The sequence below is a fragment of the Calothrix sp. CCY 0018 genome (assembly GCF_963920925.1).
Lineage (GTDB): Bacteria > Cyanobacteriota > Cyanobacteriia > Cyanobacteriales > Nostocaceae > Rivularia.
Genome location: NZ_CAWUDI010000018.1, coordinates 57672 through 115342, shown reverse-complemented (window position 1 = coordinate 115342; position 57671 = coordinate 57672). Strand labels below are relative to the sequence as shown.

The following is a 57671-nucleotide window of genomic DNA, read 5'->3' as shown; positions in this document are numbered from 1 at the left end:
GAAATTTATGGGAACAACTAGAACCATTGCTTCCTTTTTTTATATTAGGGAGTCCAATTTATAAACAAGCAAAGGCAGATAACTTAAAATTATATGAACAAAAAATAAAAGTTTTCAATCCTATAATGCGCGAGCATTTCAGGTGGCTATATGAAAAGTTATCTAATGCACTAGCAAAAAAATTTAAAAAACCAACGCATTACTTAAAAACATCAGCTTTGCCTGGGTTTCATATTCTTATTTGGGATGATGATTACAAATTGCATCCCAGTTGGGGAGTAGGAAGTCCACCACACTGCGATAGCCAGTATAAGCTACTTAACTCAGAGACTTTAAAAGAAATTAATTTAGATAAGGTAATCACTTTTACATTAGCAGTTAGGGTCGCAAACAGCAATTGCGGTTTGGATATGTGGGATTTGCATGATACAGAGGTGAGTGGACTTTCCCAGACAGAAATTAAGAAACTTCTCAATTCCAGAAAAAAAACCTTTTATCCCTATCAAGCTGGTCAGCTTGCGCTTCAGTCCGGACTTTATTTTCACCGAGTTCCTCCATTTCAAATTGTTAAACCTGGCGATGAGAGAATAACGCTCCAAGGACACTGCTTTTTTTCGCAAGACGCTTGGCACATTTATTGGTAGTTTTTAAATCTGACAATCAAGCATGAAAAAGAATTAAATATTTATGTATAAATATCTATGAATAAATCAATGATAAATTCGCTTAATTTTGAAATAAATAATCAAATCCAACTCAAGAACTTTAAAGTTTTACCAAAATTTGCTGGTATATGGGAAGGTAAGTGGATTCGCTTAGACCAAGATGGTAATGAAATTGAAAGATTTACATCAACTTTGAACCAAAAAATTGTTAACAATCAATGGGTACAAACTAATCAGAATAAATATCCGAATGGTCAAGTTGTTAATATCAACTTTTTTGGTAAAGCAGTGGAGGAAGGTAAGGTAATTTTTGAAAGTCCCGATTATCCTTATTGTAACTTTCTGATGCTTGTTGAAGAACATAGTGATAATTTAATCATTATCAGCGTATTCGATAAAGAAACAGGCTCTCCATTAGCAACAGAAATTATTAATTTTATTAGTGAAAACGAACGAATTAGAACTTTGCAACAATTTAAAGCACCACATGGAAAAATTAGTGGATTCATGCTTGTTGTTGAACATAAAGTTGGCATTGAGCCGAGATGCGCGACGTGAAAGTTGTACGTAGACGCAGCATATTTTACTTGCATCAGATTAGCGGAATTAATAACTTTCTAATGGACAAATTCCCTAAAATATCATCTAAGGGACTTCCAATAAATAAAATAATCAAAGATAAAAATGATAATCATTCTAGAGAGTGGGTAGTAAATTGAACTATAAATAGTTATAATTTTGGGTGCAATAGACCGTGTCTATTGAATTAACTGACTCACTTAAAAATCTACTTAAAGAAACAGCATCTAATTTAAAAGGTTCTACGGGACGGCGTTTTCAAGCTCAAACTGTAATGGAACTGGGTTACGGAGGTCAACTACTTGCTCAAAAAGAATTGGGCGAGGTTGTGCAGGGCTACCTGACCGATCTTGCTTCAATGCACCGGGCGATCAAAGGTGTTGCACGCATCTATTTTGGAATGTCGGTCTCGGCGGCTTATCTCGAAGCCACGGGCTGAGGGAGCGCAGATTTATACCAAAAACCTTGGCGAATTGAAGATGCTTTTAATACAGTAAAAAGGCTTCTAGGTTTAGCTGTAAACTTCTCGGTTGAATGGACCGCGACGCGGTTCAGTAGACAATAAGAGGGATAGTAAGACGGATACCACGACGACGTAGATAATTACGGATTCGACGACTCGTGTAACCTTTATCTCCAACCAGTCTTAAGGGACGAATGCGCGGACGACCTCGCCCAGAACGCTTTACAGTGCCCTGTTCCATCAATTGTTCGAGAAAAAGCGACTCGTTTCGCTGACCTGGGCTGAGAAGAAAAGTTATCGGTTTTCCAAAACCTTCACATCGTATGTGTATTTTTGTACTGAAACCACCGCGAGAACGCCCTAACTTTTCATCTTCTTCGCCCCCTTTTTTCCCCCTGCGGCGTGTTGATGGGCGCGTATCACAGTTCCATCTACGGGCCGGAACCTTCCAATCGAGATTTCCTTCCTTATCGGCGATCGCCAAACTAAAATCTGCATTCCACTCGTCTTGCCAAGTTTTCAAATTAATTTGGATGTCGGTACGCTCTTCTGGAGTAAGTTCTGTGGAGAGAATTGTTTCACACCAAGCTTCATTTAATACTGTCCGAAAAACAGTGTCGGATTGTTGTAGTGTCCGATAATAAGGATATAGGGTTTTTCGGATATGTTAGTTGGCTATATGCGGGTTGCGAGTGATAGCGACCGTCAGACAACCGACTTGCAGCGAGATGCATTGCTCAACGCAGGTATTGATTCGCGAAATTTATTTGAAGACCGAATGAGCGGTGCTAAGGACAGCCGCCCAGGGCTGCAAAAAGCTTTGGATTTTATGAAAGAAGGGGATTCCTGGGGTTCCGAAGGAAGATATTATTCTTGGTTTCCATCCACCGGAAGTACTGTGATATAAGGATTTTGGCGTAGCTTAATAGTCTCAATCTGTAGAGTTTGAATCATCCTATTCCCTTGTTTAAGGCTTCAAAAAAGCGCACAATTGTATCAAATCGAATATTCCATTCATCTGGCTCAACTGTACGAGAAATCAATTGAGGAAATAGAGAATTTCTTTTTTGTAATATTTGAGAAATAATCTTAATCAGTTGCTCTATTGTTGCCGAAGAAAAATTGTTTCTAATATCACGTCCAATCAAAAAACTTCCTGTTTCTTCATACTCAACCAGCCCTTGAGATAATTCATCAACTAGCTCTACAAATACGCGGTTATCATCATTATAATTTTTTAAGACAAAATAAATATCTTCTAAATCCTTTGTAGCTTTTCTGTCATTCCATGCAATCAATTTTAATACAATTAAAGTAGGGAGATTAACAACTTTAAATTCAATATCTTCGATTAATAAAGATTCTGCGGTCGAGAAAGCTTCATTGAAACCGACTATACTCATTTTCGTCCCATTTGACCACTGTATTTCTTGATTTGGCTCTCCAATAGCACCAAATGGAACTATATCTACCTCAATGTGAGTTGAAATATGTATAAACCTATGCTGAATCTTTGTGTGTCGAAAGCAAGGATTAGCTCCTTGAGTCATCTCAGTACTTAAAGTATGAAAATCCAACCAATTATTAACTTTTACTGCAAAATCCAAGTCTGTTGTCGCTCTACCTTCAATATTATACCGATTATCAAAAACTAAAATTCTTGCACCTGCTCCAACTAACAATATTGATAGCTGTAAGTTATCAACTATACTTTTCATATCCAGCAAAATTAGCTTTCGCTTATTATTAGCTTCAAGCATTTTGCTGTCTGTTCTCTATGTATTTAACAAAAACACGTTTGGCCGTTTCCTCCAGACGCTCATTATTTTCCATCATCAACTCAGCATAAATCAATAACGGATCTACTACTACTTGTTTGGATTGATTATAATCATATGCATTATGGGAACCAAATTGTTGACAACAAATGATATTGCCTTCTGGACTCGGCTTTAGTTTCAGTTCTTCAGCTATTAATTGATGATTTTCTTTAACATATAGAACTGCTCCTGTAGGAATTAGATAAGAAGTTGCGATTGCAGCTCCTAATTCTCCACCAATTAGAAAGTTATTTTCCTTGGCTTTTTGAATCAGGTTATCCGCAACTTCCGTGAATTTACTCCTTAAAGTAGGTGTATAAGTTCCAAGCAATAATTCTGGTCGCAGAGTTTCAGCATAGCCCATTTCCCAACGTTCTAGGAGTTTACTATAACGAGTAATAATATATTTACCATCACGTTGCTGTTGCAGATAACCTAATTTATACAAATTTTTCAAGGTATCATTTACCGTTATGAATGTTACTCCAGCAGCAAGAGCCAATTCTTCCAATGATGCTCTTAAAATATCAGGAGATTTCAGTAGAACATAAATAACTTTAAGATTATTGAAAGTAATTTGTGAATTTGATACTGATTTTTCTTGAAACAGATGTTTTCTGCGAATAAAAATATATGCGGCTGAATTATTTAGATAAATATTACCATTCGTGTCGATAAACTCAATATTATTTGCTACTAACTTATCAATAGCAGTTTCTGATAGAGAACGAGTGATAAGAAAAAGTTTTTCATTTAGTTTTTGTTGCTTCAGTAGCAAATAATCTATGACAACTTCAGCCGTTGTGCTGGTGACATCTGGTTGAATAGCGTACATATAATCGACCGACTTTAACGGACTGTGAATTGTAATTATTCCTGTTTCTTTACTATCGACTCGCTTATTTGGTATACTTTTTGGAGTGATTTGGATATTCGGTAATAATTCAAGGTTTTCTAAGCATTGCTGCAATAACTTTTCTTCATGTTGCATACTGGATGAGAATTTTTATCTAACTTATTTATATTAACGAAATATGAGTTCGTTCAGCCAAGTTTTTTCGTGCGTGCCTTAATAGTTTACGGTATACCAATATTGATACTTTTATAAATCCAATATTCCCGCTTCTAACAAATACTGACGCTCTTCAATTTTGTCCTTTTGATTTAACTGTAACAATCTAATTGTTACGCGAGCTTTTGAACTCAAAGCAATAAAGAAGAGCGTCTTTTATTTTAAAATGCTCGCGCCATTGGTCTTTTCGAGGGTGGTATAACGGCACAATATCGCCGGTTTCGGGGTCTATAGATGTTAAGTCACTACCTTTATGTTTATTACATAAGGTGCAAGCAAGAGCTAGGTTTTCTGCTTCGGTCAAACCTCCGTGTTTTTCAGCAATAACATGATCGACTTCGTGAGGAGCGAAAGCTGCAATATCGGGAAGTAAGCAATATTCACAGCACCCTCTTGCTCTCTGATAAACCTGTTTACGCAGAGCTGAGTTAATATATGTTTTACTCCCACAACGCTTGAGTTTCCTTAAGTTTTAAGAAAGCTCTAGCTTTTGCCATTCTCACTGCGATGCTCTAAGTACTGATAACCTTGCCATATTTTCTCATCTTCAGGTGTTAAGCCAGCAGTCCGATTTTTTTCTAGCAAATTGCTATTAAAAAACTAAATCAATTGACACTGATGAAGCCTAAACTATTGATATATAAGGGTTTAAACGTTTTGGCAGAACCCCCAGGAAAATAGCTCCCGCTTCGATTTGCCAAAAATAAAAATTAAGGTGGGTTCCTCCTTGCTCGGAGGTGATTGAGTAGCCACCACTGCGGTAAACCCGCACCTCTATTACTGGGGGCGCACAATAATATTCCAGGGTTCTTCTGCTGTGCCTTCTCCTTCCTGCCAAGAAATACGACCACTACGCAAGGTAAACAAGGCACTAGTACCGCTTCGCGGAAGTAAGAAGTAAGAAGTAAGAAGTAAGAAGTTTGATTTTCTAGGCTTTTCAGCTATTTTTAATGGTTGCCTTATTTACGCCGACTTGTACTAGTACCGCTTGGCGGAAGTAAGAAGTAAGAAGTAAGAAGTAAGAAGTTTGATTTTCTAAGCTTTTCAGCCATTTTTAATGGTTGCCTTATTTAAGCCGTGGTGTACTAGCCTACAACTTCTCCATTACAACCGCATCTTTTACGATTGCAACGATAGCAAAAAAGATTGTCGCACTCTACACAAATACCTAAATTTTCTAATCTGTATGTCTCTCCACAACCACAGCAATAGTCTCGGTTACGAAGCAATTGATCGTAATTTGAATCACCAATAGCTTTTCTATTTGCACTTCCAAACTCTTTAATTTCTAGAATGTTTTCTTCAGACTTTCTAGCTTCGCTACAAGCCCATAAATAAGCAAGCATTCTTTGGTATTCGGTAGTAAAAAGCTTGATGCTGCTATATTCACTTTCGTACCATTCTTTCATTTTTGCATTAAACCGTTCTTGAAATTTTGCCATAATAATATTTCCGTAATGAATAAAAAGCAGAATTATTATTATTTAAACAACAAAGTGGAATATGCTATTTCCACCTGCTGTTAAAGTAGAGACATCTATCGTATTGGGGAATCACGATGAAGAGAGAAGCTTTTAACTATCCTCCTAGTGTTGAAATTCTCAAGATATTAACAAAGGGTCCTCTAAAGCAAAATTTAGCAAAAGCAGTAAGATTATGGGTTATTTTACGGTCAATTTATGGGGATGAAAGCGACGAAGTTAAATTAGATTTAAAAGAAGAGTTTACTTTTTTAGATTGGCGCGATTTATTTTTCATTGATGCTCATAAATATCATCAACGCGATAAGATACCAAGCTTACATCCTGTATCTGAGGTAAACCAAACTTTTGTAAAAGATGAATGTCGATGTGTTATCAAGCTAAGACAGTGGTTGTTTGAATCAAGTCTAAAAATTGATGAGAATCAATGGTGTCAATCACTAAAAAAATATTATTCTTTTGAAGGTGATGAGTTGAAAAATCTACTTCAAGCTGGAATAACTAAAAATCAACCTCACAATATAGAACAACAAGCAAAATCATTAGCTGTCAATAAAAAGTTTTCTAAATCTTTATCAGAAGGACGTTTATTTGCAGTTACCAGTCGTAATCTAAAAGACCACGATTTTCAATATTTAGTAAATTTGGGTTGGTTAAATGTCAAAAAATGTAGTAGCAAAACTATATATATAAAAGTAAATAAATTTCCAGAACTTTTTTTAAATTCTGTAGAAAATCGGGAAATTACTTCAGAACAATTCACTAATGATGAATTATCGGCTTTTAATAATTATCTTTCACAACCCATTAATGGCATTCAAAGATTTTTTATCCATGCGGAGTATATAGTTCATTCAAGTTTAAATGAACATATAGAGCTACTGCAACAGAAATTAAAAAGTATTTGGGAAAAAGATAAAATATCATTAGTTAAATTAAACTATCGCAGCGCACAACTATTTCAAGATGCAGTTGATTATATTGTTTATCCAGTCTGTATTTACTATTATAAACGCGCTCCTTATTTATTTGCTTACGGACAAACTCCTCAGTTAGATAGAGATAAAAATAATCCTTGGAGTCGAATTGATTGGTATGATTATCGCATTGATAAAATTATTGCATTAGATGAATTATCAGATAATTTTGATAATACTAATATTCCTAAACACTTTTTAGCAAAATGTCACGGTAAATATCCACCAAATCCTGATGAAATTAAAGAGCAAATGTCAGCAGTTTGGGGATTTGATATTCATAAACCGCAAGCGTTATTAGTTTTGAGATTTAATCGATATTTTTATGGTAATTATATCGAAGGAACCGAACGAGATGAAATGTTTGATAAAATTACCCGCAAACAGGTAGAAAAGCTGATTAAATCTTACACTTCCACAGCATCTATAAAGCAAAAGCAATTAATTTTTACAGTACAATCTCGTTCGGAGCATGATGTTTACTGCAAAATTTATTATCGAGTTGATGATAATAACATTGTCATGCGTTTGCGAGCTTGGTGTCCTAATGTTGAGGTGATTTTACCTTTAGATTTAAGAGACAGAATGAGAAAGGAAATGGAACAAGCATACACACTTCACAGTTAAAAATTGAAATGAATTTGAATAATACACAAAATACTTTATTAACTAATCGTTTTGAACAAGCTTTAATATATGCTTCTAGATTACATAATAACCAAATTAGAAAAGGAAGCAATATTCCATATATTAGTCATCTTTTGAGCGTTACTGCACTAGTTTTAGAAGATGGTGGTGATGAAGATGAAGCCATAGCTGCATTATTACATGATGCGGTGGAAGATCAAGGAGGGAAAGCAACCCGTCAAGTAATTTTTGATATGTTTGGTGCAAAAGTTGTGGAAATAGTTGATGGTTGTACTGATACAGATACTATTCCAAAACCATCTTGGCAGAAACGTAAACAGCAATATATTGATAATTTGCGTGGTGCTTCAGTTTCTGTTCGCAGAGTGTCGTTAGCCGACAAATTGCATAATGCTCGGAGTATTTTGAGAGATTTATATCAGAATGGTGAAGCAACTTGGGGAAAATTTAAAGGTGGTAGAGAAGGAACTTTATGGTATTACCAGACTTTATTGGAATTGTTTTTGGAAACTGATGCTGATTCTTGGATGGTAAGAGAATTAAATCGGATTGTTGAACAGTTATCAATGAACAATTATCAATTATCAATTATCAACACCGCCTTGGAATAAATTCCCAGGCTCACATACCAAGTCGTCTAAAGACGACTAAGTAAGTCAGCAGAAATAAACCGGGGCTATATGACAGAATGTAAATTTGCCTCAAAGCCTTGCCCCTACTGCCCACTGCCTACTCCCTTGTCTTAATTACGATTTTTAACGCCAACTTACTTAAATAAGAATTTTAGTGCGTTTCAACTCACATCTTGCACCATTGCCAGAAACCCGGTTTCTTGTTGGTTATACAGCGAGATATTCATGCTTCCACGACTAGAAACCGGGTTTCTTGGAGCTTTTTGAGAATGGTGCAAGATATCAGTTTCAACTAACTTCTCGCACCATTGTCAGTAGCAGGAGGCAGAGCCTCCGAAACCTAGTTCCCAGGTTGAACCTGGGAACCAGATCAACCAGATCAAATCATGCAAAAAAACGTGTTGGTGTTCAAGATAATGCCCTCTCCCCCATTCCCTCTCCCAAGCTTGGGAGAGGGGTGCCCGTCAGGGCGGGGTGAGGGAGGAATGCCCAATTACCAATTACCAACTACCAATTACCATGAATAATATTTCTAGCCAATTTATAGATATCAATAATTTTCAACGTGCTTGGGAAAAGGTTGCCGATAAACGTGGTTGTGCAGGTGTTGATGGTGAAACTATTAGTAGTTTTGCTGGGAATCAAACGGTTAATATTTATCAGTTAATGAATTCTGTTGCTGATGGTAGCTATCAACCTCTTGCTTGCAAACAGGTAATTATTCCTAAAAGAAACGGCAGCCAAAGAGAGTTGAAAATACCAACAATTCGAGACAGAATTGTTCAGCAGGCTTTATTAAGTGTCATTAGTCCGTTAATGGAAGAGAAATTTTCACCTGCTAGTTTCGCTTATCGTCCAAATTTATCTTATATCAATGCGGTGGAGAAAATTGCAGATTATCGGGATATGGGCTATGTTTGGGTTTTGGATGCTGATATTATCAAGTTTTTTGATAATATCGACCACGATAGGTTATTAAGACAAGTCAGATTGCATATCGATCATCCAGGAATTTTATGTTTAATTAAATCTTGGATTTCGGTTGGGGTGGAAACGCGAGAAGGAATTATTCTACCTCAAAAAGGTATTCCTCAAGGTGCGGTTATTTCTCCAATTTTGGCAAATATTTATCTCCATGAATTTGATGAAATCATCAGCGCAACCGATTTAAAAATTGTGCGTTATGCTGATGATTTTTTGGTTTTATCAACTAGTCAAGAACGAATCGCGATCGCAAAATCAGAAGTTGTTGATTTGTTGGATGCAATCGGGTTAGAAATAAATACCGAGAAAACCCAAATTACTAGTTTTGAACGTGGTTTTAGGTTTTTAGGTCATGGTTTCTTGGAAGATGCAATTTTCCCCGTAGATACAAATAAAGCCAAGTTAAAGTCAGGAATTGAAAATAATCGCGGGGAAAATAGAAGTACAAAAACTAGTAAAAAAAAAGTCTATCAGAACCCATATCGTCAGAGGAAAGTAGTTTAGATTTTGTTGAAGCTTCTAATTCACTAACTAACGGTTTTAGTGGTTTAGGTTATGAAAATATACGTTACCTGCATAAACCTTATTTTGCTGAAACAATTACAGAAAAACCCCCTCAAGTAAAAGAGGATGACAGTCCTTTTCAAAAAAATATTTGGAATCAAGAAATGGCGGCTATCTACTTAATTGAACAAGGAACAAATATCTATAAAGATTATCAGCGCTTTATTATTCATGTCTCAGAAAAACCTAAACTTGAAGTTCCGATTCGGGATGTACAGCAAATTATAGTATTTGGTAATATTCAACTATCAACTCCAGTAATTCAAGCTTCTTTAAAAGAACAAATTCCGGTAGTATTTCTCAGTCAAACTGGTACATATCACGGTCACTTATGGAGCGAAAAATCTATTCATTTGGATAATCAATTAGTGCAAGTAGAAAGACGTAACGATGATTTATTTCGGTTTAGCGTATCAAGAGCGGTTGTTTTAGGTAAATTGTTGAATTCCAAACAGTTGTTGATGCGATTTAATCGCAGACGCAAAATAGGAAAAGTAGAAGAAGCTATCTATGGAATTAATCAAGACATTGATGCTTTGAACTATGTTGATAATTTAGATACATTACGCGGTTATGAAGGAATTGCTGCTGCTAGATACTTTCCTGCTTTTGGAAATTTAATTACTAATCCTAAATTTAGTTTTTCCCAGAGATTTCGGCAGCCTCCTACGGATGAGATAAATTCACTATTGAGTTTTGGCTATACGCTTTTATTCAATAATGTATTGAGTTTTATAATTACCGAAGGACTTTCACCTTATATCGGTCATTTTCATTATGGTGATAAACAAAAGACCTATTTAGCTTTTGATTTAATGGAAGAATTTCGTTCTCCTATTGTTGATAGCTTGGTGTTAAATATTATTAATCATTCTTTGTTTAAGCCAAAAGATTTTGATGTTGTAGCAGCCACTGGGGGAGTTTATTTAAGTCAAACTGCTAGAAGGGTTTTTCTTAAGCAGTTTGAAAATCGAATGAATGAAGAAATTTCTCATCCAGATTTAATTTCTCAGGTAACATATCGACATGCGATTCAATTACAGGTAAGGAGATATAAACGCTGTTTATTATCCGATATGACCTATGAATCTTTTTTAAGAGCAGATTAAGATTTTTTGATTTTAATTTGCTATTAGCTAATAGGATGTTTTATATTTATAAGTCTATATTTTGATTAAGTATTAATACATCCTATTGAGTATGTTAGTTGTTGTTGTGTATGATATTCCTAATGATAAAAGACGCACTAAGTTATCAAACTTTTTAGAAGGTTATGGGCAAAGAGTACAGTTTTCTGTATTTGAGTGCTTTTTGAATTTGGATGAAATGCGACAACTTTTTGAGAAATCGAAAAGAATTGTCAAGCCATCCGAAGACAACGTGCGATTTTATTGGATTTCTGAGGATGCCGTTTCCAGAGTATTAACTATTGGTAGCGAACATCCCTCTGCGCCCCCAAACTATTATGTTATATAGCTTATAGTTCTATTACGTAGATAAAGTGAACATGAAAATCGACACCACTCGCCAAATCGCTCAAATGCCTATTTATTCGTTGAGTGGTGTCGATTCCTTACTGGGTAAGGGTTTGAGGTGTGTACTTTACTTATTTTTCTTCAGCATTTATCCTGTTCTCAGGACTGGTGTCGATTTGGCTTCTGAAACCCTTACTGGGTAAAGGCTGCTGAACGAACTCCCCACCGATTGGGTTAATTCGGATTAGTTGGAAACGTTTTACCTGTATCCAAATCTATAACTCGGGCAAAATCTACCCCACCGATTGGGTTAATTCGGATTAGTTGGAAACGTCAACATTTACAAATCCAGCATGAATGCGAGCAGAATCCCCACCGATTGGGTTAATTCGGATTAGTTGGAAACGTTATGAAAACAGATTTTACGTTGGTTTCAGAAACCCCACCGATTGGGTTAATTCGGATTAGTTGGAAACAGTTTGAATAGAACGGTATCTTCCACCGTTCTGCCCCACCGATTGGGTTAATTCGGATTAGTTGGAAACAAAAACTAAAGCAGCAGAAAATTTAACTGTAGCAGAACCCCACCGATTGGGTTAATTCGGATTAGTTGGAAACCTTCTTCTGCCCTCTCTAAACAAACTGATACTACTCCACCCCACCGATTGGGTTAATTCGGATTAGTTGGAAACTTTAGAAATGAGGCATTAACGTCACCTTCGCTTTCGCCCCCACCGATTGGGTTAATTCGGATTAGTTGGAAACTTTTGCAGTACGTCTTGAACTGCTTCGTAGCAATCCCCCACCGATTGGGTTAATTCGGATTAGTTGGAAACCATAAACCAAACTGAAAAGATATTATTAGTATCTCTTCCCCCACCGATTGGGTTAATTCGGATTAGTTGGAAACTTTGAGTTTGTATGAGCGTTCAAGCTCTCAAATCCCCACCGATTGGGTTAATTCGGATTAGTTGGAAACCCTTGCTTGTTCTAATCTTACTCTTTCCATCTCTCGACTCCCCCACCGATTGGGTTAATTCGGATTAGTTGGAAACGGTAATTCTTCTAATACCCCAAGTTCATCTTGCTCAGAATTCCCCACCGATTGGGTTAATTCGGATTAGTTGGAAACCTTAGAATACACATCGTTAACACCTAAAAGCTCTTCCCCACCGATTGGGTTAATTCGGATTAGTTGGAAACAAAAAAATAGGCTAGTATATCAGCCTATTTTAAATTACCCCACCGATTGGGTTAATTCGGATTAGTTGGAAACTACGGGATTCCTTCGTAGGATGTAGTACAGACAGACCCCACCGATTGGGTTAATTCGGATTAGTTGGAAACGATTTGTGAGCAATATTATGAGCCTTATGATGCATTTCATCCCCACCGATTGGGTTAATTCGGATTAGTTGGAAACGTCAACAACTCCATTTTTATCACGATCTTCAAGGGTAGCCCCACCGATTGGGTTAATTCGGATTAGTTGGAAACCAAAGCAGAATCTGCTTTGAGTGTATTTCCATTTACCCCACCGATTGGGTTAATTCGGATTAGTTGGAAACCAGGAGAAAATAAACAGAATACCAAAGCAAAACCAGCCCCCACCGATTGGGTTAATTCGGATTAGTTGGAAACCTTTCTGAACCTCTAAAGAAAAAAATTCCTGACCCCACCGATTGGGTTAATTCGGATTAGTTGGAAACCTTGTATATATAACTCTTCTTCTTCAAATTGCTGCGGTTCCCCACCGATTGGGTTAATTCGGATTAGTTGGAAACGATAAAGAAACTATATCAGCGCAGCCATCAGTTTCCCCACCGATTGGGTTAATTCGGATTAGTTGGAAACGATTTATCCAGCTTTCCAAAAGCCGGATTTTCTTTTCTTCCCCACCGATTGGGTTAATTCGGATTAGTTGGAAACGATATCTTGTACTTCTTTCCTGACCTGATACTAGATCCCCACCGATTGGGTTAATTCGGATTAGTTGGAAACGGTAGAAAGCATTCATTCCTTCATAGGTTATATAACCCCCCACCGATTGGGTTAATTCGGATTAGTTGGAAACAACTTACTTTCTTTGTTGTCGTGTATCACTTCCATGTGAAGACCCCACCGATTGGGTTAATTCGGATTAGTTGGAAACTTACATCCCTTTCACTATTTATTTGCAGGGACGTCGGAACCCCACCGATTGGGTTAATTCGGATTAGTTGGAAACACTCTCAAGAAATGAGTCATTAGACTTATCTCCCACCCCACCGATTGGGTTAATTCGGATTAGTTGGAAACATTTTACCAGATTTGATATTGGAAAGAGTAAGAGCCCCCACCGATTGGGTTAATTCGGATTAGTTGGAAACGTTCCTCCCTCTGAGTTTTCGTAGAATAACCCCAATTGCCCCACCGATTGGGTTAATTCGGATTAGTTGGAAACGGTCATCTACCAGAGTCTGTTGCCGGGCGGTGCTAGCGACCCCACCGATTGGGTTAATTCGGATTAGTTGGAAACCTTTTTCTGGGTTTCGGCAAAAGTAAGCTTCTCCCTCCCCCACCGATTGGGTTAATTCGGATTAGTTGGAAACCTTCAGGAGACATTGGTTGCGAAGCGAGAAGGCGCGCGACACCCCACCGATTGGGTTAATTCGGATTAGTTGGAAACGTTTACACGCTTTGTAACCGGCCAGAACAATTCTACGACCCCACCGATTGGGTTAATTCGGATTAGTTGGAAACCATTGCACCCTCAACATAATCTGCACCCTTAGCCCCACCGATTGGGTTAATTCGGATTAGTTGGAAACCTGCCGAAATGGGGATGGTTCGCAAGGACGTGACCCCACCCCACCGATTGGGTTAATTCGGATTAGTTGGAAACTTCGCTGTCTCCTTCGATCCAATTTGCACCGGTACCCCCACCGATTGGGTTAATTCGGATTAGTTGGAAACGCTAGTTGCTTGTCGGTATCCATACTGTAAACCAGTCCCCACCGATTGGGTTAATTCGGATTAGTTGGAAACAGTTTCAGATTGAGGACTTAGTTGAGGATGACTATCCTCCCCACCGATTGGGTTAATTCGGATTAGTTGGAAACGCTCCTTCATAGCCTCGAAACTTGATTCTTCTTTAAGCCCCACCGATTGGGTTAATTCGGATTAGTTGGAAACGCGATTCCTCCGTATCAGTAAGTGCCAGCAAGAGTTTCCCCACCGATTGGGTTAATTCGGATTAGTTGGAAACCTGAAAACTCTGCCCCTGAAATTTTAACGCTTCTTCCCCACCGATTGGGTTAATTCGGATTAGTTGGAAACCTTGCGGTCTAAAAGTATGCTCCTCTCGTCCCCACCGATTGGGTTAATTCGGATTAGTTGGAAACTTTACTGGCTCTGCGTCAGTGCGTTTGATTTCTAAAACCCCACCGATTGGGTTAATTCGGATTAGTTGGAAACCTTTAATGAAGACAGAATACCCGGGTGTTTTTACCCCCCCACCGATTGGGTTAATTCGGATTAGTTGGAAACTGGAGCAGCAAAAAAAATTAAATCTTTCTAAGAAAAACCCCACCGATTGGGTTAATTCGGATTAGTTGGAAACACTTTTATGGCTAAATCAGTTAAGCCTTTATCATCCCCCACCGATTGGGTTAATTCGGATTAGTTGGAAACTGTAACTTTTCCCCGGTTAGTTTTAGGCTTTAAAGACCCCACCGATTGGGTTAATTCGGATTAGTTGGAAACACGCCACTACAATGCAAGAGTTTCGCGTCATTAAGCCCCACCGATTGGGTTAATTCGGATTAGTTGGAAACCGTCAGCTTCCATCGGAGAGACCTGACCGGAAGCCCCACCGATTGGGTTAATTCGGATTAGTTGGAAACTGCATAGCACATTCCACGTCTTGGAACGTGAGGCTGTTCACCCCCACCGATTGGGTTAATTCGGATTAGTTGGAAACAGTAAGAATAAACCCTAAAAATAGAAGATTTCCTGTCCCCACCGATTGGGTTAATTCGGATTAGTTGGAAACGTTATCAACACTAGCGTTACCGCCAGTGGCAATAGCTCCCCACCGATTGGGTTAATTCGGATTAGTTGGAAACGTAAAGAACCCCTTTGATGACAACCCACTTATTTGCCCCCACCGATTGGGTTAATTCGGATTAGTTGGAAACGCTAAGATAGCTAGTGTAACTGCCATATTTGCTAACCCCACCGATTGGGTTAATTCGGATTAGTTGGAAACGTCAGCGTACATCTCTTGCACTATTACCCTACCGAACGTCCCCACCGATTGGGTTAATTCGGATTAGTTGGAAACTTTAGCACACCAAACACTGTGCCCTCAAAACTGTGCCCCACCGATTGGGTTAATTCGGATTAGTTGGAAACGTATAGCCTGAACCTGTAACAGTTCCTGTTTCACGTTGCCCCACCGATTGGGTTAATTCGGATTAGTTGGAAACCTTTGAAACCCAGCTTGCATTTGCCAAAACTTCAAACTTCCCCACCGATTGGGTTAATTCGGATTAGTTGGAAACGCTCGTGGTTTTTCACTCGTAACAGCCCCTCAACACCCCACCGATTGGGTTAATTCGGATTAGTTGGAAACTTTACGACTATTGTAGTTACCTAACAATATAGAAAACCCCACCGATTGGGTTAATTCGGATTAGTTGGAAACTTTTCTATAGAGATTAAGCCTTGGTTCTTCATTAGATTTTCCCCACCGATTGGGTTAATTCGGATTAGTTGGAAACGGTTAGAGAGCCCCCTACGACAGTGAAGCCTTTACCCCACCGATTGGGTTAATTCGGATTAGTTGGAAACAGGCAGGGTTCTGTAAAAACCTTTCGTCCCATTCCCCACCGATTGGGTTAATTCGGATTAGTTGGAAACTACAAAAAATATCCCTGATTTATTAAAATAATCGGGGATATTTATTTATTATTTATGGGAAATATATAATTATAAATAGATAAATCCGGGTGTAACAGTGAGTAAAGACAACGTTTGTAAGTTATTAGCAGAAAAATATCCTGATGATTTTGCTCGTTGGTTAATAACAGTAGAATCACCAGTAAAAGTTTTAAAAACAGAATTAAGTATCGAACCAATACGAGCAGATTCTGTTACTTTTCTACAAACAACAAACAGAATTTTACATATTAAATTTCAGACTTCAACAAAATCTAAACCTCCAATTCCCTTTCGGATGTTGGATTATTTCGTAAGGTTGGTAAAACAATACAAACTTCGGATTACCCAAGTAGTTATCTTTTTGCAAGAAACAAATAACGAAATCGCTTTCACTGAAGAATATGTGAACGAAATGACAACCCATCGCTACCGAGTCATACGAATGTGGGAGCAAGATTCTACGATATTTCTCAATAATCCAGCATTACTACCTCTTGCACCCTTAACACGTACAGATTCCCCCGAACAGTTACTATCCCAAGTAGCCCAAAGTGTTGCTAAAATTCCTATTAGGGAGTCAAGACAAGAGATAGCAGCATATACGGAAATTTTAGTCGGTTTAAAATTTGAGAAGGATTTAATTCGTAGATTTTTAAGCGAGGATATTATGCAAGAATCAGTTATTTACCAAGATATTGAACAAAAGGGAGAAGAAAAAGGAAAGCTTTCATTTTGTATGCTTTTGCTCAACCAGCGTTTTGGTGAGTTGGAATCATCGATTGTGGAAAGAGTCAATGTTTTACCTGTTGAGAAATTAGAAGCTTTAGGTGTGGCTTTGTTCAATATTTCTAAAATTGATGATTTGATTACTTGGTTGGAAGAAAACGATACTGAACAGTAGAATGAAAGGAAATCTTTCCTTTTAATTTTTGCGGTTGTTTTATGCTGCTATGAAATGACATTTAGAGACGTTGCACTGCAACGTCTCTACAATAATTTATTTTATCTATCTAAAAAAACTAATAATTCCGAAGAAAACCTTTAAATATAGAAACACCCCAATTAACCATAAATTCACCCGTACATCCGTAACCAAATTGATTTCTCATTTCCATAGTTACTTCATTAATTAAAACATCTTTAGCTACACCTCCTACATCTTTACCTTGAAGTATTGAAGAAAGACTTGTAAATATTCTCGAAGATGTTTTATCATTTCGTTCGGGATTACAGAAAGGAACCCCAGCTACTGCAATCAAAAATTTAGTTGCAGGATTTACATAATTCGCATAAAGTTTGTATCGAGATGTTTGGGAGCCATAATTGACTACTTTAATAATTACATCTTTATTCTCTGTAAAAAGTTGTGTAACAACTAACTCTGTTTGTGTTCCCAATTTATCTTTTTTATATAGTAATTTTCCATTGCTAGAATCATAGACAAAAATATCAAAATCTGACCTACCACTACTATTTTTGAGCGTGAAAACTCCAAAAGTATTCGCAGGGATTTTATATTGATAGCGTGCAACACCTTTTGAATTTAAGTTTTGGTGATAGTATGTATCGTCTTGATGCTCAAATCTAGTAATCTGCTGGGAATTAGCAATACTTGGATAAACAAAGCATAAACCTAATGCTGCGATACCTGGAATTAACTTATTCATTTCACTATTTCACTTTTTAGTTAGACAAAGCAAGCATTATTTTCAAACTCAGAACTATCGAAGCAATAAATTTTCCAGAGAACTTAAATCGGGATTAAAGCCTTGATTTAATTGCTCGCGAGTATTCTCAATTAACATGAGTTGTTTATCGATATGTGTAATCAAGCGATTACCATTCAAAGCATGAACTCGTAAAAATGTATCGATAATATCGCCAAAAATAGGAAGTATTCCTACCACTACATCGACAATAGTAAGAGCAACAATCATTAGTTTATCTTCATTATCTGCTCGTACTTTATAAGATTGCGATAGTAACCAGATACCCATTATTCCCGTATACATTCCACCTACTCCAGGAATTGTTCCAATAAGAGCATCAAGCCCAACTTGGTCAAATAATAAACCTTCAGACATTTTGATAAATTTCTGAATTTCATTTTTAGTTTGAATTAAACTTGCTTCATGAGCTTCAATCTTTATAGGTAAGGATTTTTTGATATCCATAGTTAGTAGTAAATTTTTCGTGTTTTCTTAATTTCATGTATTTAATTTAATTGCATAGTGGAAATGACGTTTTCCATTTATTAAAAAGAAACGGCTCAACCTCACCCTCGCTTTTTACTATGTAAAAATCTTTCCCTCTCCTTATCAAGGAGAGGGATGTTTGAACGATAGGGTGAAGTTTTGTATTTTTATTGATTTTTAATTATTAGAATGCTCCAAAAACAAAGGGAGGTTTAATATTTATAACCCTTTCCCTCTCCTTAATAAGGAGAGGGATGTCTGTTAGCGTTCACGTAGTGAGTCGTCAGACTAAGCGTGTCCGGAGGACATAATACAGGGTGAGGTTTTGTATTTTCTTTTAACAGCATAATAAATAAAGGAAAAAGCATATTCCACCTATAGGTTTTAATTGTAATCAAGCAAACAAAAAACCCAAAACAAGGTTAAAAATAGAATGGGAAATCTACATAGAGTCATGGTGATAGCTGACGGTGATAATGCTTTTATGGCAGCACAAAGCTTTAATCGCAAAATAAACTGGCATAAAATGCGAGATTATTTAGCTGACCCCAAAGAAGGTAGAGAATTAATCGAAATGGTGATTTATTTTGGTCTACCTCCCGCAAAAGAAAGATTTGAAGAGCAGCGAAAAAGCAAAGAAAAATTTATTTATTGGGCAAAGAGTAACGGATTTTTAATTGTTACCAAAGAAGGTAAAGCCAAAGGAGATGGTTACGAAAATAATGTTGATGTGGTAATGGCAATAGACGCAATGGAATTAGCTTTGGAAATCAAACCAGATATCGTGGTTTTGGTAACTGGTGATTCGGATTTTGCTTATCTAGCACAAAAATTGAGAAGAAGGGGAATAAGAGTGGAAGTAGCTTCGGTAGAACAATCTTTAGGAAGTGAGTTAAGGAATTCAGCTAATAGCGTGGTGGATTTAACTGAGGTATTTGATGAATTTGACCCACATAATTCTAATGAGAATTTTCACCGAATTGGTCATGCAAATGTTTTTGATGCATGAGTAAACATCGTTAAAAAAATAAAAGGAGTTATTTATGGAAACAGTAAACGGAAAGCGAACCAATCAAAGACTAAATCAATTTGATGAACTAACGCACAATATTGAGTATATCAATCGACGTTGCGAGTATCTACAATCTCAATTAACTCACATTAGCAATCAAGATAACTCACAATATTTACAAAAACTCGAACAGCGAATAGGTTTCCTAGAAAAATTGACCTCAAGGCAATCAAAGCAAATATCATTTATTAAGATAGGCAGCATTATTGCGTTGCTTTTTGTTTGGTATTCTTGCAGTGCGAATAATCAACAAAATGATGATAATAGCCAGCTTATAAAACAAATAGAGTTGGTTTATAGACATAATTACAACTTTATTAGTCCACGAAGGTGGACTTGGTTTGTGTAGCCCCAGACTTACAGTCTGAGGGGACTTTTAAATTACCATTAACCGAATAATTAGAATAAAGCGAGGAAATTAAATGAGAGCAATTGTTAACGGTAAATTAGTTGATTTACCCAAAGGTGCAACTGTCGAAGAATTACGAAAAAAACTACCAGAAATTGGTCAAGATGATGTCATGGAAGAAGGTTTCGGTGGTACTCGTCCGCTGAAAAGTAATGAAGCATTGAAAGAAGGTTCAAAGGTTTGGACTGTACCTAAGATTGTGAAGGGAATGAATAAGTAAGAAGTAAGAAGTAAGAAGTAAAAAGTAGGAAATAAGAATTATGGCAGTTAGAATTAGTCAAGAAAAATCAGGATTTCAGCCCAGTTTGCGAATTATAGAAGAACTCAAATTATTAGAAAAAGTTGCCAAAAATATAATTGTTGGTAGCAAGACTGTAGGAGATACAAGATATACCGCTGTTTTAATTAAAGGAATGCCTTTATCTTCTAGAAAGTTTAAGGTTTCTAACACAGATGTTTTGTTCTTGTTACCACCAGATTATCCTCGACTTCCTCCCGTTGGCTGCTATCTAAATTATCCCTGGAATACTGTAGGAGAAGGGGACCATCATTTCACCAGACAAAGTTATTACGGTGCCCCATTTTTAAGCGAACAAGGATGGTATTGGTATTGCGTGGGATTGGGAGGTGGATTTAATCATGAAGTCTGGTTGAATTCTTGGCGACCTAGTAATAATGCGGAAAATGGTCACAATCTAACGACATTATTTGTCACAGCACGTCATGCGATTAATAGTGACGATTAATTAAGTAAGAAGTAAGAAGTAAAAAGTAAGAAGTAAGAAGTAACTACTAACCATTAACAACTAATAATGAATACTAAATTTTGTTTACACGTACCACCTAATATGTGGCGTGAATTTAAGAAATCAATGCTTGAATCTCGGATGTTTAATGAAGAGGTAATTGGTTTTTTCTTTTGTCAGCGTCATCAAGTTTCAAAACGCAAAGTTCGATATATACCTAAAACTTGGGTCGTTCCCACTGCTGAATGCTACGAACATCAATCTACCGACGGATTAATTTTGACACAACGTTTTCATTCGTATCTGTTAGAAAATCATCTATTCGCCGGATTAGATTTAGTTCATATTCATACTCATGCTGGTCGAAGTATTCCCGATTTTTCTTATATTGATGACCGCTATGAATCGGAGTATTCTCGGTTTATTGGATCTAATTTTCCTAAAAAACCTCGTTTGATTTCTGGAGTCTTTGATGAGGATTTACAATCGTGTAAGTTTCGGATGTGGGATAGAAAAGGACGAGAATTTGAGCGGGTTGAATTTTGTAATTCATTATTTGAAATTTCTAATTCTCAAAATCTTATCAATAACCCAGATTTAATGTTTGCTCGTCAGAAAATCTTTGGGGAAGTTAATCAAAACACTCTTAGTAAGCTAAAAGTAGGATTAATTGGTTGTGGTGGTATTGGTTCAATCTTCGCTGAATTATTAGGTCGTTTGGGAGTCAAAAATTGGGTGCTAATTGACCCCGATAAATTGGAGCAAGTTAACCTAAATCGGATGCCTGGTGCTACCCAAGAAATGGTAGAACAAAATTGGCATAAAGTGCATTATGTCAAGCATTTGATTAAAAAAGTTTACGCTCAGGGTTCCCATGTCAAAACCATACCAACCACAATCGAAAGTGATTTAGCTAAACAAGAAATAGCCAGCTGCGATTTAATTGTCGTAGCAACTGATAATCATCTTTCTCGAAAAACTGCTCAAGAATTAGCTTTGCAGTATATGCGTCCTTTGGTATGTTTGGGGACTCATATCGACGTAAAACCAGATAATACACCCCGAATGTATTCCAGAATTACCGTTCCTCCTATCGGTGGTGGTTGGTGCTTGATGTGCGGTAATATCATCAACTTGCAACGTGCTGCTTTGGAGTCTGCACCATCAGCAATTAACAATATGGCTGCGGGTGCGGGTTATTTAGAGGGAATAAACGATCCATCGGTGTTTTGGTTGAATAGTATCTGTGCAAGTACCGCTGTGGGAGTGATTCACGGGATGGTAAGCGGTTTTTTAAATGTAGATTCTGGGATTGACTGGATTTACGAGTTTCCCGGTAGCGAATGGCGAAAAACCGATACCGAGTATTTACAGACGGATGATTGTTATTTTTGCGGAATAAATAGCTCGGAGAATGTAGTGCAAAATTCAGATTTTGAAAGTCCAGAATTTGAGAATCGAGGTTTTGATAATTCGGATTTTATTATTTGGTAAAGAAAGTATCTTCTAGAAAAGTGGAATACGCTTATTCCACTTCCATGTCATAGTAAATCAGTAATCACAAGAATACAAGTTATACAAAGTATGCAAAGCTACCAAATCAAGTTAGAAGGAGATGTATTGCACGTTGGTTTTAATCGCGACTTTCCCGCACAAGGCGATCGCATCGCTAAAGATGCATTAGAAAAAATAACTCAAATGATTGATTCGGGTGAGATTTGCGGAGGAAAACGCATCTTAATTGATGGGCCACAATCAGTTCCCGTTGCTTATATTCTTTCCCACAAACTGGTACATTTATACGCAGCAGTTGCCGTACTCGACCCCAAATTGGGCAGTAAAATAAGTACACCAGATGGTGCTATCAGGCACAAAACCTATATAGTCACCTCCGTACACGGTTCCACGGAATATCAAGTCGGAGATTTGATTGAAACCCAAGAATCTCAAAAGGAACGCTCTAGAATAAAAGTAGTTTTATGTGGGCCACCGCAATCGGGTAAATCATGCTTAAGAGATGGTTTAAAGAGAGCAATTTTAGCCAGCGTCAATGCACCTTACCCCTATGTAATCACCGCTTGTCCAGACGGAGAAGGGTCTTGGCACCAAGAGGCTTGCGAAAATAACGAATCCTTAGCATCCGATTGTAAACGTAAAAACAAGGGAGATGTCACTCCAGAATTTGCAAAAGAAGCAGCACAATGGGTAAAAAGTGCAAATCAGTTAATTAATATTATTGATGTTGGTGGCAAAATTACAGATGAAAATAAGTTAATAATGCAACCAGCGACTCACGCAGTTATTTTATCGGGAGACACAAGTAAATTTGTAGAGTGGGAAGAATTTTGTCAAACATTGGGATTAAAAATCATTGCCAAAATTCACAGTCAGCTAAATGCTACAGAAGATGAAGTTTTGTTTCGTGATGCTTGGCAAGATAATACCAGCGAATTGCTAGAAAGTAAGCCTCTGCTTAAAGGTAGCGTACACGGCTTAAAGCGAGGAGAAAATTTATCAACTCGTCCGATGGTAAAATCCCTAGCCGATGTTTTGATTCATTTGACGAAGTGTTAAGCAAAACTTGAGAATAAAAGGTGAAATCTTAAATTAATCCAAAACTGAAGATTTTTTCGGAAAAATAAGATTATTGTAATCTGTAATATTTAATACTTATTCAGCGTGTTGCTGAATAAATTGTAATGTGGAAAACAAATTTGATTATAGAAGTTTAAAAATTGATTTATATAAGCAAAAATACTTAGAGAATGAGTAACTTTCAAATATATATGACGAATGAAATTTACACAGTAATTACCTTTGCCCCCGTGCAGGGGTTTATCGAAAAGTCGCGAAAATTGCGAGATTTGTATGGGAGTTCTTATTTACTCTCCTATATATCTTGGGTAATTTGTAATGCTGCGGAAGAATATAGTTGTGAATGTAAAGTCGTTTCTCCTGCTTTACCAAATATTACTCAGGGAATGCCCAATCAAATTATTATCAAAGGTAATTTTCCAAAGGAGAATGCTTTTGCGGCGCTTTTAACGGCTTGGAAATGCATTACCGAAACTTGCCGAGAGTGGATTGAAGATAATGTTGGCAATAAAGAAGATTACGTATCCTGGAGAAGAATCTGGGGTTTGTGGACGAAATATGCCTGGGAATTTTTCTGGGTTCAGGGTAAGCCGGGTGAGAGTATAAGTAAAGTTAGAGAAAAGTTAAATGAGAAAAAACGCGCACGCGATTGGACTGGGATAAACTGGCAGGGAGAGAGTTCTACGCTTTCGGGTGCCGATGCGATCGCCTATCCAAAGCTTGGTTTTAATTCCGATCCTCGCAAATATAATTACCAGCAGGAAAAGGATAATGTCAGAGATTTTTATACGGCACTCAGTGAGAAATTGGGGGAATCATTTATCAAGTCAGTGAACTTAAAAGTCCCCGATGAAGAAATGAGCCAACGGAGTCAAGAATATGGAAAATCTTTTATCGATCCAGACGAAGAATTGAGTGTTCCAGAGTTAATTAAGCGATTGATTACTCATAATGTAATTGCTGAGAAATTAACCGAACGACTCAAAAATGTTTATGGAAATAACGGGCTAATTCTTAAAAATCTTGCTCAACAAATAAATCAACTATCAGATGATTTAAATCCTACTACATTTAAAGACCTTAGAAAATTTGGGACTGGTTGGTTTCAAGGAGATGGTGATAAAGCTAGTGAATATCTCAAAAGTTTTGCACACACACCACAGGAAGCTCAAGAAACACAGAAATTTAGTCGAGAAATGAGGGAATGGGGTAGTTACTTTCAAGAATTACCAAAAAATCGCAAGATTGAAAATTGGCGTGTTATTTATGCAGGTGGTGATGATTTTTTAGGCGTTTTTTATAATAGAAAAAATGCGGATGATTGTGTAACTTTTTTCTCTAAATTCAAGAGCGATACTTGGAATCAGCCACACCCAAAGGAAATAACCGTCAGCGTTGGTTTTGTTTGGGCTTCACCCGGAATTCCCCAACGGGATGTACTGCAACATTGCCGAGAAGCCGAAAAATCTGCGAAAACTAACGGACGCGATCGCATTGCTTTTCGGATTTTATTTAATAACGGTAATCACTTAGAATGGGTGTGTCCTTGGAGGTTCTTGGAAGCTGGTTTATTATCGAATTATCAAGATAGAGAAGGAAAACAAAATTGGACGCATATATATAACGATGTCGCTGTTTTAGAATCGCGTCATGCTTTGGGTAGAAGATACAACGATGATGACGAGGATGAAGAAGATAATAAAGATGATTCTTGCCAAGATACGGGTATAGATGTAGCTTTACCTCTATTTAAAATATATTTCCCTAACAATGCAGATATCTTTAAGCAAGAAAATCTCTGGAATCCTATTAAGGAAAAAGATGAAGAAGTTGAAAAATATGAACAGCTTATTGGTGGAATTTTAGGCGAGCGTAAGAGGTATTACCATAAAAACACAGAAGTATTAGACCAAAACAAAGTTGATAAAGCTCTAACCAACTGGATAATTAACCTTGCTAAAGTGGGATTTCATTTATGTCAGCAGTAGAAACAATAAGTAATACATCCTCTGAATCAAAATATCTTCCTCCTCGTTCTCCTTTTGAATATATAATTATCATCGAACTCTTGGGTTTACTCTACGGAAGTTCGGGAAGATTTCTGTCACCAGAAAACTTAGTTGGACGTTCTGGTAGTAATTTTCCTCCAAATAGTGCGACTTTATCAGGTTTGTTTGCAGCTTCTCAAGGTAAAGATACAGATATTCGCGATTTGATGTTAGCTGGGCCATTTTGGGGAAATGTAAATGAGTTAACATCACAAGAACAAAATTTTTACGTGCCAACTCCAAACAACTACCTAGTTAAAGATAAAGAGATAGTGGATAAATTAACTTGGAGCAAGGAAGAAAAAAAATGGTTGAACAAAGGCGGTGATGCTCCAGTTGATAAGTATGATAGCAATACTTGGTTAAGTATTAATCAGTGGGAGAAACCTGAAAAAGTAAAGAAAAATCCTTGGAAATTCTTAGCTCATTTGCATCCACGTTTGGAATTGGAAGAAAGACACGTAATTAGAAATTACGAAGAGCAAGGGAGTTTATTTTTAGAAAACTCTGTTCAGATGAAAATTGGTAAATGTTTGGTTTATCTTTCCAATACCGAACTTGAATCAGGCTGGTATCGCTTTGGTGGTGAAGGGCATATGGTTGATGTGCGATGCGAACCCATTTGTAAACCACTTGCAGAATTATTCAAACAACCTGTAGGAAATAAATTTGCATTAATTACACCAGGAGTTTGGGGTTCAAATCGATTATCGAAGCGAGTACCTATTTGTTTGCAAACATCTCGAAATCAAAATGAAGAAATCAACGAAGGTGCAGTTTGGCAACTAGAAGCGCTTTTTACAGCTCGTCCTATTCCTTTTCGTTATCGTTTGGGGGGAAAAGGTGACACTAAACTGCTTTCTCGCGGACGTTATGCGGTTCCTGCGGGTACAGTTTACATTTTAAAAGAACCAATAAATCAACCTTGGCAAGATTGGAACGTGAATTGGTTCCCCAAAGAAGGACCTTCACTTAAACGCTGGGGGTGTGGATTAGCGTTACCTTTGGCTGAGTAAGAAGTAAGAAGTAAGAAGTAAGAAGTAAGAAGTAATAACTATCCACTAAAATGTATCACAAAGCCTACGGTATTATTGAAACTTTAGCACCGCTACATATCGGAGCGAGTGCTGGAGAAGAAACGGGGAATTTAAACTTGATTTTTCGCGATCAATTTACTCAAACGGGGATTATTCCCGGTAGTTCGATTCGGGGTAGATTTCGAGCAGATATGCGCCCAAATTCCAAGGAAAATGAAAGAAAATGGTACGGACATGAAGCTATATCGGGAGAAGAAAACAAAACTACAGAAGCCTTAATAAAATTTGAATATGCTTCTTTAGTATGGCTTCCGGTATTTTGTCCGGGGCAACCGATTGTTTGGATTACCTGTCCTAGACTGTTAAAACGCTACAAGCAAATTTCTGGAATCTCAGCAAAATTACCAAAACCATATTCAGCACCAAAAGCATTACAAAGTCGTCAAGTTGGTACAAATCATCGAGTTTTATTTTTCAATCTGGGTTTTATCGAAATTGAACACGAAGATAATCTTTCCGATTGGATACCAAATGATGTTGATTTAAATCAAGATAATTTACTGGTAGTTGCTGACAATGATATCGCCATGCTGCATGATATGTCGCTTTACCGTCAAAGCCGGGTGAAATTAGCAGATAACGAAAAGAAGGTTGAAGGAGGTGCGTTTTTTAATGTCGAAGCTTTACCGGAAGGAAGTATTTTAATTTTTCCCATTGCTTTGAAAGAAACGGGTTGGAAACCTTTTGGTGATGGTATAGAATCTCAAGAACTATATTTTGGTGGGTTGGAGTCGATTGGTTTTGGTCATTGTCGGGTGAAGTTAGCAGGAGATTATTAATCATGGGTTGGAAATCTTACGATTTGGATCGCGAAGCACAAAAATTGGTATTAGATGCCAAGCAACGGGATGATAAATCTCTCAACCAATCTTATAAAATGCGGATGGCTGTTGCTTACGGATTGGAGCGTTTTTGGGGAGAACATCTGCGTTTGCAAGCCAAAGAACCAGAAAAATCTCAATATTGGAAGGAAACTTGGGATGCATTGGTAGGAATTATGGAGCAAGCAGGAGTTTTGATTCCCAACGAACCAGTAAATGCTAATAATGTCAGCGAAATTCAAACAATGTCCGATCAACTTTGGCAGTTAGAGATAGACGAACAGCGAGTTTCTTTAGCAGTTTTAACGCAACTATGTGACTGCATTGTTTGGTGGACGCAACGGTATAAATGAGTGAGGGAGTGAGAGAGGGAGAGAGTGAGGGAATAACTTCTTACTTCTAACTTCTTACTTCTAACTTCTTACTTTTTACTTATTCAAGGATAAATCATGACTATTCCAGATGCTGCGAAAAAAGTCCCGATGTTGTTTCGGGCACAAATTGACGGACGTTGCCAAATTCAAAGATTAGTTCCTCGTAAACCAGAGCAAGACGCTACACTTTGGGCTTCGGAATGGGTGAAGAAGACTTATCCCCAACTTCGGGAACTTCCGGCATTTGTGCAAACTCGCACCTATAATTTAACTTGGCGATTTATTACCAATAGCGGACAAGATGACGGTGTAATTCGTCCTGTAATTGGTGCTAAAGGCTGGCCGTTTTATCCCGGTAGCAGCATGAAAGGTATATTCCGCCGCGCTTGCAATCAAGAAGAAGCCGAACGTTATTGCGGTAAATCTGTTAACGATGATTTTCAACCAGGTATTTTACGCTTTCATGGTGGTTATCCTACCGATACAGCTTGGACGGAAGATTTAGTAGATATCGTTCATCCCCAGCAAGATTGGCAGGTAAAATCTAGTAGAAGTTCGAGTGCTTTTATTCAAATTTCTTTACATCAACCAGAGCTTAAATTTGGCATTTCTAGCAACACCACTTTAGATGATACAGAATGGCAAGTAATTTGGGGTATTTGGGAAAAAGCCATATCTACCGGGATTGGTAGCCGGGTTTGTGCAGGTTACGGACAACCGGAAAAGCATACTGGCAACGTACTTTACACTACTAAACTAAAAGGTCAAGGACAAGCAGCCAAGTTAATTGACGGAACGGGAGAATTTCGAGCTAATGTCTTCCGTGCAGCAGTAAGAGGGCATGCGTTGCGGATTTTTGGGGGATTAACGAACGCAGACACGGCTGATAGAATTGTCAATAATCTATTTGGTGGAATTCAAGGTAAAGCCGTAATTGGATTGTTGGGAATGAGTTTTCGTACAATCAAAGATAATCCAGGGGAATTTGGTAGAGCGGGTTATCTGCAACCAACTTACGATATTGAAGGAGAATTAACTTGGTTGTTAGCGAGAAAATTACCCAATTCGGAACAAGAATTAGCATTAAAGAAATTGATTGCAGCTTTAACTCGATTTGCAATGGTTTTTGGTGGTTTTGGTAAGTCATGGCGAAGAGCAGATCATCGCTTATTTTATGAAGAATACTACGAAAACGAATATAAATCATTAATTGGCTGTCACTGGCAATGGTTGGGAGAAGGTGCGCTTGCTAATGATGTAAAAGTCCGCAAAATCGAGCATATCAGTAAATTTATTGATGAAACACGAAAAATATCTCAAGAATGGATGCGACTTCAAAATATAACTCCCAATCCCGCTCAACACGCAGATTGGAGAGAATCATGGCATCCCGATAACGTGCAAGTATGGGGAAGAGAAGCCGAAAACAAAGAAGACTCCCGAGCTATATTTTGGTTGCATAAACCCTATCAAGAAGAAATTCGGGGAATACAATCGGAAGGTTCTATTTACCGTTCTTCAGTTACCGGACAAATGGGACAAATTGGTAGATTATGGCATCGAATGTATCCTTATGTTCGGTTAGTTAAAAATCCCGAAGATCCAAAAGGTAAACCAATTCCCAAAAAAACATTCAAATACTTGGAACTTTTGACTTTATTTCCAGATGATTCGAGGGAATCTCAGCAGTTTATTAAGTTTCTCAATTCACAACAAAATCGTTCTAACAGTTTTCAACAACTGTGGTAAGTAGGTTGGCACCAATAAATATAACTATGTAACGAAATGTAAAAAAGATTGAAACCCTTGCGATGAACCGCAGCTCCGCTGAATGCAACCGAATGCCTCGTCGCAATGACAAAATATAATCACGTTTATTTACACCCACCTACTTAAAACAACTTGAAATAAGGTAAAAATATCATGCGTCGCGTAATTGTATCTACCATTGGCACCAGCTTACTAACAAATCAAATTAATCGCGCTAATCCAGAAGAAAAAGATTGGTATTCTCAATTACGCGATGCCGCAAACCTGAATGAAAACGACACACCGGAAATTGTCAAAAAAATCATTTCTATTCTTGAAGAAAGAGCGAATGTAAAGTTAGATAATGTTAATATTCCCCAAATTCGTCGTGCAAGTGCCGAATTAAATGGGATTTATGGCGTTTACCAAGAAGATTTAAGTAAAGGCAAAGAAGATTATCATTTTCTGATTGCTACCGATACAATCCAGGGAACAACAACCGCTCAAATCGTCGAAACTTTCCTGAGAAAACAAGGTTTAACTAATACTAGTATTTATGCTCCCAGCGGACTTTCAACTGCAAGTACAGAAACTTTCTCTGTTGGAATTGACGATTTAATTGTTTGGCTGCAAGAAACTATTCCACCCTTAAGAGAAAGTAAATACAAAATTTGTTTTAATTTAGTAGGTAGTTTCAAGAGCTTACAAGGTTATCTCAACACCATCGGGATGTTTTACGCCGATGAAATTATTTACATATTTGAAGGAGAAAAATCCGATTTAATTACCATTCCCCGCTTACCAATATCTGTAGACACTTCCTTATTTGAACCTTACACCATGCAGCTAGCATTATTAGACTCTGGTGCAGGGCTTTCTCCCCAAGAAACTACAGGAATTCCCGAAACTATGTTAGGTGAAGTTGATGGGAAAATGGTTCTTTCAACCTGGGGAAACTTAATTTGGAATCAATGTAAAGAAGATTTACTATCCGGCGATTTAATCCCTTTTTCTAGATTGGAATACCAAGATACTTTTAGGGCTGATTACAACAGAGTTAGGGAAAAACATAAGCGAGTCAAATTACAAGAAACCTTAGCTACAGTTACACGTTTATTGAATGAGTCAAATGGTAATACTGCGATTTTGAAAGAACATAAGGGAATACAGTATGGCAAATTAACAAATAAAGGGGATATCGACCATTTTCGGGTAACTCAAAGTGTTCGAGTTAGCTGTGCTTTTTCCCAAGGTAAATTGAATCTATACCATTATGGCGAACAACATGATGATATCAACAATAATCCTTATTAATATTTCTACAAATCCTTAAATAAAGCACCCTCTGAAGTTGAAATTAGAGGGTTTTTTGTTATTATAACTTATGCAAATTCAAAGTTTTCCCTAATCCGACTTAATCCGGTCGGCGGAAGCTTCAGAGGTTCAGCGATAATGTGTCCGTCGAGCTTGTTTCCAACTAATCCGACTTAATCCAGTCGGCGGAAGCTTTTCCAATTAGCGACTAACGGAAGAGGCATCAAGTTTCCAACTAATCCGACTTAATCCAGTCGGCGGAAGCGTTCAACTCTAAAGCCATTGGCGGCTCTAATGTAAGTTTCCAACTAATCCGACTTAATCCAGTCGGCGGAAGAATGTCTTTCGAGTGTTTCGGTTCTTAAGTTATTGTTTCCAACTAATCCGACTTAATCCAGTCGGCGGAAGATTCGTCAGGAATTGATAAAGCGCAAATCATTTTAGTTTCCAACTAATCCGACTTAATCCAGTCGGCGGAAGGGTAAGGGCGAAAATGGTAGAAAGTTTGGCTTAAAAGTTTCCAACTAATCCGACTTAATCCAGTCGGCGGAAGCCTGCAAGGGCATCATTAAGAGGTAGCAGAATCAATAGTTTCCAACTAATCCGACTTAATCCAGTCGGCGGAAGTAAATCCTGAAAGCTTGCAAGATGTGGTTCAATCAATGTTTCCAACTAATCCGACTTAATCCAGTCGGCGGAAGTGAAGAAGAGATAAAAGAAGAAATAAATAATTGGTTGTTTCCAACTAATCCGACTTAATCCAGTCGGCGGAAGAAAAAAGTCAGGGGATTTAATGTAGTAACCGGAAATTGTTTCCAACTAATCCGACTTAATCCAGTCGGCGGAAGTAAGACAGAGAAGACAAAACCAATGCAAGAATTAAAGTTTCCAACTAATCCGACTTAATCCAGTCGGCGGAAGTTTGCTCATTTCTTTTTTTGTCCTCTAAAAGTGATTGTTTCCAACTAATCCGACTTAATCCAGTCGGCGGAAGGACTGCTGACCCACAGACAAGAATTATATTCTCTCCCGTTTCCAACTAATCCGACTTAATCCAGTCGGCGGAAGTTTCCCAATTTGATGGTACGCCGGGAATCCCTTTAATGTTTCCAACTAATCCGACTTAATCCAGTCGGCGGAAGACCGTCCTCTTAAACCCTTACATAGCAAGCGCTCCAGAACGGGTTTTGGCACATCTCAAAAATCGGTCAATTTCACAGCCTCTTAATGAGATAGATTATCATTTAATCCAATAGCTCAAATGCTGAAACTATTTTATTGTCTTGGTTCTGGCGATTTTGGCAGAACCCCCCAGGTTTTAGACCCCGCTTCGATCTGCCAAACATCAAGCTGATAATCAAATATTAGAATGTTTGCTGTTTTGTGTCTAGTACGCTGGGGCGTAAATAAAGCACCTATTTAAAAAGTTTGAAAGCCTTATCATCATATAATACTTTTTACTTCTTACTTCCGCGAAGCGGTACTAGTTTATTTCAATATTTAATTTCTTTTAATTTCCTGCTTCGCGCCAATCTTCTTCCCGTCAACGCAATTTCAATCGGATTTAAAGAATTTCCAGTAGGTTTACCATCTCTTGTTTCTGCTGGAGTATACTGCAAACTTGATTGTCGCATTAATAAAGATGCGATTGTCATTCCTACACTACCTTGAGCAGTCATTCCCGTAAAGTCAGCAATAACATCATCTTTCGTCCAACGACTGGGAAGTTGATCGTAAATATTCATGATCTTATGAGAAAATTCTACCGGGTCATATACATCTTTGATTAATAATGGTTCAGGAATTATCAGTTTAGGAAAATCCTGTTGTAGTTTTTTTGCAATATTAAGAGTCTGGGAAGAACAAATCAACCAGCAATATTTTAGTTCGGGTAAGTGATGCTCTATTGCTTTACGACAGGGTTCTTCTCGACTTACCAACAATATCAATCCTTTATGTTTGCGAGGTGAAGATTTACCCAAATCTATCGGTGGTAAGTTTGTGGTTAATGATTTTGCCACTAACCAAACACAAAATATGAAAATTACTACTGAACCTATGGCAATTTGAACCGCATCAGATGGGGTATCGCCAATAATTGCTTTTAATATATCGCTAGTAGAATTACCAAGTACAGATAAAAAGATTGCTCCAATTAAAAAGGGAATCAAGGTTTCTGGGTTAAAAAAGCTCTTAGCTACTTGAAAATAGCTATTTTTAATATTTAGTCTTAATTTAAGCATATTTAACTAGGCTTAGCATATGATGTCGTTGATAATACTTACACCTTGTTTTGTCATTTTTCAGTAAAAATGCCTTAAATTCATATTTAATTAATGAAGCTAGGAGATATTGCGCGAAACATGAACTATAGCTGCTTAGTCCTGGATGCGAGCAAAATACTTAGACCAACTCAATTTTCCACCTTTGATAACTCAGCTAGCGGTACCATATCCTTGTAAACATCTAACTCCGCTTCCGTACCCTGTATATTTGTAATCAAAAATGGCTGCCAACTACTCAAATTTCCTGGGCAATTGTTCCAAATTACTTTGTCTCCAACTTGAGGTGTTTTCTCAAGTTTTTCAAAATGCTGATTTTTCAACTCATTAATATTTTGTCTTTCTTCTTCACCCAACGCTTTCCAAACAGTAGATTTTAATTCTTCGTTCCAATTTTCTGTTATTGAAACAACTTCTTCCCAACAAATTGCTTGCAATAGCATTTCAACTTTTTTTGAAATATCTTCGGATGCAGCAGTATCCTCGTTTTGATTACAAACTAATTTTAAATCGCTGTAGTAAAAATATTTTCTAATTCCCGGAAATCTTACACCAATGGGAATTTTACTTTTCATTGACAAATCAACAATATGACCTCTGCGCCCGAAGCAGCTATGACTATCAGTTATCACCTCTACCTTACTACCAACTTCAAAACCCATAATTGCCAAAGCTCTAGTACGGGTTACTCCATCAACCCACATCAACTCTTCTGGATGAGTCACGGCATACTCAGCCAACAGTTTGGGCAAGTTATCAAACCAAGCTTTTTGCTCTTTGTCCAAGAAGCCAATTACAAACGCTAAAGACGTGGAATCACGTTGAGTAACCGTAGCAATCGATTCCCAAGTTTCACTTGTCGAAGCAATCGAATTAACCACTTCACAAGCAAAATTTTTATCCTTCTTGTTAAAAGGCATTGGTAGCGAACGAATAAATTGCAATTTGGTCGCTAGTTCTAATGGTGTAGGTGTTGTTTCTAATTCTTCGGATACAGGTGTTTGAATAAATACAGGCTGTACATCTTCTGGTAAGCCAATATCCGATTCTTCCTTACTTTCGGGACATTCAGAGTCAGTATCTTCTGTATCTTTTTGCAATAATGATTCAAATTCTTGCTGTTTAGATTCCCAGTTTATTTGATTCACAACATCTTCCGAATCGCTGGTATCGCTAGCTTCTTCGTCAGTAATTAATTCCGTTAGAGTGCTAATTCTATCTTCTGGAATCTCAGCTTGAAGATTATCGTATAGGTTGGCGATCGCCATTCTGACAATTCGCTGTGGGGACAATCCAGATTGCTCTATCAGCTTATCCGTAAGCACTCCCGTCTGGTGGTCATCCTCAATAATCTTGCCGAAAGTATAGTATCGACTACCATCGGGTGCTGCTCGCCAATTACCAACTTTTTTCTCTTTTTTCTGGGATTTGAGAAACTTTCCTCTTTCCTTAATCAGTTCTAATACAAGTCTGCAAGTCAATCCTCCAATAGGAATATCTTGCAATTTTTCAATTAAAACCTGGTAATTCTTCGAGCATAATCGCAGCAATATCGATACAGGCAATACAGCCAAGTGTTCCGGACAACCAACAAACGCTTGAAAATTCTCTGCTATTTTTAGCGGTACGCGAAGCCATGCCGAAGGCTTATCGCCTTTCTTCCGTTGCCCCTTTATCCCATCCATACTCTTCCAACAGTGCGCGATACTGTTTTCGATTAAGAGTTTGCTTACATTCGTAGAGTGAAAAAGCTGCGTACAGATACTCCAAAGTACTTTGCTCGATGTGTACCGTAGGATTGGAGTCAATATAGTTCTGCTCGGTGTACCTTTCGGTTGCAAGAGTTGGTGAATTCATGTTAAATTGACTTTGTTTTTATATTGTTTTTGGTCTGCGTTAAAGACCAACTTTTTTAATCCGACCAACGCCGAATAAATTAAGCCGCCGTTGAGAGCGCTTTAGACACTACTGCGGGCTTGCTTCTCTTGAGATTATCATCAATTGATGTTCTTTGGAAGATAGCTGTCAATGCATAGCCCAAAGTATGCTTGTGAATTCGGGGCATTTTTTGAAACGACATATCTTGTCCCCAGTCTTGAACCGATTTTGTTCCTATTTGCAAAACATCGATAAGGGTTTTAACACAAGTGCCACGAAAATTAGCATCTCTAGACAGTTTGCAATATTTCATGCTCTGTTAACCCATCTAGAAGAACTTTCTCTAGAAACGTTTGAGCATCAACCGATGGTGGAACAAAATCCCCTTTTAGGATGCTTCCTAGCTGACGAGGCACAATTTGAGCAGCATAGATATAAGCAAGGGCAATCCTACAATATTTAGGCATCCCTTCAAAATTAAGGTCGCTAATACAGTTATCATAGTCTACATAGGTCATATATATCAATAGTGTCGTGTGAGCTATTTCAAAACTGAGTTAACTAGCGGAAAATGAGCGTGTGGTATATGTGACCTATTTATGTCAGATGACAACAAAAAAGAAGACCAAACTGTAAGCTTTAGAGTTTTTCTACCTGAGTCCTTAAGAACAGAATTTAAAGTCTGGTGCGCTAGGGAAGGGACAAATATGAGCGAAAAATCTAGGCAGCTTATAGAGCAATGGATTGAAAGTAGAGTTAATCAACATTTGTAAATGAATACAGCAGCAATTGACCCGTTCAAATTACCCACAATCTCGCTCTCACTGCGGAAGCATCTACCCTTAGTTTGTGCAGTCTACTTTGTGCTTTCAAGCAATTAATCTGACAGATAGAGAACAAATCGATGTTCGCCCTGGTCGGACAGCAAGTTAAACACGTAGAAATATTGGCGATTAGTGAGTGAAAAGCCTCGGCATTTTGATTGGGATTTATTTCATCCGAAGAAACTTAATAGTTGACCTAATAAACTAGCTTATTGCCAATGGAAGCAATGGACGATAAGTCAACAAGCACATTTTCCAATTCCTTCGGTTCTAATTTGTGTAAACCACCTCCGTACACCCGACCTCCCGAAATTAGAGCAACGCCCGGAAATATTCTTTAAAGCAAACCACACATCCTTTTTCAATGAAGACTGATGTAAAAAATCTTCAGCTAAAATAGGTTTTGGGTATAGCATTAAGTACACATTAGTGGCGATAAGCAAAGCTTAACGCCCATAGGGCGTAACGCCCTGGAATGATTCAAGATAAATCGGAATGGTTTTCTGCGACTGCTATTAGCTCGTCCCATATAAGTGCAGAGAAATGGAGTCGGAGAACGATTTTCTTGGGAGTACCAAGGAATGCGATGTTTACACCGTCTGAAAACTTTTGCAACATTCATGTAACACTGCTTAACTCGGTTTCCTGTTCCGATGCTATTAATACCCCTCATTTAGATGCGTCCAAGCTTATTTTCCGGTTTCCTATTTCAACATTGCACTTTTGCGCCAATAACTTGGTAATTTTTTGCAACCTATTAGCGACTTGGTAAGAGTAAACTATTGAATCATTGTAAATTAAATAGCAGGTGTAGCAAAATGTAATACTCCCAGTAGTTGTTTTAGGATGCTCCGCAGGAGTGACTGTAAGCAACACACAATCAAGCCATGAATCACATAGAGATAAATAATGTCTTTTATATTGATATCCATAGTTGGAATTACTGTAATTTCAATTTTACTGTGGTTGCTCGCATCTAATTACACAACTCAAAGAGCATTAAGATGGTGGCATAGCAGGCAATTAGCAAGGATGCGTCAGGAAGGAGAAGCTATCCGTAATGGGGTGCTACAAAATACATTTGTCATGCGTCGGCATTTGGAGTCTCCTTTGCCTAGTAGTCCTGAGAGTCAGCAGAAATTAGACACACACTATTTAGAAAATATCGAAAAATTTCATTATTCTGTCAGAGAGCTAAGTGACTATTTGTACCCAGCATATATTGATGAAAGTTTACCTTTGGCGATTCGGTATATGCTAGATAGCTGGAAAAATCGCTTTCCCAACTTAAATATAGAATGCGAACTACCAACTGAATGGCGCGATGAATCAGGCGATCGCAGTCAAGTAATTTTGATGGCATTAGAGGAATTACTTACTTGCTATGTATCGAATATTTCAAATGATTTTTCCCTATTTGTCAGTTTAACACTACAAGAGAACCTGAGCGAATTGATGATTAAATTTACAGGTTTAGATGTGTCTAAATTTACTTCTCCCACAGCTAGTACAGATGATTTACTTCACCTCTGCCGTGCTTTGAAATTTTGGCTATCCGGTAAGTGTTCTCGCTACCGACAAAATCAGGCAGAAATTTGGTACTTGCGTTGGTAATGTCTTAAATGAGACAATAAAAGAGAATAAATTTGATAATTTGCCGTTTTGATTGAAAAATCGTCATTTTCTGTAGCTTATTAGGTGATTAATTATGTCTCAGGCAGTTTCCGTACAAAATTTGAAATTTTTGGTGGTTGACGATCAAGAGTTAGCGTTGTACGCAACAATCAATGTCCTAAAACCGCAGTATCCAAATGCAGAAATTATCGAAGCTCAAACTGCACAAGAAGCACTCAACCTGATAGTAAACAACCCATCTTTACCCAACTTGGCTATTGTTGATTTGTCAATGCCAGAAACAGCAGGAGAATCTGCCCGAACTGATGCAGGAATTCAGCTATTGCGAACGTTAATGGAGAAGTATCGCAGTCTCAATATTGTGGTGCAAAGTGCTTATCCTCGTTCTTTAATTCGTTTAAAACATTTAATTAGCAGTCATGAAGGGGGGTTTACAGTTGCAGATAAAAGTTTACCGATGAAGGAGATGTTAACCAAAGTAGATTGGGCGCTTAATGGTGTAATTTATACTCCCAAGGAAATGCGTGTAGTGCTGGAGGTAAAACCGGAATGGCTGGAGATGTTGGAGTTGGCTTTTAATAAGGGGTTGCAAGATAAGGAGATTGCCAAACAAATGAAGATTGCTGAACGAACAGTCCGTCACTACTGGAGAAATGTTCAGGATGTTTTGGAAGTTTACCCAAATGAAGGTCAAAATCTACGGATTCAAACAGAAATTCGGGCAAGGGAAGAAGGTTTAATTGATTAGTTTTTGCCGCGAATTAAGTTAATTTTTCCCATGTTGATTGTAATTTGATATTCAGAAATATGAGTATACGGCGTATTGGTGTATTACCGGGAATTGTGGCAATTGGCTTTGTAATAGCAGCACGAATGTTAGGTTCACTGCAATCATTGGAACTGGCTGCATATGATACGTTTATGCGTTTGCGTCCAGATGAACCGATAGATGAAAGAATTTTGATTGTTGGAATTAACGAAGAGGATATTCAAAAATTAAAAGCTTATCCAGTTCCCGATGGAGAAATTGCTAAATTATTACGAACATTACAAAGTTATCAACCTGCTGCGATTGGGTTAGATATTTTTAGAGATATACCTGTTGGACTGGGACATAAGGAATTAGCTAGTGTATTTAAGGAGATGAAAAATATAGTTGGTATAGAAAAAGTTTTGCCAGATATTAGTGGATTTACGGTGAAACCATCTCTAAATTTACCATCAGAGCAAATCGGATTTGTGGACTCTCCTGTTGATATTGACGGGAAACAGAGACGAGCTTTATTGGGTACACACAATTCTAAAAATAAATGGTGTCTATCTTTCTCACTAAGACTAGCAGATATTTACTTAAAAAAACAAGGTATTAAATTACAAGAAGAGGAAACCAAAAGTGAAGGGTATATTAAAAAATTTAATTCCACGAAGATACCGCGATTCATAGCAAATGATGGTGGTTATATTTCTGAAGATGATGGTGGATATCAAACTTTAATTAATTTACGTAGCAATATCAAACCTTTTCGTGTTGTCTCTCTTGGCGATATAAATAGTAACAAAGTTGATGCCAGTTGGATTCAAGATAAAATCGTACTGATTGGTGTTACTGCTCCTAGTATTAAAGATTACACCTTTTCCGATGCAATAAAAACAAAGGATGTCCCGTTAGTTTATGGAGTAGAAATACATGCTCATATAATTAGCCAACTGATTAGCTCAGTATTAAATAAACGACATTTTATTAAAACTTGGTCGGATATTTGGGAATATGTATGGATTGTCAGTTGGGGCAGTATAGTAATTATATTAGGAAGGAAAATCAGTTCTTTATTAATCCTTGTGTTTAATATCAATGCGTTGATTATTGGTTTTGTAATCATTAGCTATTCATTGTTTTGCATCGGGTGGTGGACTCCATTTATTCCGGCATTATTAATCCTAATTCTGAATGGTTTTTCCATAGTAATAGCAGCAATTAACAGGTATGAAGAAAACTCACTCATGCATATACAGGTACAGAAATTAGTCATTAATAAAACATTCGACATAATCCATAATGGGCCACTACAAACAATTGCTCGAATGATAAAGCAAGTTGAAGAAAATAAAGACATCTCAGATAAAGTTATTTTTATATCTGAACTACATCAGCTTAATCAAGATTTGCGAGGGGTATATAAATTAGTCAAGCAAGAAAATTTTATAGCGAGTAATACTTTCTATATAAATCAGGAACAAGAAATAGATTTAAAAAAGCCCCTTCACGAAGCTCTTAATGAAGTCTATATTGATGTTTTTGATAGAGACTTTCCATATTTTAAGACCATTAAAATTAATATAGTTAATTTTCAACCCTTAAATGAGCAAAACTTGAGTATAGAGTTAAAACACAGTATTTGTCGTTTTCTCGAAGAAGCGTTATGTAATGTAGGGAAGTATGCTCAAAATACAACTCGACTGGAGATTAGTTGTGATTGTAAGAACGGGAAAAATATAATTATTGTGAAAGACAACGGTTTAGGTGTAGATAAAGTTATTAATTCGTCTTATCAAGGATTTGGAACTCAGCAAGCAATAACTTTAGCTAAACAGTTGGGTGGAAAATTTGAACGTATTGCTAATTCTCCAAAAGGAACTACTTGTCAGCTTTCTTGGTCTACACATAAAGTCTGGTTATGGAAATTATAGACGCTAATTTGTTAAAAGGCTCGCTATGCTTTATTTATATAAAAGTATGGCACTTTTATGCCACAAAGATTGCAGAGTAATACCATCAAGCATGTAGAAAAAGCTAATTACTTTTTAATAAGTTACTTGTATTATACGTATCAGCACAAAAGACAATAATCTTACCAACAATCAGCAATGAGTAAAAATTATTTTATTGGCAGAAAAATACTATTTTCCGTTGTTTTATTAATTTTATCGTCATTAAACATAATATTAACAACCTACTTCAACATTTCAGATATTCCAACAAGCGCTCAAGGGCAAACAACTACTAACGTGAACGGACCAAGAAATCGAACCAGTCCAAGAAAACCCCCTAATACAAATGGAACTAGAAGAGGATGTAGTGGGATAACACTTCTTGCTCCAATTTTTGGAAAATCTATTTCTATGTACCCAAACTTCTTTTGGTTTGTATCTCCAGAAAAATCAAACAATAAAGATAAAGAATATGAAATTGAGTTTAGCATCTACGAATATGATGCAGAAATAGGTGATAAGAAAGGTAGATATATTCAAAGAATAACAAGAACAACACAGGAAAGTTTACATGGAATTATGAGTGTGTCGCTTGATCAGAATAAACCTGGTTTAGTGATGGGAAAAGAATATATTTGGCAAGCCACTCTCAGATGCGATGAAACAGAATCTTCTAATTCGATAATCGCACAAGCTGTAATTGAAACTGTTCCCACACCAGCTAATCTGGAAATTCTACTATCTAAGACAAAGGATAGAATCGATCGAGTTAAATTATATACTAAAGAAAATCTTTGGTATGAAGCGTTGAATGAAATATCAAAAGATAAAAAAAGCCGCGAGTATGTAAAAATTTTGGAGGAGTTGAAAGATTCTGAAAAACAGGAATTAATAAAAGTAAAAGTAGGCGATAATAAGGAGTTCAAAGAAGCATTTGAAAAACAAGTATTGGCGTTGCAAAAAGTTATAGAAGTTCAAAAACAATTATAGCCAATCACCAATTAATACAATTGAAGACCAATAACCAGGGTGCTTAAATCCTCTTAATTCAGCATCTTCCGTTTCAATAATATTCTTCTGTATAAGTTGTAAAGCTTGTGATTTACTCATTTTAGGATGACTCAACAAATTGCGGTAAAAGTTAATGGCAATGGGTGCTGTCGATCTATCACTAATTGTCCACAGTGAAGCTAATGTGCTTTTTGCTCCTGCTTGTATTGCAACACCTCCTAAACCTAACGCAGAACGGTTGTCCCCAAGCGCGGTTTCGCAAGCAGTCAAAACTATTAGCTCCAATGGTTGTGTGTTACGAGAAAATCGACGAATTAAGCTATCTAAATCGTTAAAAGTCAATTTTTCATTTATCTCTTTTTCCTTATCATTTATCTTTGTTTTATTGCTACCAATAACAAGAAAAGTATCCTCTGGTCGAATACCAAATTGACCGTGAGTTGCAATATGAATTATCGAATAAAATTTTTGACTTAACTCTTGTTCTATACGTTGACGTGTAAAATTTTCATTGACTAATTCTTGCGTTTCTGGAATTTGCTGTTTAATACCTTTGATTTCATCATCAACATACTCAAGTTTATCGAAAGGTATGTTATCTATATATGCTTTTTCTGTCAAACCTAGCGCAAGTACACGTAATTTACGATTGTTGGTAATTTCTGGCTTGGTCAAAGTTAAACTAGGAATTGTTGCTATTGCATATTTTTGAATTAAAAATTTTTTACCGTCGTGCAGAGCTGCCATTGGGACATTTCTCAGAATATCATCTTGTATAAATACTAATGTTTTGATAATTTCCGGATTTAAATCTTGAGCAAAAGGGGCTATTATTTCTTCATAAATTGCTTGAGAGAATGAAAGGTTGTCATGTAGATAATCCTCATATGAATTGTCAACTAGTCCAAGCTTATATCTAAAACTTTTGACATTTTCTACAATTTGCTGACTTGTAAGATTAGACCAATGAAGCTTACTGTATATATTATTTTGATTAACGATAGTTAAAATTACAGCTACTTTATCATCTAAAAAGATAGTATTTATATAAGCTGTGTTTTCAAGAAGTTGATTGTTTTTTACCAGATAATTCAAAAAATCATCTGTTTTGATACTACGTAAATTATCCCTACTTTTATTGAATGCTGGAAAATTACAATCATCGCCAAAATAGTTTTGTAATTCTGCTAACTTTAAAGAATCAATAGTCTTAAGAATAGAACTGAAATTACTTTTACCGTCTTTAGGCTCAATGGATTTACCCGATGCTTCAACTGATGTCTCTAAACTGAGTTTCATTGCAACTAAATCGCGGTAAATTGGCTCGATACTATCTCGAAAGTCAAATTGAACATCTCTATTTGCTGTTAAAATATCAGCACGGGTGCTTCCTTCCAAGGTATTAATTGCTCGCTCATAAGCTTTAATTGCTTCTTTTGTCTGGTTTTGCGTCTTAAGAATACGTCCAGTTTGCCACTCCCACAAATACAAGCTATCTGGGGACTTTGCTGTTTCTGCTGCTTGTCTAGCTTGCTGGGTAAGTGCGATCGCACTCTCATATTCTTGACGACATTCGTATATATAACCCTTTTCTCCTAGCGCAAATGACTCCGCACGACTATCTTTCAGGGTTTGGGCAATATTAATAGCATCATCAAGTAGTTCTTCAGCTTGCTTATCAAAATCCGCTCCTATACATTTTCTTGCTGTTGATTTTCGCAAATTGATTAAGTTGATAGTCGTATACACTCGCTCTCGATTTTGGGGTAAATCTTTTAAGATATTATTAGCTTGATCTAGTAATTGTTTAACTTCTTGGTCAGGATTAATTTTATTAAGTGAGTTATCAGTATCTATAATTTTTTTATATTCTTCTTTTTCTAAACTTTTGTATAGATGACCTAAGCTTTCTATTGCTTTAATTTCAGATTTTTTATCTGATTGACTTTGAGCATTTTTCAAACTTTGCTGTAAATAAGTATGTGCTTTTTTTATTTCTTCATTGGCATATTTTTGAAATTTTAAAGTATCATCAGAGCTTCCGACTGGACTCGAACCACGACGGTAGTTTAATAAGGCTTTTTGTAAATAAGTGTTACCTAAACTATTGTTAAGTGAGGTCAGATAAACTGGATTTTTATTCTCTTCTTCTGCTTTCTTTAAACCAGATTCAAGATAGTAAATTGCCTTTTCGTAATCGTCTGTTCCTGTTAGTCGATAAGCATCACCTAAAGTCCCTAAAATGGCTACTTCTAAATTAGTATCTTTGATATCATCGCGGGCAAATTCTAAAACACTAGTTTTTATACAGGTTTTATTATTCTTGTTATTTTCTTTATTATCGTTATTGCTATCATTTTCTGGGGGGTTGCACAAAAGCGCGATCGCCTTTTTTGGTTGTCCGATACTGCTGTATACCTGTGCTAACTCGGTTTTGGCTTTGGCGATTTTTTCTTCTCTCTGCTGGGTGCTTGGAAGTTTTTGATACAAGCTAATAACTTGCTCCCAATTTTCAATTGCTGCTTCTGTTTGACCAATTTGTGGATATGCTCTTGCTAAATTTTCCCGTACAATCGCTTCGCTAACAGGGTTTTGATTGTTTTTGTAGAATTTTAGTGCTTCGTTCCAAAAGTCGATCGCTTGTTGAAAATTTCCCAAACGATAACTGTCGATACCTTTTTGAACTAGTTGACTTTGGTTACTATTTTGTGCTGTTGCGACTTCCCCTAGTTGCACCTGTAAATTTGTGGATGACAACTGACCTAACCACAGACAAAGAGTAAAGGCGATCGCACAGAATAATGCCATCAATCTATATTTCTGGTATCTGCTTGACACGGGTTAACTCCTGTAGCTGATTGTTGTTTTAAATTTCTGTGCAGATAAAAATATACGTGTCTCACAGAAGGCTTTAATTCAATAGAGTACCAAAAATTTTGTGTAGAGCCAATCATGAATTTTGACTACTGAGTCGGAAAATTTGCCCTTACGTAAATAAAAGTCGTTGATTTTACTTTTCTCTAGAGTCTTTGCATGATAATCTGAAAAATAAAATCAGTATAAATACTAATTTGGCGATTGAGTTTTCTTTAAGAATTTTGTAGACGTGGGGGAAGGGAAGGTGACAAAATTGGGCTGGGTTGGAAAAGTTAGGGGACTGCGTAGCAACTCTTTGAAAGCATCATGTAGCTCATTTTTGTTGGGATGCGCGGCTGTTGTGGCGAAGTTTACCATTGGAATTGCGGCTTTTATCAGCCCAGCTTTGGCTCAAAGTAACATAGTACCGGATAACACGCTTGGTTCTGAGGCTTCTAGGGTAATATTCAACTTTAACGGCACTCCCAACGAGGTGATTGGAGGTGGAGCGCAACGGGGGCAAAATTTATTTCACAGTTTCCGAGAGTTTAATGTTGGTGAAAATCGAGGTGCTTATTTCTTTGTTTCTGATCCAAGTATTCAGAATATATTGGCGCGGGTGACGGGAAGTAATCGCTCGGATATTTTGGGTATTTTAGGGACTCGGCAAGTAATTGATGGTAATATTTTTCGCTCCAATGCCAACTTATTTGTGATGAATCCCAATGGGATTATTTTTGGCGGAAATGCCAGTTTAGATATAGACGGTTCGTTTTATGCAACTACTGCAAATGGGATTCAATTTGGAAATCAAGGAAATTTTAGTGCGATAAATCCCCAGACACCAGGGGTATTAACTGTTAACCCATCGGCTTTGTTTTTTGATGCAGTAGCAAAACAAGGTGAAATAGTTAATCGGTCAATAGCTGGTTTAGCAGTGCGTTCAGGAAGAACTTTAGGATTGCTAGGAGGTAATATTGCTCTTGAAGGCGGTAGTTTGTTTGCACCTTCTGGACGAATTGAATTAGGAAGTGTTGCCCCTAATAACCTTGTCAACTTAATACCAAGCGGTACAGCCTTTAATTTTAATTATGAGGGTGTTAATTTCCAAGATATTCGTTTGACACAAGAAGCATTTGTGTCAACTACTGGTAATAATGGTGGTAGTGTCCAGGTACAGGGAAGAAATATAACTGTGGCTGGTGGTTCTATTATTAGCGCAAACCTCACAGGAGATGGGGTTGGAGGTGGTTTAACAATTAATGCCTCAGAGTCAGCGCAGGTAATTGGCGAAAATGCTCAAGGGAATGGTATCAGTGGTTTACGTGTTCAAGTTTCAGCAACTGGAACTGGAAAAGGGGGAGATATGACAATTAATACTCCTACCTTCATTGTCAAAGATGGGGCGCAAATTTCTACAGGTGTGTTTGGAGCGGGGAAGGGTGGAAATTTAAATGTTAATGCTTCAGAAGAAATACAACTTTTTGGAACTACAGTTAATGGTGCATTTTTAAGTGGTTTATATTCTGAAACACGAGGAACAGGTGATGCAGGAGATATCACTATTAACACTCCAAAATTTGTGCTGGATGGAGCGCGAGTTGCTTCTAGTAGTATAAATTCAGGTAAAGGTGGAAATTTAACAGTCAATGCCTCTGAATCTGTTTTGCTCTCTAGCATATCTACCATTCCAAACGATCAAGCAGGATTATTTTCTCAAACGTTTGGAAGTAATTCCGCAGGTTCAATTAGTATTAACACTCCAACACTATTAGTTCAAAATGGTGCAACTATCGATACATCAACTTTTGGTACAGGTAAAGGTGGAGATTTAACAGTTAATAACTCTAACCTTGTTGAACTTATTGGTACCAAAGATGAGCGCGATACTGGGTTATTTGCTAGCACTACTAGAAATGGGAATGGTGGTAATGTCATAATCAATACGGGTTTAATCCGGATTAGTAATGGCGCATTCGCAGGAACTCAAACCTCCGGAGAAGGAACAGCAGGAAACTTGAAAGTTGTATCCGAATCTGTTGAATTACTTGGTACACCTGATCGACCTATCATTAATTTAGGTTCTCAGGCTAATAGAAGCGCAACGGGAAAAGCAGGGGATGTCGAGATAAACACCTCTACTTTAGTCCTCAAAGATGGTGGGCAAGCTTCTGTTGGTACTTTTGGTGCGGGGAAGGGCGGAAATTTGACTGTTAATGCCTCAGCAGAAGTACTACTATCTGGTGTGGCTTCTGATGGAATAACATGGAGTGGTATATTTTCTGAGACACAAGGAAGCGGAGATGCTGGAAATATAACGATTAACACTCCTGTATTGCGGGTTCGAGATGGAGCGCGAGTTGATGCAAATACTCGTAACGCTGGCAATGGGGGAAGTTTAACGGTAAATGCTTCGGAGTTAGTTGAATTAATTGGTGTTTCCTTCAATGGCGAAAACTTTAGTGGTTTATTTGCTCAAACTACCTCACAAGCATCAGGTAATGGAGGTGATTTGAAGATTATAGCTCCGATGTTAATAGTTAGAGATGGAGCTGTTATAAATGTCAGTACATCAGGTTTGGGTAAAGGTGGAAATTTAAACATAAATACTTCAAAACAAGTAGAATTGATTGGCATATCTCCTAGTATGACTAGCGCGACTGGTTTATTCGCAGCGTCGGAAGGAAGCGGAAATGCGGGTTCCATTGAAATAACAACTCCTACTTTACTCGTTAAAGATGGAGCAAGAATTCTTGTTGGTAATTATGATTCAGGCAATGGTGGCAATTTAAATGTTAATGCGTCTGAACTCGTGAGAATAACAGGTAAGTCTCCCGGTGGTCAAAGTTCAAGTGCTTTTTTTGCGATCGCAAATGGAACTTCAACTGGGAATGCTGGTAATTTGACAATTACTACACCTATTTTGTTTATTCAAGATGGAGGAAATATAGATGCAAGTACTTTTGGTTCCGGTCAAGGAGGAAATATAACCCTTAATATATCCGAATCATTAGTTGTTGATGGTCCTCAAGGTACTGGTATACGCACAAATTCTTTAGGTCAAGGAAATGCTGGTTCTCTAACTATTGATACAGGGGTATTAGCTATAAAAAAAGCTGGTGGTGTTACAGCAACTATTAGTAGCTCTGGGAACGGTAGTAATCTTACTGTAAATGCATCTAAATTAGTCGAATTGTCAGGTAAAGAAACCAGGTTATCTACTGGAACTCAAGGTAAAGGAGATTCCGGAGATTTAACAATCACTACACCTGTATTAGTTGTTAGTGACGTAGCGCAGGTCAATACTAGTACATCTGGTTCAGGAAAAGGCGGTAATTTAATTGTAAATGCTTCTGAGTCAATCCAACTAATTGGTTCAACTTCGGATGGGAGGACTTCCAGTGGTTTATTTGCTAGAGCTAATGAAAACTCAACAGGAGATGCCGGGGATTTAACGATTAAAACTCCTGTATTAATTATTCAAGATGGTGCAAGGGCAGAGACTGCCACTTTAGGTTCAGGTAAAGCAGGAAATCTAACAGTAGATGCTTCCAAAGAAGTGCAACTTATTGGTACAACTCTCCCTGGTTTTAATGTTGGTGGTTTAGCAGCTTCAGCAAGACAAGAAGCAACGGGAAATGCAGGCAATTTAACTGTAAATACTCCGATATTGTTAATTAAAGATGGGGCACAAATATCAACTGGTTCTTTTGGTGCAGGAAATGGAGCTAATTTGACCATTAATGCCTCTGAATCTGTGCAAGTTATTGGAAGCGGGAAAACTGGACCTCAACAACCTAGTGGTTTATTTTCCGTAGCAGAACAAAGTGGAAATGCAGGCAATTTAAACATAAATACTCCAATTTTACTTGTCAAAGACGGAGGGACTGTTTCAGCAGGTAGTCGTGGTTCTGGTCAAGGTAGCACCCTAACTATCAATGCTTCAAAGGAAGTGCAAGTAATTAACTTCGGTGGTTTATTTACCCAGGCAGAAAACACGGGAAATGCGGGTGATTTAAGAATTAATACTTCTACCTTGTTTGTGAGAAATGGGGGTATAGTATCAGCATCTAGCCTTGGCGCAGGTCGTGCAGGTAACGTGGAGATTACAGCGGACAAGGTGGAATTACGCGGTGTATTCTCTGAAAACGGTCAACCAAGTACTGTGAGGAGCTTAACAGTTGGGGAGGGTTCAACTGCTAAAGCTGGTGATATTACACTCAAAACTAGAATTTTAAACATCTTTGATAATGCGACTATTTCAACAATTAGTCTTAATCAAGGTCAAGCAGGTAACATCAATATTGGTGCTGACGAACGACTAAGTGCCATAGATGGGACTATTTTCACAGCTTCTCAAGAATCTTCTGGTGGTGCTGTAAATATCACATCTGGAGATATTCTTCTGTTTGGTAATAGTGATATTTCAACTTTTGTACTTAGCGGTGCAGGTGGTGGTGGCGACATAAAAATTACAGCAGACTCAATTCTCGCCTTTGATGACAGTGACATTTTCGCTTTTGCCCAAGATGGTAAAGGTGGTAACATTACCTTTGATACACCAGCTTTCTTTGGACAAAATTATCGTCCCGCAACTCCTGGTACTAATCCACTGACTTTAGAAGAAAATAACCGAGTAGACATCAATGCTAGCGGTGCTGTATCTGGTGTAATTGTTCTACCGGATACAAGTTTAGTACAAAACAACCTGGGCAAACTTCCCCAAGACGCTATTGATACCAATGCCCTCATCGCCAATAGTTGCATAGCTCGCAGAAATCAACAACAAAACGGTTCCTTCTTCATCACAGGTTCCGGTGGTTTACCTGCACGTCCCGGTGATGCTTCTCTTCCTTCCTATTCCACTGGAGATGTGCAACCAATCCCAGCAGAGTCAACAACATTACCAACACAAACACGACCCTGGCAAATTGGCGACCCCGTTATTGAGCCATCTGGGGTATATGAACTACCAAATGGGAAACTGGTGCTTGGTAAAGAATGTTGATTTTAAACCTCATCTATTTTGAGAACCGTAGTTTGTAACTCCAGATTGTGAGATTGCTTCCTTACGTCGCAATGACAAAACTCCACTTTTACGAGGTTTATATCTCAACTAAGCCCTAACAATAGTTACAGAACGCCCATTTTTCGTAGTTGTGACTTCAGTTGTTAATCGCTCGTCAATGGGCAAAGCCTTGGCACGTAAATCGAAAATAATCAACCAACCAAAATTTACCCCCAACCTTGCCAAATAGGAATCTAACTGCTCAATACCCGATTCCATTGGGTCTCTTCTTTTATCCCGCCAAGCTTTTAACTCGATTCCTAGAGTAATCTTGCCATATCTTAAACATAAATCCATGCGATCGCGTCCAATGGCATATTCCCTTTCTAGGGTTCCACCCCCATTCACCACCCGATGCAAAAATGCCATTAGTACCAAATGGGGGGCAATCTCATGGTAAGAAGCGCTACCAAGTAACGGTTCCCCATGTTGTCGCCAAAAGGCTAAAAACGCCTGTAATAGGTCATCCGTATTTAACTCCCCCGATTGAGTTAACCAAGTAGGTGCTATTTGAGGCAAAGAAGCCATCGGTGTCACCGTTAATACTCTAGGTAAAACCTCCCGATAAATTGGATTAGCGATCGCAAGTCCTCCTAACGGGTCCATTTTACATAAGCCCAGGTCGATGACAAATTGAATATCATCATTTGGCACATCACCTAGTTCTAAACCTGCAAGTATGGGTTCAATAATTGCCTTTACCCTTGGTTCTCGCAGCCTTTCAGCAAGGGAATCAAGATGAGTATCTTGCCTTTTAATTAGTATTTCTTTGGCTGCGTGAATATGCTCAGGTGTAATTGCTACATTTACATCCATCACCATCTCTTCAACAATTTCTTTAGCAAGGGCATTTACCAACCAAGGTTGTCCCTGGGTCAAATCAAATGCTGTTGCGATCGCTTCCGGGGTAAAAACTTGTCCCGTGTCTTCAGTATGTTGTTGGTATAATTGTTCAACTTCAGTGGCATTAAAATCTCTCAAGGTGAGGGAGCGGACTTTGATATTAAAGGGGCTTGCTGTATTTAAGCGATCACTTCCACCAGAAGCAACCTTATAATCTCGCACATCTCGTAAACCAATTAACCCAACAGATAAAGGAAAGTTTTTTGGACGTTCGGGATAACCATCACGTAACTGCCGCAAAATCGAAATTAGTGCTTTGTCCTGCAAAGAGTCGATTTCATCTATAAATAATACAACATGTCTTGGTGAAGCTTGCGCCCATGCCTGTAAACTAGATCGAATCCTTTGTCCTGCATCCTCAAACTTCCAAGTAGGTGGTTGTAGTTCTTGGGGTAAACGGATTGCGATCGCATCACTCCAAGCACCAAGAATTGCTAATTCGGCTGTTCCAGGGTCATCACTAAATGGAGCGCCAACTTCCGCAGATACCATGACTGCCGCGTAGTTTCCGCTTTCTGTAAGTTGTTTCGCCAAAGCCAGCATTGCCGTCGTTTTACCCGTTTGGCGGGGAGCATGGATGACAAAATAGCTTTCTTGGGCAATTAGTCGCTCCAAATTCGGCAACCTCACAGTTGGCGGTAGCATATAGTGAATGTCGGCTTTACAAGGACCTGCGGTGTTAAACCAACGAGGCATAGGGATTTGATTACTGTTGTTGGGATGTCCTTAGTGTAGCGCTTCGGGTTGCAGCTATTTTTAATTGCTAATTTTCTTTTCTGTAAAGTTGTCACGTGATATTGTGAGGAAGAGAATCAGTGTAAATACTAGTTTTCCTATTAAATTTAAAACTTTTATGTGTGGGAAAGGGAAAAGTGCAAAAATTGGGCTGGAGTGGGAAAGTGTGGCATTTTCTTGAAGTATCGCCTGCTTCGGTTCTGTTGGGATGCAGGGATATGATGTGGCAGGGACGTAAGGCTCTGTTGCTTGCGTCAATTCTCTTTTCCCCTTTTACGGGTTCCCAATGCCCAGTTTTGGCTCAAAGTAATTTAGTACCGGATAATACACTCTCGTCTGAAAGCTCTAATGTCATATTTAATCTTGGTGGCATTCCCAACGAATTAATTACAGGTGGAGCGCAACGGGAGCAAAATTTATTCCACAGTTTTCGAGAGTTTAACGTCAGTGCTGGACGGGGAGCTTACTTTTTTATTCCCAATGCCAGTATTGCGAATGTTTTGACGCGGGTAACTGGAAGTAATCGGTCTGAGATTTTGGGTACATTGGGTACTATTCAAGCGGTTGGTGATAACTTTGGCCCTTCAAATGCCAACCTGTTTCTAATAAATCCCAATGGGATTATTTTCGGGGAAAATTCCAGATTAGATGTAGGTGGTTCGTTTGTGGCGACTACTGTCAACGGGATTCAATTTGGCGATCGCGGTTCTTTTAATGCCTCTGGTGGTCAACCTTCCCAAGTTTTGACGGTTAATCCGTCAGCTTTTTTCTTCAATCAAATAAACGCAGCACCTATTATTAACCTGTCTAGAAGCGCTAACAATACTAATCCCTCTGCCATTAGTGGACTACAAGTAGCGAATAATCGAAGTTTACTATTTTTGGGTGGCAATATAAATCTTACTGGAGGGATTTTAAATGCTCCTGAAGGAAAAATTGAATTAGGAGGTTTGGCTAGTCCAGGCATAGTGCAACTCGATATAGATGGAAATAATTTTGATTTAATATTTCCTATAGATACAGCAAAAGCTAGTATTGTACTTTCCAATAGAGCTTCTCTGAATACTTCTGGTCTTGGAGGTGGTAGAGTTGAAATACAAGGTAATAATGTCAGCCTTTCAGAAAATAGTAGTATTTCCTCAGTTACTATAGGCAATCAAAATGGTAAGGGAATAAATATCCAAGCTGCACAATTAAATCTATCAAATTTCTCTAACATCAATGCAACAACAGTTGGTTTAGGGAATAGCGGCGATATTTTAATTGATACCGATAATTTGAGTATTCTGGATACTTCTAGTATTAACACCCTTAGCTTTGCAGCTTTAGGAAATGCAGGTAATATTAGTTTAAAAGCTAGTAACTCTATAAACTTAAACAATACAAGCTCATTAGTAACTTTATCCCTTGGTAGAGGTAGTGCAGCTACAGGTTCTGGTGGAAACATAACAATTGAAACTAAAACATTAAATCTCCAAAACCAATCATCTATAATTGCTCAAAGTTTTCTAGGACAAGGCAATGCTGGTAGTGTAAATCTAAAAGCAACCGATACTGTTAATTTGAATAACAGTGCGATAGGCACATTTTCATTTGGAGCGGGAGCAGGGGGTAATATTATAATAGAAACTGAAAACTTGAATCTCCGAGAAGGAACTAATATTGTTAGCAGTACTGTTAATCCTAGAACAGTAGATATAAATTTATTTAATAGTACGATAAATATCCTTAGTAATGGTCAGCCTGCATTACAAGAAGCTTTAACTGCCTTTATCCAAAATTTAATTAACACGATTGATCCAGGAGATACAAATAATTTTGAACAAGCCAAACCAGGTAATATCAACATCTTTGCTTCAAAATCAATAGTATTAAGCGGAGTATCACCTGATGAAAACAATAATATTATATCTACTGCGACTTTCGGTTCTGCTTCTGGTGGAAATATCACGTTAGAAACTGGAGAATTTATAGCTCAGGATGAGTCATTAATTACATCTTCAACTACAGATCAAGGTCAGGGAGGCAATATAGCTTTAACAGCTAGCAACTCCATAAAACTTATCAATAGAAGTCGCTTATCTACATCAACTTCGGGAACTGGTGCCGCTGGAAATCTCAAAATATTTGATACTCAAAACTTAACTATCCAAGATGGAGCGCAAATAATAGCCTCTACCATTGGGGAAGGTCGTGCTGGGAACATCGATATTACTGCCGATACGGTGGAAATCTTGGGTATCTCTGCTGAAGGTTTTAGGAGTGGTATACAAAGTGCAACTTTAGACGAAGCCTCAAGTGCAGATGCAGGTGAAATCAAATTGACAACCCGACTGTTGAATATTAATGGCGGTGCAATATCTACCCGAAGTATCAATCAAGGACAAGCTGGCAAAATTACTATTCGGGTTGATGACAATCTAAACGCATCAGATGGTCGTATCTCTAACTCTTCCACACAATCTTCGGGAGGAGATATTAATATTGATGCCAGAGATATTCAACTTTTCGGTGACAGCGATATTTCTACCTTTGTTTCGAGTGGTGCTGGTGGTGGTGGTGACATAAAACTCACAGCAGATTCTATTCTCGCCTTCAACGACAGCGACATCTTCGCTTTTGCTCAAGACGGAAAAGGTGGTAATATCACCTTTGATACACCAGCCTTCTTTGGACAAAATTATCGTCCCGTAACTCCCAGTACTAATCCACTAACCTTGGACAGTAATAACCGAGTAGACATCAACGCTAGTGGTGCTGTATCTGGTGTAATTGTTCTACCAGATACAAGTTTCGTACAAAACAACCTTGGAAAACTTCCCCAAACCGCTATCGACACCAATGCTCTCATCGCCAATAGTTGCATAGCCCGCAGAAATCAACAACAAAACGGTTCCTTCTTCATCACAGGTTCCGGTGGTGTACCTGTACGTCCTGGTGATGCTCCGCTTCCTTCCTATTCCACTGGAGATGTGCAACCAATCCCAGCAGAATCAACAACATTACCAACACAAACACGACCCTGGCAAATTGGCGACCCCGTTATCGAACCATCTGGAGTATATGAACTACCAAATGGGAAGCTTGTACTTGGTAAAGAATGTTGATTTTATACAAAGGAGATACAAAAGCGGTGCAACAGATGCTTCAAAAAATTATCATTTCGGTGTTTGCGATCGCCCAAAGGGCGGCTCTCTGCTGGAGCATCGCCGCTTTTAATCCAATCTCTCTTACCGCTACAGCCCAATCAACTCCCCCTGCTGGTGTTAATATTCCTCCAAATATTCCTGAACAAATCGAAACTATTCCTAAACCCCCCGAACCTCTTCCCCAAACAGAAATTCCTTCCTCCGCTCCCACTTCTCCACTACAAACACCTTCTAATCAACAACCCCCTCAACAACAACCCTCTCCCACAACTCGGAAGTTTCCAATTAAGGAAATCAAAGTTAAAGGTAATACTGTACTACAAACAGAAATTAATAAAAAAATAAAAACATTCCAAGATAAATATGAAGGTGAATATACTTTTGAAAATTTAATTGAACTCCGTACTGAAATTACCCAGCTTTATCTTGACAACAATTACGTCACTTCCGGAGCATTTATTTTCTTTGATAGTGAGGAATTCAAGCAAGGTATTGTCACAATTCAAGTAGCAGAAGGAAAGTTAGAGGGCATAGAAATACTCGGATTAAACCGCTTACGAGAAGGATATGTACGAAGTCGTTTGCAAATAGCCACTAAAGCACCATTAAACAAAAAACGCCTTGAGGAAGCACTGCAACTATTACAAATTGACCCCCTACTAGAACAAGTAGATGCTCAATTAACCGCAGGACGCGCTCCTGGTTTAAATATTTTACAAGTAACTCTCAAAGAAGCTCCCGCATTTAATGGAGGTATAATCATTGCTAACAATCAATCTCCCAGTGTCGGCTCAATTCAAGGTAGCGTCTATACCAGCTACAATAACCCCTTGGGTGTGGGAGACAAATTCACGGCTGAATACGGATTAACTGATGGATTAAACTTATACGGCTTAGGCTATAGCGTACCAGTAAATGCCCGTAATGGTTCTCTCAGTCTTCGCTATAGCAACAATAACAGCAAAATTATTGAATCCGACTTTGAAGAATTAGGTATCCGGAGCGACTCTGAGAGTTTTTCGATTGCGTTTCGTCAACCCTTCATGCAAACAGTAGAAAGGGAATTTGGTATAGGGATTGGCTTCGATGTACGTCGCAGCCAAACTTACATACTTGATGATATTCCCTTTTCCTTCTCCCAAGGACCAGAAGATGGTCAATCTAGAGTTGCGGTGATTCGATTTAGTCAAGATTGGGTACAACGGGATGCCAAGAAAGTTTTAGCAGCGCGATCGCAATTTAGTTTGGGTATCGATGCTTTCGATGCAACTGTCAACGACTCAGGAATCGATGGACGCTTCTTTTCTTGGTTGGGACAGTTTCAATGGGTACAGCAGTTATCTCCCAAAACTTTAATGCTTGCTCGTCTCAATACCCAATTGACTCCAGATTCGCTGTTATCCTTAGAAAAACTTAGTCTTGGTGGTGTGGATACAGTTAGGGGATATCGCCAAAACCAACTGGTATCAGATAATGGAGTTTTAGCCTCCGTAGAATTTCGTCTTCCCCTCAGCAGTAAACTGAAAACAGTTCAATTAACGCCATTTTTTGAAATTGGTGGTGGGTGGAACAATCGTGCTGAAAATCCAGACCCTGGTATAATTGCTAGTCTAGGTACAGGTTTGCGTTGGCAAGTTACACCCGATTTAAATCTCAGTTTAGATTATGGGATTCCTTTAATTGGAGTTAAAGATAAGGGGAATTCGCTGCAAGATAACGGATTCTATTTCTCTTTAAATTACCAACCATTTCGATGAAAATCATATCTTGCTGGTGGTAAATTTACCAAATTAATTAATACTAAACCTGTAATCATTCCATTTACAATTCCCATTATTGCTCCGGTAATAACTAAATGTAAAAAACTTCCTGTAGCTATACTCTTAAATCCCAAAAATAAACTTAGAGTATAAGCGAAGGCATTAGCATTAACCAAGCATACTATTTGTTTTATGCTTAATCTTAGGCATTTCATGATTGCTAAACCTTGAGCAAAACCCATCACTGTCCCCATACTAGCTCCGAGCCACAATAACCTGACAAGCATTAATGTAGTTGGTAAATCTTCAGTAGTCAAAGCCAATTCTAAGGCAGTTATAACACTGGTAAATAACAATATTATCCATCCTAAAAAAGCTCCAATTATTGTTCCAATTAACCAATAAATGAAATGACGGATATAGTGACGCAAAACAAAACATTGAGCAATTCCTAATACAATACCCCTAATTAAACCGATTAAAATTAAAATCCCATTAGCATTCACATCTTCAAACATTGTGACTGCATTATTTGCGATCGCAATTAGAGTGAAATTGAAAATCTCTGCAACTACATTTGCAATTACCCATCTTTTCCATAAAATGAACCCATGTCTGCGGTGAAAATTTCGGTGTGTGGGTCTAATAATTTGCATCGTAACCTCTCTCACAAAGCTAATCATTACTACCCACATTTCCCGAAAAATCTTATCAAACGGGTTTTGGGTAGAAAATTCATCCTTAAAGCAGCTAAAATTTAAGCACCCAAAAATATACCCAAATTTTGACCAGAAGCGAGGTTGAAAGTCCCAACTGGTAAACTTGCTCCAAAGGTAGTGCAAACATCTGCAACTAAATCAAAAGCAGAACCTCTTGCAACAAATAAGTCAAATCCAGCAGCATCTCCTCTAGCAAAATAAGTTTCACCAATTCCTAACTTAATCACATCTCCCCTAGATAAGTCAGCAATTTGAGCATAATCTGCATTACCACCAAAACCATAGTAAGACCCACTGCGATCGCCTAAAACAAACGCATCATTATTGCTACCACCAACTAAAACATCAAATTCACCTTTCCCCCGTGAAAATTGATTGCTACCCAGCAAAATATCATTACCAGCATCACCGACAACCAAATCATTCCCCGCAGAACCAATCAATAAATCATTACCACCACCACCGAAAAGTGAATCATTACCAGCAAAACCATCAATCGTATTATTGAAATTATTACCAATGACTTTATCCCCCTTTCCAGTTCCCAGCACGTTGGTAAAATTCACAACTTGGAAATTCAACGAACCAATTCCCGGTACATTATTAACAGTAAGTCTATTTTGACTTAAATCAACATTTAAAGAAGCTCCTCCTGAACCACTAGAAGCATTAATTGTATTTCCTTGAACATTAGGAGCAATGATTCTTTCAACATTTAATATTTGGTCAGTACCAAAACTACTTTTACCAATCCCACCACGAGGAAAAAGTGAAATTGCTTGTCTAAAATTACTATAATCAACAGTATCAAAACCACTTCCACCACTAATTACATCATTCCCAGCAGAAGAAACGAAAATATCATTACCTGTGGAACCTAATAATCTGTCGTTGTTCTTAGTACCAAAAATTGTCATTTGTTTTTCTCCGTGTCAAATGTTTTTTATCAAGCCAAAAATCTGTCTGTTTTGAAAGCAAAGCAACATCAGATATAAACTACAGAATCTTGTAGAGCCACGACGCATATTTACAAGTAGTTTATTGCTCAATAATCTGAGATTAGGAAATGTCTTCTTCTCTAATGTTGCTTGATTTAATCAAAAGCGATCGGTCTTATCTCTAGCATCAGAAATTGACTGCTATCGACATATATAGAGTGTCACTTAATAACTTCTAACTCCACATAAGAACATCTTTCCATCCTGTCACAAGTCAAAAATACTGGTCCATCAGGAGTAATTGAAAACAAGAAGTTATCGGGAGAGTAGTCTTCAGCCTTTTTAGAGGTTCTGTCATATACGGGATTAGAACCTATCAGAAATAAGCCTTTAGGTACTGACTTAAGTGTCATATTTTGTCTAATAACTTCTGCTCTTTGAGTATTAGGGTTGTAATATCTAGTTCTCATCACCCCGCTATACCCACTCATCACCAAAGTA

45 protein-coding genes, 2 pseudogenes and 2 CRISPR repeat arrays (2 of these 49 cut by a window edge) are annotated in these 57671 nt (G+C 37.8%); of the genes and pseudogenes, 30 read left to right on the top strand and 17 right to left on the bottom strand.

From position 1 onward, the window contains the following. From ACM03V_RS15110 to ACM03V_RS15100, 3 genes and pseudogenes are all read left to right on the top strand, one after another. Nucleotides 1–644, top strand: the 3' portion of a protein-coding gene (locus ACM03V_RS15110; RefSeq protein WP_414621609.1) for a hypothetical protein. The gene continues 70 nt to the left of window position 1, outside the view; only the last 644 of its 714 coding nucleotides appear in the window; the start codon falls outside the window, past its left edge; its stop codon occupies nucleotides 642–644. A 69-nt stretch (nucleotides 645–713) separates the two neighbouring features. Beyond that, nucleotides 714–1223: a DUF3598 family protein gene (locus tag ACM03V_RS15105; RefSeq protein ID WP_414621608.1), complete on the top strand. Its 510-nt coding sequence runs from the start codon at nucleotides 714–716 to the stop codon at nucleotides 1221–1223. Between the two features lie 202 nt (nucleotides 1224–1425). Next, nucleotides 1426–1566, top strand: a pseudogene (locus ACM03V_RS15100) (ISAzo13 family transposase); the annotation flags it as partial. 229 nt (nucleotides 1567–1795) lie between these two features. On the opposite strand, the gene ACM03V_RS15095 reads toward ACM03V_RS15100, so the two are convergent. Beyond that, complete coding sequence (locus ACM03V_RS15095; protein WP_414621626.1) at nucleotides 1796–2191, bottom strand: transposase; 396 nt, start codon at nucleotides 2189–2191, stop codon at nucleotides 1796–1798. 180 nt (nucleotides 2192–2371) lie between these two features. On the opposite strand from ACM03V_RS15095, the pseudogene ACM03V_RS15090 reads away from it, so the two are divergent. After that, nucleotides 2372–2551 (top strand): annotated as a pseudogene (locus ACM03V_RS15090) (recombinase family protein); the annotation flags it as partial. Between the two features lie 106 nt (nucleotides 2552–2657). Here ACM03V_RS15090 and ACM03V_RS15085 read toward each other — a convergent pair. The 4 genes from ACM03V_RS15085 to ACM03V_RS15070 form a co-directional block, all read right to left on the bottom strand. Continuing rightward, the gene (locus ACM03V_RS15085) at nucleotides 2658–3467 is read right to left on the bottom strand and encodes a nucleotidyl transferase AbiEii/AbiGii toxin family protein (protein ID WP_414621607.1); all 810 of its coding nucleotides are present in this window, start codon (nucleotides 3465–3467) and stop codon (nucleotides 2658–2660) included. After that, nucleotides 3460–4518, bottom strand: a complete 1059-nt coding sequence (locus ACM03V_RS15080) for a type IV toxin-antitoxin system AbiEi family antitoxin (protein ID WP_414621606.1) — start codon at nucleotides 4516–4518, stop codon at nucleotides 3460–3462. Before ACM03V_RS15080 ends, ACM03V_RS15085 begins: the two co-directional genes overlap by 8 nt. 187 nt (nucleotides 4519–4705) lie before the next feature. Beyond that, nucleotides 4706–4924: an HNH endonuclease gene (locus ACM03V_RS15075; protein WP_414621625.1), complete on the bottom strand. Its 219-nt coding sequence runs from the start codon at nucleotides 4922–4924 to the stop codon at nucleotides 4706–4708. Nucleotides 4925–5684: 760 nt separating this feature from the next. Beyond that, nucleotides 5685–6041, bottom strand: coding sequence for a hypothetical protein (locus tag ACM03V_RS15070; protein ID WP_414621605.1), 357 nt, complete (start codon nucleotides 6039–6041; stop codon nucleotides 5685–5687). A gap of 116 nt (nucleotides 6042–6157) precedes the next feature. On the opposite strand from ACM03V_RS15070, the gene ACM03V_RS15065 reads away from it, so the two are divergent. The 7 genes from ACM03V_RS15065 (at nucleotide 6158) to ACM03V_RS15035 (ending at nucleotide 17184) form a co-directional block, all read left to right on the top strand. After that, nucleotides 6158–7684, top strand: a complete 1527-nt coding sequence (locus tag ACM03V_RS15065; RefSeq protein WP_414621604.1) for a TIGR03985 family CRISPR-associated protein — start codon at nucleotides 6158–6160, stop codon at nucleotides 7682–7684. Nucleotides 7685–7692: 8 nt separating this feature from the next. After that, nucleotides 7693–8316 (top strand): HD domain-containing protein, encoded by a 624-nt coding sequence (locus ACM03V_RS15060; RefSeq protein ID WP_414621603.1) that lies wholly within the window; start codon nucleotides 7693–7695, stop codon nucleotides 8314–8316. Nucleotides 8317–8856: 540 nt separating this feature from the next. Beyond that, entirely contained in the window at nucleotides 8857–9825 is a 969-nt protein-coding gene (locus tag ACM03V_RS15055; protein WP_414621602.1) for a reverse transcriptase domain-containing protein, read from the top strand. 164 nt (nucleotides 9826–9989) lie between these two features. After that, nucleotides 9990–10994, top strand: a complete 1005-nt coding sequence (cas1, locus tag ACM03V_RS15050) for a CRISPR-associated endonuclease Cas1 (RefSeq protein WP_414621601.1) — start codon at nucleotides 9990–9992, stop codon at nucleotides 10992–10994. A 91-nt stretch (nucleotides 10995–11085) separates the two neighbouring features. Next, a complete protein-coding gene (cas2, locus tag ACM03V_RS15045) occupies nucleotides 11086–11361 on the top strand; it encodes a CRISPR-associated endonuclease Cas2 (protein ID WP_414621600.1) in 276 nt (91 codons plus the stop codon). A 31-nt stretch (nucleotides 11362–11392) separates the two neighbouring features. Next, nucleotides 11393–11563, top strand: coding sequence for a hypothetical protein (locus ACM03V_RS15040; protein WP_414621599.1), 171 nt, complete (start codon nucleotides 11393–11395; stop codon nucleotides 11561–11563). 17 nt (nucleotides 11564–11580) lie between these two features. Beyond that, nucleotides 11581–16262: direct repeats of the CRISPR family, unit length 36 nt; unit sequence CCCCACCGATTGGGTTAATTCGGATTAGTTGGAAAC. Between the two features lie 97 nt (nucleotides 16263–16359). Beyond that, nucleotides 16360–17184: an Rpn family recombination-promoting nuclease/putative transposase gene (locus tag ACM03V_RS15035; protein ID WP_414621598.1), complete on the top strand. Its 825-nt coding sequence runs from the start codon at nucleotides 16360–16362 to the stop codon at nucleotides 17182–17184. Nucleotides 17185–17302: 118 nt separating this feature from the next. Here the strand turns inward: ACM03V_RS15035 and ACM03V_RS15030 are convergent, their stop codons facing one another. Beyond that, a complete protein-coding gene (locus ACM03V_RS15030; RefSeq protein WP_414621597.1) occupies nucleotides 17303–17950 on the bottom strand; it encodes a hypothetical protein in 648 nt (215 codons plus the stop codon). Between the two features lie 54 nt (nucleotides 17951–18004). Next, nucleotides 18005–18457 (bottom strand): DUF4112 domain-containing protein, encoded by a 453-nt coding sequence (locus tag ACM03V_RS15025; protein ID WP_414621596.1) that lies wholly within the window; start codon nucleotides 18455–18457, stop codon nucleotides 18005–18007. 454 nt (nucleotides 18458–18911) lie between these two features. Here ACM03V_RS15025 and ACM03V_RS15020 point away from each other — a divergent pair, with 454 nt between their 5' ends. The 12 genes from ACM03V_RS15020 to ACM03V_RS14965 all read left to right on the top strand — a co-directional run bounded on the left by ACM03V_RS15020 (nucleotide 18912) and on the right by ACM03V_RS14965 (nucleotide 30703). Further along, nucleotides 18912–19487 (top strand): NYN domain-containing protein, encoded by a 576-nt coding sequence (locus tag ACM03V_RS15020; protein ID WP_414621595.1) that lies wholly within the window; start codon nucleotides 18912–18914, stop codon nucleotides 19485–19487. A 34-nt stretch (nucleotides 19488–19521) separates the two neighbouring features. After that, nucleotides 19522–19899, top strand: a complete 378-nt coding sequence (locus tag ACM03V_RS15015; protein WP_414621594.1) for a hypothetical protein — start codon at nucleotides 19522–19524, stop codon at nucleotides 19897–19899. A gap of 73 nt (nucleotides 19900–19972) precedes the next feature. Beyond that, entirely contained in the window at nucleotides 19973–20179 is a 207-nt protein-coding gene (locus tag ACM03V_RS15010; RefSeq protein WP_414621593.1) for a hypothetical protein, read from the top strand. A gap of 40 nt (nucleotides 20180–20219) precedes the next feature. Beyond that, entirely contained in the window at nucleotides 20220–20705 is a 486-nt protein-coding gene (locus tag ACM03V_RS15005) for an E2/UBC family protein (protein ID WP_414621592.1), read from the top strand. Between the two features lie 66 nt (nucleotides 20706–20771). Continuing rightward, nucleotides 20772–22199 (top strand): HesA/MoeB/ThiF family protein, encoded by a 1428-nt coding sequence (locus ACM03V_RS15000; RefSeq protein WP_414621591.1) that lies wholly within the window; start codon nucleotides 20772–20774, stop codon nucleotides 22197–22199. A 90-nt stretch (nucleotides 22200–22289) separates the two neighbouring features. Further along, nucleotides 22290–23279: a CRISPR-associated protein Csx3 gene (locus ACM03V_RS14995; RefSeq protein ID WP_414621590.1), complete on the top strand. Its 990-nt coding sequence runs from the start codon at nucleotides 22290–22292 to the stop codon at nucleotides 23277–23279. 212 nt (nucleotides 23280–23491) lie between these two features. Beyond that, nucleotides 23492–25288, top strand: coding sequence for a Cas10/Cmr2 second palm domain-containing protein (locus tag ACM03V_RS14990; RefSeq protein ID WP_414621589.1), 1797 nt, complete (start codon nucleotides 23492–23494; stop codon nucleotides 25286–25288). Beyond that, a complete protein-coding gene (locus ACM03V_RS14985; protein WP_414621588.1) occupies nucleotides 25276–26364 on the top strand; it encodes a type III-B CRISPR module-associated Cmr3 family protein in 1089 nt (362 codons plus the stop codon). Before ACM03V_RS14990 ends, ACM03V_RS14985 begins: the two co-directional genes overlap by 13 nt. A gap of 50 nt (nucleotides 26365–26414) precedes the next feature. Continuing rightward, nucleotides 26415–27224: an RAMP superfamily CRISPR-associated protein gene (locus ACM03V_RS14980; RefSeq protein ID WP_414621587.1), complete on the top strand. Its 810-nt coding sequence runs from the start codon at nucleotides 26415–26417 to the stop codon at nucleotides 27222–27224. A 2-nt stretch (nucleotides 27225–27226) separates the two neighbouring features. Next, on the top strand, nucleotides 27227–27619 hold the full coding sequence (locus ACM03V_RS14975; protein ID WP_414621586.1) for a hypothetical protein: 393 nt from the start codon (nucleotides 27227–27229) through the stop codon (nucleotides 27617–27619). A gap of 96 nt (nucleotides 27620–27715) precedes the next feature. Continuing rightward, entirely contained in the window at nucleotides 27716–29389 is a 1674-nt protein-coding gene (locus ACM03V_RS14970) for an RAMP superfamily protein (protein WP_414621585.1), read from the top strand. A 174-nt stretch (nucleotides 29390–29563) separates the two neighbouring features. Further along, nucleotides 29564–30703, top strand: a complete 1140-nt coding sequence (locus ACM03V_RS14965; protein WP_414621584.1) for a CRISPR-associated protein — start codon at nucleotides 29564–29566, stop codon at nucleotides 30701–30703. Between the two features lie 82 nt (nucleotides 30704–30785). Then, a CRISPR array of direct repeats spans nucleotides 30786–31845; the repeat unit is 37 nt; unit sequence GTTTCCAACTAATCCGACTTAATCCAGTCGGCGGAAG. A 351-nt stretch (nucleotides 31846–32196) separates the two neighbouring features. Here ACM03V_RS14965 and ACM03V_RS14960 read toward each other — a convergent pair. The 5 genes from ACM03V_RS14960 to ACM03V_RS14940 all read right to left on the bottom strand — a co-directional run bounded on the left by ACM03V_RS14960 (nucleotide 32197) and on the right by ACM03V_RS14940 (nucleotide 35381). Beyond that, complete coding sequence (locus tag ACM03V_RS14960) at nucleotides 32197–32946, bottom strand: CRISPR-associated protein (RefSeq protein WP_414621583.1); 750 nt, start codon at nucleotides 32944–32946, stop codon at nucleotides 32197–32199. Nucleotides 32947–33116: 170 nt separating this feature from the next. Continuing rightward, on the bottom strand, nucleotides 33117–34670 hold the full coding sequence (locus ACM03V_RS14955) for a hypothetical protein (protein WP_414621582.1): 1554 nt from the start codon (nucleotides 34668–34670) through the stop codon (nucleotides 33117–33119). Then, on the bottom strand, nucleotides 34633–34842 hold the full coding sequence (locus ACM03V_RS14950) for a hypothetical protein (RefSeq protein ID WP_414621581.1): 210 nt from the start codon (nucleotides 34840–34842) through the stop codon (nucleotides 34633–34635). The genes ACM03V_RS14955 and ACM03V_RS14950 overlap by 38 nt, the downstream gene beginning before the upstream one ends. A 79-nt stretch (nucleotides 34843–34921) precedes the next feature. Next, nucleotides 34922–35176, bottom strand: coding sequence for a hypothetical protein (locus ACM03V_RS14945; protein WP_414621580.1), 255 nt, complete (start codon nucleotides 35174–35176; stop codon nucleotides 34922–34924). After that, entirely contained in the window at nucleotides 35154–35381 is a 228-nt protein-coding gene (locus ACM03V_RS14940) for a hypothetical protein (protein ID WP_414621579.1), read from the bottom strand. Before ACM03V_RS14940 ends, ACM03V_RS14945 begins: the two co-directional genes overlap by 23 nt. A 1215-nt stretch (nucleotides 35382–36596) precedes the next feature. Here ACM03V_RS14940 and ACM03V_RS14935 point away from each other — a divergent pair. From ACM03V_RS14935 to ACM03V_RS14920, 4 genes are all read left to right on the top strand, one after another. Next, nucleotides 36597–37301 (top strand): hypothetical protein, encoded by a 705-nt coding sequence (locus tag ACM03V_RS14935; RefSeq protein ID WP_414621578.1) that lies wholly within the window; start codon nucleotides 36597–36599, stop codon nucleotides 37299–37301. Between the two features lie 94 nt (nucleotides 37302–37395). Next, nucleotides 37396–38070, top strand: a complete 675-nt coding sequence (locus ACM03V_RS14930) for a response regulator (protein ID WP_414621577.1) — start codon at nucleotides 37396–37398, stop codon at nucleotides 38068–38070. Nucleotides 38071–38129: 59 nt separating this feature from the next. After that, nucleotides 38130–40010, top strand: coding sequence for a CHASE2 domain-containing protein (locus tag ACM03V_RS14925; RefSeq protein ID WP_414621576.1), 1881 nt, complete (start codon nucleotides 38130–38132; stop codon nucleotides 40008–40010). 177 nt (nucleotides 40011–40187) lie between these two features. Beyond that, a complete protein-coding gene (locus ACM03V_RS14920) occupies nucleotides 40188–41021 on the top strand; it encodes a DUF928 domain-containing protein (RefSeq protein WP_414621575.1) in 834 nt (277 codons plus the stop codon). Here the strand turns inward: ACM03V_RS14920 and ACM03V_RS14915 are convergent. After that, entirely contained in the window at nucleotides 41016–43880 is a 2865-nt protein-coding gene (locus ACM03V_RS14915) for a CHAT domain-containing protein (RefSeq protein WP_414621574.1), read from the bottom strand. The two genes, ACM03V_RS14920 and ACM03V_RS14915, sit on opposite strands and share 6 nt — an antisense overlap. Before the next feature lie 283 nt (nucleotides 43881–44163). Here ACM03V_RS14915 and ACM03V_RS14910 point away from each other — a divergent pair, with 283 nt between their 5' ends. Next, nucleotides 44164–48906 carry a filamentous hemagglutinin N-terminal domain-containing protein gene (locus ACM03V_RS14910; RefSeq protein ID WP_414621573.1) on the top strand — a complete coding sequence of 1581 codons (4743 nt, stop codon included), beginning with the start codon at nucleotides 44164–44166 and terminating at the stop codon, nucleotides 48904–48906. A 108-nt stretch (nucleotides 48907–49014) separates the two neighbouring features. Here the strand turns inward: ACM03V_RS14910 and ACM03V_RS14905 are convergent, their stop codons facing one another. Beyond that, nucleotides 49015–50565, bottom strand: a complete 1551-nt coding sequence (locus tag ACM03V_RS14905) for an AAA family ATPase (RefSeq protein WP_414621572.1) — start codon at nucleotides 50563–50565, stop codon at nucleotides 49015–49017. 176 nt (nucleotides 50566–50741) lie between these two features. On the opposite strand from ACM03V_RS14905, the gene ACM03V_RS14900 reads away from it, so the two are divergent. Together ACM03V_RS14900 and ACM03V_RS14895 are read left to right on the top strand one after the other, a co-directional pair. Continuing rightward, the gene (locus ACM03V_RS14900; RefSeq protein WP_414621571.1) at nucleotides 50742–53711 is read left to right on the top strand and encodes a filamentous hemagglutinin N-terminal domain-containing protein; all 2970 of its coding nucleotides are present in this window, start codon (nucleotides 50742–50744) and stop codon (nucleotides 53709–53711) included. Then, nucleotides 53705–55510, top strand: coding sequence for a ShlB/FhaC/HecB family hemolysin secretion/activation protein (locus ACM03V_RS14895; protein WP_414621570.1), 1806 nt, complete (start codon nucleotides 53705–53707; stop codon nucleotides 55508–55510). Before ACM03V_RS14900 ends, ACM03V_RS14895 begins: the two co-directional genes overlap by 7 nt. On the opposite strand, the gene ACM03V_RS14890 is transcribed toward ACM03V_RS14895, so the two are convergent. The 3 genes from ACM03V_RS14890 to ACM03V_RS14880 form a co-directional block, all read right to left on the bottom strand. Further along, entirely contained in the window at nucleotides 55492–56169 is a 678-nt protein-coding gene (locus tag ACM03V_RS14890; RefSeq protein ID WP_414621569.1) for a hypothetical protein, read from the bottom strand. The genes ACM03V_RS14895 and ACM03V_RS14890 overlap by 19 nt on opposite strands. 101 nt (nucleotides 56170–56270) lie before the next feature. Further along, nucleotides 56271–57149 (bottom strand): calcium-binding protein, encoded by an 879-nt coding sequence (locus tag ACM03V_RS14885; RefSeq protein WP_414621568.1) that lies wholly within the window; start codon nucleotides 57147–57149, stop codon nucleotides 56271–56273. Nucleotides 57150–57391: 242 nt separating this feature from the next. Beyond that, on the bottom strand, nucleotides 57392–57671 hold the 3' portion of the coding sequence (locus ACM03V_RS14880) for a hypothetical protein (protein ID WP_414621567.1). The gene runs 224 nt beyond the window's last position; 280 of the gene's 504 nt are visible here — the last part of the coding sequence; the start codon falls outside the window, past its right edge; it ends in the stop codon at nucleotides 57392–57394.

Bases quoted from the DNA above. Each gene is read 5' to 3' on its own strand.
- ACM03V_RS15000 (WP_414621591.1), top strand. From the start codon at position 20,772: ATGAATACTAAATTTTGTTTACACGTACCACCTAATATGTGGCGTGAA.
- ACM03V_RS14935 (WP_414621578.1), top strand. From the start codon at position 36,597: ATGTCTTTTATATTGATATCCATAGTTGGAATTACTGTAATTTCAATT.
- ACM03V_RS15005 (WP_414621592.1), top strand. From the start codon at position 20,220: ATGGCAGTTAGAATTAGTCAAGAAAAATCAGGATTTCAGCCCAGTTTG.
- ACM03V_RS14970 (WP_414621585.1), top strand. From the start codon at position 27,716: ATGACTATTCCAGATGCTGCGAAAAAAGTCCCGATGTTGTTTCGGGCA.
- ACM03V_RS14955 (WP_414621582.1), bottom strand. From the start codon at position 34,670: ATGGATGGGATAAAGGGGCAACGGAAGAAAGGCGATAAGCCTTCGGCA.
- ACM03V_RS15020 (WP_414621595.1), top strand. From the start codon at position 18,912: ATGGGAAATCTACATAGAGTCATGGTGATAGCTGACGGTGATAATGCT.
- ACM03V_RS15060 (WP_414621603.1), top strand. From the start codon at position 7,693: ATGAATTTGAATAATACACAAAATACTTTATTAACTAATCGTTTTGAA.
- ACM03V_RS15055 (WP_414621602.1), top strand. From the start codon at position 8,857: ATGAATAATATTTCTAGCCAATTTATAGATATCAATAATTTTCAACGT.
- ACM03V_RS14890 (WP_414621569.1), bottom strand. From the start codon at position 56,169: ATGCAAATTATTAGACCCACACACCGAAATTTTCACCGCAGACATGGG.
- ACM03V_RS15070 (WP_414621605.1), bottom strand. From the start codon at position 6,041: ATGGCAAAATTTCAAGAACGGTTTAATGCAAAAATGAAAGAATGGTAC.
- ACM03V_RS15015 (WP_414621594.1), top strand. From the start codon at position 19,522: ATGGAAACAGTAAACGGAAAGCGAACCAATCAAAGACTAAATCAATTT.
- ACM03V_RS15040 (WP_414621599.1), top strand. From the start codon at position 11,393: ATGAAAATCGACACCACTCGCCAAATCGCTCAAATGCCTATTTATTCG.
- ACM03V_RS15080 (WP_414621606.1), bottom strand. From the start codon at position 4,518: ATGCAACATGAAGAAAAGTTATTGCAGCAATGCTTAGAAAACCTTGAA.
- ACM03V_RS15010 (WP_414621593.1), top strand. From the start codon at position 19,973: ATGAGAGCAATTGTTAACGGTAAATTAGTTGATTTACCCAAAGGTGCA.
- ACM03V_RS14965 (WP_414621584.1), top strand. From the start codon at position 29,564: ATGCGTCGCGTAATTGTATCTACCATTGGCACCAGCTTACTAACAAAT.
- ACM03V_RS14920 (WP_414621575.1), top strand. From the start codon at position 40,188: ATGAGTAAAAATTATTTTATTGGCAGAAAAATACTATTTTCCGTTGTT.
- cas1 (WP_414621601.1), top strand. From the start codon at position 9,990: ATGGCGGCTATCTACTTAATTGAACAAGGAACAAATATCTATAAAGAT.
- ACM03V_RS14990 (WP_414621589.1), top strand. From the start codon at position 23,492: ATGACGAATGAAATTTACACAGTAATTACCTTTGCCCCCGTGCAGGGG.
- ACM03V_RS14930 (WP_414621577.1), top strand. From the start codon at position 37,396: ATGTCTCAGGCAGTTTCCGTACAAAATTTGAAATTTTTGGTGGTTGAC.
- ACM03V_RS14985 (WP_414621588.1), top strand. From the start codon at position 25,276: ATGTCAGCAGTAGAAACAATAAGTAATACATCCTCTGAATCAAAATAT.
- ACM03V_RS14975 (WP_414621586.1), top strand. From the start codon at position 27,227: ATGGGTTGGAAATCTTACGATTTGGATCGCGAAGCACAAAAATTGGTA.
- ACM03V_RS14960 (WP_414621583.1), bottom strand. From the start codon at position 32,946: ATGCTTAAATTAAGACTAAATATTAAAAATAGCTATTTTCAAGTAGCT.
- ACM03V_RS15025 (WP_414621596.1), bottom strand. From the start codon at position 18,457: ATGGATATCAAAAAATCCTTACCTATAAAGATTGAAGCTCATGAAGCA.
- ACM03V_RS15030 (WP_414621597.1), bottom strand. From the start codon at position 17,950: ATGAATAAGTTAATTCCAGGTATCGCAGCATTAGGTTTATGCTTTGTT.
- ACM03V_RS14995 (WP_414621590.1), top strand. From the start codon at position 22,290: ATGCAAAGCTACCAAATCAAGTTAGAAGGAGATGTATTGCACGTTGGT.
- cas2 (WP_414621600.1), top strand. From the start codon at position 11,086: ATGTTAGTTGTTGTTGTGTATGATATTCCTAATGATAAAAGACGCACT.
- ACM03V_RS14925 (WP_414621576.1), top strand. From the start codon at position 38,130: ATGAGTATACGGCGTATTGGTGTATTACCGGGAATTGTGGCAATTGGC.
- ACM03V_RS14905 (WP_414621572.1), bottom strand. From the start codon at position 50,565: ATGCCTCGTTGGTTTAACACCGCAGGTCCTTGTAAAGCCGACATTCAC.
- ACM03V_RS14950 (WP_414621581.1), bottom strand. From the start codon at position 34,842: ATGAATTCACCAACTCTTGCAACCGAAAGGTACACCGAGCAGAACTAT.
- ACM03V_RS14885 (WP_414621568.1), bottom strand. From the start codon at position 57,149: ATGACAATTTTTGGTACTAAGAACAACGACAGATTATTAGGTTCCACA.
- ACM03V_RS15065 (WP_414621604.1), top strand. From the start codon at position 6,158: ATGAAGAGAGAAGCTTTTAACTATCCTCCTAGTGTTGAAATTCTCAAG.
- ACM03V_RS14940 (WP_414621579.1), bottom strand. From the start codon at position 35,381: ATGACCTATGTAGACTATGATAACTGTATTAGCGACCTTAATTTTGAA.
- ACM03V_RS14945 (WP_414621580.1), bottom strand. From the start codon at position 35,176: ATGAAATATTGCAAACTGTCTAGAGATGCTAATTTTCGTGGCACTTGT.
- ACM03V_RS14980 (WP_414621587.1), top strand. From the start codon at position 26,415: ATGTATCACAAAGCCTACGGTATTATTGAAACTTTAGCACCGCTACAT.
- ACM03V_RS15105 (WP_414621608.1), top strand. From the start codon at position 714: ATGATAAATTCGCTTAATTTTGAAATAAATAATCAAATCCAACTCAAG.
- ACM03V_RS15085 (WP_414621607.1), bottom strand. From the start codon at position 3,467: ATGCTTGAAGCTAATAATAAGCGAAAGCTAATTTTGCTGGATATGAAA.
- ACM03V_RS14895 (WP_414621570.1), top strand. From the start codon at position 53,705: ATGTTGATTTTATACAAAGGAGATACAAAAGCGGTGCAACAGATGCTT.